Annotated in this window: 37 protein-coding genes; 17 read left to right on the forward strand and 20 right to left on the reverse strand. The window is 69.9% G+C overall.

Annotated features, from left to right (window positions below; genetic code table 11):
• Window positions 1–116: 116 nt before the first annotated feature.
• Entirely contained in the window at window positions 117–1,055 is a 939-nt protein-coding gene (locus D0C15_RS26120; protein WP_116050561.1) for a methylenetetrahydrofolate reductase, read from the forward strand.
• 29 nt (window positions 1,056–1,084) lie between these two features.
• Here the strand turns inward: D0C15_RS26120 and D0C15_RS26125 are convergent, their stop codons facing one another.
• The 3 genes from D0C15_RS26125 to D0C15_RS26135 form a co-directional block, all read right to left on the reverse strand.
• Window positions 1,085–2,122 (reverse strand): S1C family serine protease, encoded by a 1,038-nt coding sequence (locus tag D0C15_RS26125; protein WP_245976251.1) that lies wholly within the window; start codon window positions 2,120–2,122, stop codon window positions 1,085–1,087.
• A gap of 51 nt (window positions 2,123–2,173) precedes the next feature.
• Window positions 2,174–2,536 (reverse strand): DUF2203 domain-containing protein, encoded by a 363-nt coding sequence (locus D0C15_RS26130; protein ID WP_116050563.1) that lies wholly within the window; start codon window positions 2,534–2,536, stop codon window positions 2,174–2,176.
• 145 nt (window positions 2,537–2,681) lie between these two features.
• Window positions 2,682–3,902, reverse strand: coding sequence for a PucR family transcriptional regulator (locus tag D0C15_RS26135; RefSeq protein ID WP_116050565.1), 1,221 nt, complete (start codon window positions 3,900–3,902; stop codon window positions 2,682–2,684).
• Between the two features lie 205 nt (window positions 3,903–4,107).
• On the opposite strand from D0C15_RS26135, the gene D0C15_RS26140 reads away from it, so the two are divergent.
• From D0C15_RS26140 to D0C15_RS26160, 5 genes are read left to right on the forward strand one after another with little or no spacing between them, the layout of a single operon-like run.
• Window positions 4,108–4,941: an ABC transporter ATP-binding protein gene (locus tag D0C15_RS26140; RefSeq protein ID WP_425455430.1), complete on the forward strand. Its 834-nt coding sequence runs from the start codon at window positions 4,108–4,110 to the stop codon at window positions 4,939–4,941.
• A complete protein-coding gene (locus D0C15_RS26145) occupies window positions 4,934–5,701 on the forward strand; it encodes an ABC transporter ATP-binding protein (RefSeq protein ID WP_116050569.1) in 768 nt (255 codons plus the stop codon). The genes D0C15_RS26140 and D0C15_RS26145 overlap by 8 nt, the downstream gene beginning before the upstream one ends.
• A gap of 30 nt (window positions 5,702–5,731) precedes the next feature.
• Window positions 5,732–6,610, forward strand: a complete 879-nt coding sequence (locus D0C15_RS26150) for a branched-chain amino acid ABC transporter permease (RefSeq protein ID WP_116050571.1) — start codon at window positions 5,732–5,734, stop codon at window positions 6,608–6,610.
• Window positions 6,610–7,719 (forward strand): branched-chain amino acid ABC transporter permease, encoded by a 1,110-nt coding sequence (locus D0C15_RS26155; protein WP_116050573.1) that lies wholly within the window; start codon window positions 6,610–6,612, stop codon window positions 7,717–7,719. Before D0C15_RS26150 ends, D0C15_RS26155 begins: the two co-directional genes overlap by 1 nt.
• Window positions 7,716–9,056 carry an ABC transporter substrate-binding protein gene (locus D0C15_RS26160; RefSeq protein ID WP_116050575.1) on the forward strand — a complete coding sequence of 447 codons (1,341 nt, stop codon included), beginning with the start codon at window positions 7,716–7,718 and terminating at the stop codon, window positions 9,054–9,056. The genes D0C15_RS26155 and D0C15_RS26160 overlap by 4 nt, the downstream gene beginning before the upstream one ends.
• A 58-nt stretch (window positions 9,057–9,114) precedes the next feature.
• Here the strand turns inward: D0C15_RS26160 and D0C15_RS26165 are convergent, their stop codons facing one another.
• Both D0C15_RS26165 and D0C15_RS26170 read right to left on the reverse strand, forming a co-directional pair.
• A complete protein-coding gene (locus D0C15_RS26165; RefSeq protein ID WP_116050577.1) occupies window positions 9,115–10,305 on the reverse strand; it encodes a saccharopine dehydrogenase family protein in 1,191 nt (396 codons plus the stop codon).
• Window positions 10,306–10,393: 88 nt separating this feature from the next.
• Window positions 10,394–11,218, reverse strand: coding sequence for a PP2C family protein-serine/threonine phosphatase (locus D0C15_RS26170; RefSeq protein ID WP_116050579.1), 825 nt, complete (start codon window positions 11,216–11,218; stop codon window positions 10,394–10,396).
• Window positions 11,219–11,302: 84 nt separating this feature from the next.
• Between D0C15_RS26170 and D0C15_RS26175 the strand changes: the two genes are divergently transcribed.
• From D0C15_RS26175 to D0C15_RS26185, 3 genes are all read left to right on the forward strand, one after another.
• Entirely contained in the window at window positions 11,303–13,078 is a 1,776-nt protein-coding gene (locus tag D0C15_RS26175; RefSeq protein ID WP_116050581.1) for an N-6 DNA methylase, read from the forward strand.
• A 93-nt stretch (window positions 13,079–13,171) separates the two neighbouring features.
• Entirely contained in the window at window positions 13,172–14,089 is a 918-nt protein-coding gene (locus D0C15_RS26180; protein WP_116050583.1) for a serine/threonine-protein kinase, read from the forward strand.
• Window positions 14,090–14,205: 116 nt separating this feature from the next.
• Complete coding sequence (locus tag D0C15_RS26185; RefSeq protein WP_245976253.1) at window positions 14,206–15,093, forward strand: F510_1955 family glycosylhydrolase; 888 nt, start codon at window positions 14,206–14,208, stop codon at window positions 15,091–15,093.
• Between the two features lie 15 nt (window positions 15,094–15,108).
• Here D0C15_RS26185 and D0C15_RS26190 read toward each other — a convergent pair whose 3' ends face one another.
• Window positions 15,109–16,062: a methionyl-tRNA formyltransferase gene (locus D0C15_RS26190; protein WP_116050587.1), complete on the reverse strand. Its 954-nt coding sequence runs from the start codon at window positions 16,060–16,062 to the stop codon at window positions 15,109–15,111.
• A gap of 260 nt (window positions 16,063–16,322) precedes the next feature.
• On the opposite strand from D0C15_RS26190, the gene D0C15_RS26195 reads away from it, so the two are divergent.
• The 4 genes from D0C15_RS26195 to D0C15_RS26210 all read left to right on the forward strand — a co-directional run bounded on the left by D0C15_RS26195 (window position 16,323) and on the right by D0C15_RS26210 (window position 34,706).
• Window positions 16,323–17,711: a lysine N(6)-hydroxylase/L-ornithine N(5)-oxygenase family protein gene (locus D0C15_RS26195; protein WP_116050589.1), complete on the forward strand. Its 1,389-nt coding sequence runs from the start codon at window positions 16,323–16,325 to the stop codon at window positions 17,709–17,711.
• Window positions 17,712–17,806: 95 nt separating this feature from the next.
• Window positions 17,807–18,829 (forward strand): iron-siderophore ABC transporter substrate-binding protein, encoded by a 1,023-nt coding sequence (locus D0C15_RS26200; protein WP_211323328.1) that lies wholly within the window; start codon window positions 17,807–17,809, stop codon window positions 18,827–18,829.
• Between the two features lie 113 nt (window positions 18,830–18,942).
• Complete coding sequence (locus tag D0C15_RS26205; protein ID WP_116050590.1) at window positions 18,943–34,515, forward strand: non-ribosomal peptide synthetase; 15,573 nt, start codon at window positions 18,943–18,945, stop codon at window positions 34,513–34,515.
• Window positions 34,512–34,706 carry an MbtH family protein gene (locus D0C15_RS26210; protein WP_116050592.1) on the forward strand — a complete coding sequence of 65 codons (195 nt, stop codon included), beginning with the start codon at window positions 34,512–34,514 and terminating at the stop codon, window positions 34,704–34,706. Before D0C15_RS26205 ends, D0C15_RS26210 begins: the two co-directional genes overlap by 4 nt.
• 299 nt (window positions 34,707–35,005) lie before the next feature.
• On the opposite strand, the gene D0C15_RS26215 is transcribed toward D0C15_RS26210, so the two are convergent.
• Window positions 35,006–36,775 carry an ABC transporter ATP-binding protein gene (locus D0C15_RS26215; protein WP_116050593.1) on the reverse strand — a complete coding sequence of 590 codons (1,770 nt, stop codon included), beginning with the start codon at window positions 36,773–36,775 and terminating at the stop codon, window positions 35,006–35,008.
• 73 nt (window positions 36,776–36,848) lie between these two features.
• Window positions 36,849–38,465: an ABC transporter ATP-binding protein gene (locus D0C15_RS26220; RefSeq protein WP_116050623.1), complete on the reverse strand. Its 1,617-nt coding sequence runs from the start codon at window positions 38,463–38,465 to the stop codon at window positions 36,849–36,851.
• A gap of 244 nt (window positions 38,466–38,709) precedes the next feature.
• Here D0C15_RS26220 and D0C15_RS26225 point away from each other — a divergent pair, with 244 nt between their 5' ends.
• The 4 genes from D0C15_RS26225 (at window position 38,710) to D0C15_RS26240 (ending at window position 43,458) form a co-directional block, all read left to right on the forward strand.
• Window positions 38,710–40,290 carry an amidohydrolase gene (locus D0C15_RS26225; RefSeq protein WP_116050595.1) on the forward strand — a complete coding sequence of 527 codons (1,581 nt, stop codon included), beginning with the start codon at window positions 38,710–38,712 and terminating at the stop codon, window positions 40,288–40,290.
• An 84-nt stretch (window positions 40,291–40,374) separates the two neighbouring features.
• Entirely contained in the window at window positions 40,375–41,445 is a 1,071-nt protein-coding gene (locus tag D0C15_RS26230; protein ID WP_116050597.1) for a FecCD family ABC transporter permease, read from the forward strand.
• Window positions 41,442–42,512: a FecCD family ABC transporter permease gene (locus tag D0C15_RS26235; protein WP_116050598.1), complete on the forward strand. Its 1,071-nt coding sequence runs from the start codon at window positions 41,442–41,444 to the stop codon at window positions 42,510–42,512. Before D0C15_RS26230 ends, D0C15_RS26235 begins: the two co-directional genes overlap by 4 nt.
• Window positions 42,513–42,618: 106 nt before the next feature.
• Window positions 42,619–43,458: an ABC transporter ATP-binding protein gene (locus D0C15_RS26240; RefSeq protein WP_116050600.1), complete on the forward strand. Its 840-nt coding sequence runs from the start codon at window positions 42,619–42,621 to the stop codon at window positions 43,456–43,458.
• Between the two features lie 191 nt (window positions 43,459–43,649).
• Here D0C15_RS26240 and D0C15_RS26245 read toward each other — a convergent pair whose 3' ends face one another.
• The 12 genes from D0C15_RS26245 to D0C15_RS26300 all read right to left on the reverse strand — a co-directional run bounded on the left by D0C15_RS26245 (window position 43,650) and on the right by D0C15_RS26300 (window position 55,576).
• Complete coding sequence (locus D0C15_RS26245) at window positions 43,650–43,949, reverse strand: YrhK family protein (protein WP_116050602.1); 300 nt, start codon at window positions 43,947–43,949, stop codon at window positions 43,650–43,652.
• Between the two features lie 56 nt (window positions 43,950–44,005).
• Window positions 44,006–44,410 (reverse strand): SsgA family sporulation/cell division regulator, encoded by a 405-nt coding sequence (locus D0C15_RS26250; protein WP_116050604.1) that lies wholly within the window; start codon window positions 44,408–44,410, stop codon window positions 44,006–44,008.
• A gap of 182 nt (window positions 44,411–44,592) precedes the next feature.
• On the reverse strand, window positions 44,593–45,900 hold the full coding sequence (locus D0C15_RS26255; protein ID WP_116050606.1) for a class I SAM-dependent methyltransferase: 1,308 nt from the start codon (window positions 45,898–45,900) through the stop codon (window positions 44,593–44,595).
• Window positions 45,901–45,964: 64 nt separating this feature from the next.
• Window positions 45,965–47,371 carry an FAD-binding oxidoreductase gene (locus D0C15_RS26260; RefSeq protein WP_116050608.1) on the reverse strand — a complete coding sequence of 469 codons (1,407 nt, stop codon included), beginning with the start codon at window positions 47,369–47,371 and terminating at the stop codon, window positions 45,965–45,967.
• Between the two features lie 214 nt (window positions 47,372–47,585).
• A complete protein-coding gene (locus D0C15_RS26265; protein WP_116050609.1) occupies window positions 47,586–48,536 on the reverse strand; it encodes a universal stress protein in 951 nt (316 codons plus the stop codon).
• 72 nt (window positions 48,537–48,608) lie between these two features.
• The gene (locus tag D0C15_RS26270) at window positions 48,609–49,043 is read right to left on the reverse strand and encodes a hypothetical protein (protein ID WP_211323329.1); all 435 of its coding nucleotides are present in this window, start codon (window positions 49,041–49,043) and stop codon (window positions 48,609–48,611) included.
• A gap of 157 nt (window positions 49,044–49,200) precedes the next feature.
• A complete protein-coding gene (locus D0C15_RS26275) occupies window positions 49,201–50,808 on the reverse strand; it encodes a solute symporter family protein (protein WP_116050611.1) in 1,608 nt (535 codons plus the stop codon).
• The gene (locus D0C15_RS26280; RefSeq protein WP_116050613.1) at window positions 50,808–51,161 is read right to left on the reverse strand and encodes a DUF485 domain-containing protein; all 354 of its coding nucleotides are present in this window, start codon (window positions 51,159–51,161) and stop codon (window positions 50,808–50,810) included. Before D0C15_RS26280 ends, D0C15_RS26275 begins: the two co-directional genes overlap by 1 nt.
• Before the next feature lie 102 nt (window positions 51,162–51,263).
• Window positions 51,264–53,039 (reverse strand): sodium/solute symporter, encoded by a 1,776-nt coding sequence (locus D0C15_RS26285; protein ID WP_116050614.1) that lies wholly within the window; start codon window positions 53,037–53,039, stop codon window positions 51,264–51,266.
• The gene (locus D0C15_RS26290; protein WP_116050616.1) at window positions 53,036–53,443 is read right to left on the reverse strand and encodes a hypothetical protein; all 408 of its coding nucleotides are present in this window, start codon (window positions 53,441–53,443) and stop codon (window positions 53,036–53,038) included. The genes D0C15_RS26285 and D0C15_RS26290 overlap by 4 nt, the downstream gene beginning before the upstream one ends.
• 177 nt (window positions 53,444–53,620) lie before the next feature.
• Window positions 53,621–54,391, reverse strand: a complete 771-nt coding sequence (locus D0C15_RS26295) for a LytR/AlgR family response regulator transcription factor (RefSeq protein ID WP_116050618.1) — start codon at window positions 54,389–54,391, stop codon at window positions 53,621–53,623.
• A 105-nt stretch (window positions 54,392–54,496) separates the two neighbouring features.
• Window positions 54,497–55,576, reverse strand: coding sequence for a sensor histidine kinase (locus tag D0C15_RS26300; protein ID WP_211323330.1), 1,080 nt, complete (start codon window positions 55,574–55,576; stop codon window positions 54,497–54,499).
• Window positions 55,577–55,923 lie beyond the last annotated feature (347 nt).

Here is a 55,923-nt window from a genome sequence, read left to right on the forward strand (position 1 = left end):
ATGTCGAGGGGCCGTACAAGTCCGATCACTACCGCTACTGATCCCTGCCGCTTTCCCGGGAAAGCGCGGTACTCGCGTCCGCGCGGTGCTCGCACTTTCCCGGGAAAGTGCGAGATATGGGACGGGGGCACGAGAACAGGGAGCTGACTGTGCGCAAGGTCGCCGACAGGTTGACCCAGGAGCATCGACCGACGTTCTCGGTGGAGTTCTTCCCGCCGCGGGACGCGGCCGACGAGCAGGTGCTGTGGCGCTCCATCCGGGAGCTTGAGCCGCTGGACCCGGCCTACATGTCGATCACCTACGGCGCGGGGGGCTCCAGTCGGGAGGGCACCATCCGCAATATCGCGCGGGTGGCCAGTGACACGACACTGGTACCGATGGCGCACCTGACGGCCGTCGGCCACTCGGTCAGCGAACTGCGAACCGTGATCGGACACTTCGCGGCGGTCGGGGTGCACAACATCCTGGCCCTGCGAGGGGATCCGCCCGGCGACCCGATGGGCCCGTGGTCGCCGCATCCGCAGGGACTGAACTACGCGGAGGAACTGGTCCGCCTCGTCCGCGAACTGGGGGACTTCTGCGTCGGTGTCGCCGCCTTTCCGTACGGACACCCGCGTTCGGACGACCTCGACCTGGACACCGCGCATCTGGTGCGAAAGCTGCGGGCGGGCGCCGACTTCGCCATCGCACAGCTCTTCTTCGAGGCCGACGACTTTCTCCGGTTGCGCGACCGGATCACGGCTGCGGGGTGTGACAGCCTGCTGATCCCGGGAGTGATGCCGCTGACGACGGTCCGCACCCTGCGCAAGACGATCGAGTTGTCCGGCGCCACACCACCGCGATGGCTGGTGGATCGGCTCGAACCGCTGTCCGACGATCCGCGGGCGTTTCGGGCGGCGGGCCTGGATATCGTCACGGAGCTGTGTCAGCGACTGCTCGACGAGGGAGTTCCGGAGCTGCACTTCTACACGTTCAACCGGGCCAAGGCGACCCGGGAGCTGGTGAGCAGGCTCGGGTTGCGCGAACCCGTCACGGAGCCGCTGGCGAGCGTGTAACCAGCGGCCGCCGCTGGCGAAACCAGTGGTCAGCCTTCGCGTTCGGCGACGGCCACGGTCAACCGCTGTGGCTCGCCGTCGCGGGACACCGTGAGGTCGACCTTCTGGCCGGGCTCGACATCGCGCAGTGCGGCGAGGACGTCCTCGACGGCCGAGACGTCCTTACCCGCGACCGAGGTGATGACATCCCCCGCACGCATGCCGGCACCGCTCGCCGGTCCCTCCTGGTCCACTCCCGTGACGAGCGCACCGCCTTCGGCCTCGACGCCGAGCTGCTCACGAATCGCCGGTGTGAGCGGGCGGAGCGAGACACCGAGGTACGGGTGTGTGGCGGTGCCGTCCTCGAGTAGCTCCTCCGTCGTGTCGACGACGGTGGCGGCGGGGATCGCGAAACCGAGGGAAACCGCGCCCTGCTGTGGCGGGATATAGGCCTCGTTGACTCCGACGACCCGGCCCTGTGCGTCGATGAGGGCCCCGCCGGAGTTGCCGGGGGAGATGGAGGCGTCGGTCTGGATCAGATCCACCAGAGACTGCGTCCTGGCGGCGGAGCCGGGGATCTCCCGGTGCAGACCGGAGATGATGCCCGCCGTGACGGAGTTCTCGAAGCCGAGTGGACTGCCGATCGCGAGGGCGGTCTCCCCGGGCCTCGGGAGCTGCGTCCGGTACTCGGGGACGGGCAGGTCCTTGCGCTCGGTTCGGATCACGGCCAGGTCGGTGACCGCGTCGGTGCCGACAACCTCGCCGGAGGAGGCTGTGCCATCGGCGAAGGTGAGCTGTACCTGCTCGCGGTCACCGACGACGTGGGCGTTGGTCACCACGACATCCTGTCGTAGCACGACTCCGCTGCCGACACCTTTCTCCGTATTGACCGTCACGACACTGGGCGCGAGCCGTTCGGTGATGTCCGCGAGCTGTGCCGAGTTCGTGGGTGATGGTGCCGGGGCACCGGGCTGGTTCTGGTTCTGGGGCTGGTCCTGGGGCTGGGAGTCCTCACCGCTGCAGCCGCCCGCGACGAGCAGGGCACAGGCGGCGGCGACTCCGGCCGCTCTTGCTCTCGTTGTCGTCACGGCCGCACGGGTACCCGGGGACTTGGGTCGTCAACCGCACGGACCGGACATTCAGGGCAGCGGACGCCGTCCGGCGAAACCCAGGTCGGCGCGGTGATACCAGTTCAGCCCCTGGTCACCCTCGAGCCAGCACAACAGCACCGGCACCCCGTCGAGGTCGGCGGGGAAGTCGACGAGCAGCGGCGCGAACCCCTTGAGCTCGGCGCCGGTCTCCTGCACGAGTGCCATCAGTTCGTCGAGGCGAGCCTGCGCGGCCTTCAGCTCCGCGAGCCCACCGAGTGCGCTCGGGGCGCCGCCGGGGGTCTGGGCGAACGCGAGTTCGGCCGCGTCGGCGCGCAGGTTGACGATCTCGTCCAGCACCGGCCGCAACGCCGCGAGTTCCGCGCGTGCCTCCTCCACCGTGAACAGTCCCATGCCAGCAGCGTCCCACGTCTCCGGTGACGAGCGGGGAGGACGTCCCCAATGTGGCATTGGGGACGTTGGAGTTCCCCAATGTGGCATTCGGGACGTTCAAGTTCCCCAATGCCGCATTGGGGAACTCCTGTGGTGGTGGCGCGACTCAGCGCTGGCGGTAGGCCATCAGGCCGAGGGTGAGCAGCAGCCGGTCGCGGGGTTCGGCGATCTTGCGACCGGTCACCGCCTCGATCCGCTGCAGCCGGTAGATCACGGTGTTGCGATGGCAGTAGAGCCGTTGCGCGGCATGCGTGGGTGAGCCGCCGCTGTCGATCACCGCGCCCAGAGTCTCCAACATGGTCCTGCGCTCCGCTTCGGGGAGGTCGAGCAGTTCGCCGAACGCCACCCGCTCCAGCCGGGGCACCAGGTGGGGACTGCCGACGAGCAGCGCTTCCGGCAGCCGTTCGTCGAGCGCGGCGACCCCTGGCTCGGCGAGGGTTCGTGCCGCTGTCTGCGCCATCCCGTACGCCACGCCGATCTCGCCGAAGTCGGAGATCACCGGTGAGGCGCCGACGCGACCGGCCACCGCGGGGCCGAGTGCCTCCAGCACCTCTGCCGGGCTGCGCTCGTCCAGCGAGACGAGTCCGACGATGTCGGCGGGACGGACGTGCCAGGACGAGACGATCCCGTGCGCGCCGAGCGCGTCCTGCGGGGAACGCAGCGGATCATCGCGGGGGCTGTCGACCGGAGCGACGACGCAGATCAGCGGCCCTGTCGGTGGCAGGCCCAGCGCGGCCGCGGCCTCCGTGGCGAGTGCGGCGTCCCCGCCGCGTCCTTCCAGCAGTGCGTTCAGGAAGGCGTGTTTACGGCTGAGCTCCTGACTGCTCAGCCTTGCCTCCTCCAGCCGGTAGGCGTCCACCAGAGCCGACGAACTGGAATCGATGACCCGCCAGACATAGCTCGCCGCCTCCAGCAGATCGTGGTCGTACTTGCCGCCGAAACGTTCGCGGGAGGTTGCGAGCAGTGCCTCCCAGATCACTCGTCCACCGAGGCGGTAGGCGCGCAGCACGGCCTCCAGCGGGATGCCCTGCCGCACCCGGATCCGGCCGGTCTCGCGGGAGGTGTCCTGCGGGTCGTCCCCCTCTGGAACCGCCTCGCCGAGCGACTGGATGCCCCGCTCCAGATTGTCCCGCAGGCTCGCGCGCAGCTCCTCGGGCGCGGCGACCCCGAGTTGGGCATAGGACGGTTCTCGCTGCAGGACGACCAGTGTGAGGCGGTCCGCGAGACTGTCGAGTTCGCCCAACAGCACCCGGCTCAAAATGTGCAGTGCGCCCTTCGGCGGCTTCGTCGACTCGGAAGCCGGTTGTCCAGGTGCCGGTGCTCGCATCGGCCGACAATCGCACGGCACCTGCTCATGCGTCCACTGACCCGGGCGCCGAGCCCAGAAATCGCCCTGATCTTTGGGCTCCCCGCCTATGGTCCAGATTGGGCGCCGCGCATCAGTCTTATGGACCTGCCGGGCCGGGGTGTTGCAGGACACATCGGCTCCCGGCACCAGGAACAGTGACCGACCAACGGCGGGAGGCGCGGCTGTGACGTTGCCGGATCGATCCGACACGCAGACCTCGACCACGGTGCGGGAATCTCCGCCACTTTTCGAAGCACGCGGGATCAACGTCCGGTTCGGCGGACTGATCGCACTCGACGATGTCTCACTTGCCGCGTCGCCACACGAGGTGCACGGGGTCATCGGTCCCAACGGCGCGGGAAAGACGACGTTGTTCAACGTCTGCTGCGGCTTCGTCGCGCCGAACTCGGGGACACTGCACCGCGGCGGACGGAAGTTGACCCAGATACGGCCGCACCAGCTCAGCGGTATGGGAATCGCGCGGACGCTGCAGGGCGTCGGCCTGTTCGCCGGGCTCACCGTGCTGGAGAACGTGATGGTCGGCGCGGATCGGTTCCACCGGTCGGGTTTCGCCTCGGCGCTGTTCGCGCTGCCCCGTTCGGCAGGCGACGAGCGCCGCCTGCGCGAGTCGGCGCTCGTCGCGCTGCAGGAGGTCGGGGTGGCGTCCTACGCGTCCAGGCTGCCCTCGAGCCTGCCCTATCCCGTGCAGAAAAAGGTGGCACTGGCCAGGGCGCTCGCCGCGGCCCCGGACCTGCTGCTGCTCGACGAACCGGCAAGCGGGCTCGGCCACGACGAGATCGTCGAGCTCGGCGAGTTCGTCCGTGCACTGACCGAGCGGATGGCGGTGATCCTCGTCGACCACCACATGGACCTGGTCATGTCGATCTGCGACCGGATCACAGTGCTGGACTTCGGCAAGGTCGTCGCGCACGGCGCGCCCGACGAGGTCCGCAACGAACCGGCCGTCATCGACGCCTACCTGGGCGAGCAGGCCCAGCGGGGAGACCACGATGACTGAACACGTGACAGAGACGCCGGGCCACCCCCGGACACATGGTTCCGAGCGCGGTGAACTCGAGATCCGTGACCTCAGCGCCGCCTACGGTCCGGTGGTCGCGCTGAACCATGTGGACATCAGGGCACGACGGGGTCGCATCACGGCCGTGCTCGGAGCCAATGGCGCAGGCAAGACCACTTTGCTCCGGACGGTGTCCGGACTGGTCCGGGGCACGAGTGGCGGTGTGTTCCTCGGTGGCCGTGACCTCACCGGCCTGTCCGCGGAGGCCATCGCCATGGCGGGCGTCGCCCATGTGCCCGAGGGACGCGGAGTGATCACCGAACTCACCGTGGAGGACAACCTCCGCCTCGGCGAGCTGCTCGGCACCGCGCGGGGGACAGGCGCGCACAGCCTCGACTCGGTCTACGAGATGTTCCCCGCACTCGAGCAGCGGCGGCGACGTGCGGCGAACTCACTGTCCGGTGGCGAACGGCAGATGCTGGTGATCGGCCGTGCACTGTTGTCCGCTCCCGAGGTGCTGCTGCTGGACGAGCCCTCGCTCGGGCTGGCACCGCGGATCGTCGCGCAGATCTTCGGTCTGCTGCGTGAACTGGTCGACCGCGACGGCGTGACCGTGTTGCTGGTCGAGCAGAACGCCCGCAGCGCACTGTCCATCGCCGACGACGGGTTCGTGCTCAATCTCGGCGAGGTGGTCGCGGCCGACGAGGCTTCGACGCTCGCCGCCGACGACGAACTGCGCCACGCCTATCTCGGTTTCTAGGCGCTCGCCTCAAGGAGGACACGGCAGACGATGCAACAGTTCCTGAACGTCACCCTCAGCGGGATCAGCCAGGGCGCGATCTACGCGGCCTTCGCGCTGGCTCTCGTGCTGATCTGGCGCTCGACGAGAATCATCAACTTCGCCCAGGGATCCATGGCGATGTTCACCACCTACCTGGCGCTCACCCTGGTCGAGAACGGAATGTCCTACTGGGTCGGGTTCGCGGTGGCGCTGCTGGGCGGGCTGCTGCTCGGCGCGGCCGTGGAGCGGGTGATCATGCGGCCGGTCGAGGGCGGCCCCGAACTCAATGCCGTGATCGTCACCCTCGGACTTTTCGTGGCGTTCCAGGCACTGGCGGCGATCCTCTTCGGCGCCTCGTTCAAGTCCTTCCCCGCTCCGTTCGATCTGCGCGGTTTCACCGTGGGCTCGGTCAACATCGCCTTCACGCCCTACAGCATTTTCGTCATCGCCTCGGTGGTCGCCGTGATGGCCGCGCTCGTCGCCCTGTTCCGGTTCACCGACGTCGGACTGCGGATGCGGGCCTCCGCGTTCAACCAGGAGGTCGCCCGGCTGCTCGGTGTCAAGGTCGGCCGCATGCTCACTCTCGGCTGGGCACTGGCCGCCGTGGTGGGCTCGCTGGCCGGATTGCTGATCGCGGGAGGAAACCTGGTGTTCCCGGCCTATATGGACGCGGTGATCGTCTACGGCTTCGTCGCGGCGGTGCTCGGTGGACTCGACAGTCCGGTCGGAGCCGTGGTGGGCGGGCTGATCATGGGACTGGCGCTGTCCTATGTGAGTGGTTATCTCGGCAGCGAGCTGGTGGCGCTGGCAGCACTGGCGATTCTGGTGGCGGTGCTGCTGGTGCGACCACGGGGACTGTTCAGCAGCACGGCAGCGAGGCAGGTGTGATGGGTCACTTCGTCGCCGGCGTACGCCGCCGCCTTCCGTCCTCAGTGCTCGGGCGACACCTGCTACTGGTGCTCGTCGGTCTGCTCCTCGTGATCGTTGTCCTGGAGACGACCAGCCCCTTCCGGAACTCGCAGTTCGCCACGATGTCGTACTACGCGATCGCCGCGGCCGGCCTCACCGTCCTCACCGGACTCAACGGGCAGATCTCCCTCGGCCACGGTGCGCTGATGGCGGTGGGCGCCTACACCACGGGACTGTTGCTGGCCACCGGAGCCATTCCGTTCCCGGTGGCCATGCTGATCGCCACCTTGGTCACCGCACTCGTGGGCATCGTCGTCGGCGCGGCGGCCTCGCGCCTGCATGGTCCGTACCTCGCGGGTGCCACGCTGGCACTGGCGGTCGGCGTACCGGGGCTCGCGATCTACTTCGACGGTACGTTCGGTGGTGAACAGGGACTGCGGGTCGACACCCCCCGGGCCCCGGACTGGTTCGCCGACGCCGTCTACTTCCTGTCGGCCAACGAGGCGGGCCCGGCGAAGTACCTGGCCTACATCGGCTGGATCACCCTGCTCGTCGTCCTGCTGTTGCTGGCCAACCTGATCGCCAGCCGGTACGGGCGGTTGTGGCGTGCGGTGCGCGACGACGAGATCGCCGCTGAGCTCGCCGGGATCCAGCTGGGCAGGTCCAGGGTGCTCGCGTTCGTGGTCAGTGCCGCCTGCGCGGGCCTCGCCGGTTCGGTGCTCGGCATGGTGGTCAGGCTCGCGGCGCCGAGTGGCTTCACCCTCGTGCTCTCGCTCGCTCTGCTCACCGCGGTCGTCGTGGGCGGGCTCGGCAGCCTCACCGGTGCGGTGCTCGGTAGTGCGCTGCTGGTCTTCCTGCCCCCCGCGGTGACCGGTATCGGCACCAGCGCTGGCCTCTCGGACGTGCAAGCGGCACAGCTGGCCCCGCTGGTCTACGGCGTCGTGCTGGTGGCGGTCATGGTGCTGGCACCTGGCGGCGCGATCGGACTGTTGCGGCGACTGCGATCGGGCCTGCCGAGCCGGTCGCGCCGTGGTGGATCCACAACCACAGAACCCGTCGGGGACGTTGAATCAGGAGGTAGCAGATGAGCAGAGTCGTGCGACGTCGTGGCCGGTGGGTGGCGGGCCTGATCACCACAGCGGCGGTCGTCCTCGCGTCCTGCGGCGCGGGTGGCCGCCCCGATGAGGGCTCCGCGAGCGGCGGAGAGGCCTCCGACGTCGGTATCACCGCCGAGTCGGTCAAGGTCGGCGCCCACTTCCCGCTGACCGGGGTGGCGGCGCCGGGATACAGCGAGATCCCCACCGGGGCGAAGGCGTACTTCGACTACGTCAACGCGAACGGTGGTGTGGACGGCCGGAAAATCGACTACGTCTTCAAGGACGACGCCTACAACCCCACCAACACCACGCAGGTGGCCAACGAACTCGTGCTGCAGGACGAGATCTTCGCGATGGTCGGCGGCCTCGGCACTCCCACGCACAGCGCGGTGCTCGATTTCCTGAACAGCTCCGGAGTGCCCGACCTCTTCGTCTCCTCCGGTTCCCTGCTGTGGGACCAGCCGCAGGAGAATCCCCAGACCTTCGGCTGGCAGCCGGACTACGAGATCGAGGGCAAGATCGTCGGTCAGTACATCAAGGAGAACCTCCCCGACGCCAAGGTGGGGCTCTTCCTGCAGGATGACGACTTCGGCGACGACGGCGAGAAGGGGGTGCGGCGCTACATCGACGACCAGATCGTCGCAGCCGAGCGTTACGCACCGGGAAACACCGACATCGCACCGCAGATCGCGGCTCTGCAGGCGGCCGGAGCGGATCTGGTCATCGGTTTCAACGTGCCCTCATACACCGCGCTGAGCCAGCTCACCTCGCTGCGGTTGAACTACGATCCACAGTGGATCTACAGCAACGTGGGCTCGGACCCGGCGCTGGTCGGCTCGCTGCTGAGCAAGTTCTCCGAGGGCAAGGTGACCGGCTCCGCGATGCTCGACGGGGCGATCACCACCGAGTACCTGCCCGGAGTGGACACGGCGGACGACCCGTGGACCCAGCTCTGGCAGAAGGTCTGGGACGCCCACGGTGGCGATGGTGAGCTGACGAACTACCGCATCTACGGGATGTCCGAGGCCTACACGTTCGTGCAGGCACTGCAGGCGGCGGGCCCCAACCCGACAAGGGAAGGGATCGTCGACGCGCTGGAGCAGGCGGGCAGCGAGTTCCAGGGACCGGGTCTCGCCCCGTTCCGGTACTCCGAGGAGTCGCATGCGGGAATCTCCGGAGTGAAGGTCGTGCGGATCGCCGGTGTGAGTACCGAGGAACTCACACCGGTGCTGGTGACCGACAACGGTGACGCCGAGATCACCGAGCACACCAAGGAACACGCACCACCGCCGGAGAACGGCATTCCCGACGTGCAGCCGGTGGGCTGAGCGGGCGGATCGACCCTGAAGGCTGTGGTCACCGTGCTCCGGTGACCACAGCCCGGGGTCAGCGCTCGTCGCTCGGCCCGTCGAGCACGCGGATACTGACGCCGGCCTCGGTCAGCCTGCGGAGCAACGCTTCGCCCATCGCCACGGCGGTGGTCACCTGGCCGGCGGTCTCGGGCAGTTCGTCGAAGGCAAGGCACAGCGCGGACTCGGCCAGCATGCGTGCTGTCTCGTCGTATCCCGGATCGCCCCCGGCGAACTCGGTGACCACTGTGGTGCCACCTGCCTCGCCGGTGAAGCGGACGGAGAACCAGGACTTCGCCCTGCGTTCGGGGCTCGGGCCCGCGCCGGGTTTCCTGATTTTCGCGAGCGCGTCCCGCGCCGGCGGGATCTGCGCGAGCAACGCGAGCCCGGCGAGGCCGACTCCGGCGACGGCGACCGTGGGCAGCCGCTTGACCGACGCGTACTGGTGATAGGTGAAATCGGGCCCATAGCGTGGCAACGCTCTCGCCGAGCGAGCCACGATCCGTGGGTCCAATGAGGACATCGGCACCAGCCACCGGCCCGTCGTGGTGTCGCGGTGGAGCCTGCCCAGCGGTGTCCGTACCCGGCGCTGGTCGATACGGGGTTCGACGCGCGCGCGTTCCCGTGCGGTCCGCAGCATCGCCAGCGGCCGGGAGAACGCGGTGAGCGCCGAGGAGTAGGTGCCACCGGAGAATTCCGCGTTGACCCGTACCTGGCTGCTCACCGTGATCGGGACGCCCTGCGGCAGTCGCCGCACAGTGAAAAGCGTACCGAGGTCGTAGGGGATCGAATCGAATCCGCAGGCGTGCACGATCCGCGCTCCGCTGCGCCGCGCTGCCTCGTCGTGGCGCAGGTACATTCGGTCGACGAACTCCGGCTCGCCGGTGAGGTCGACGTAGTCGGTACCGGCCGCCGCGCAGGCGGCCACCAGCGGCTCCCCATAGTCGGAATAGGGCCCGACGGTGGTGATGACGACTCGGCTGGCCGACGCCACGTCGCGCAGTGAGCCGGGCTCGCCGATGTCGGCGTGCAGCAGGGGCAGGTCCGCGCACGCGGGGTTGATCGTGGCGAGTCGGGTCCGCAGCTGTTCGAGCTTGGCCCGGTTGCGCCCCGCGAGGGCCCACGTCGCTTCGGCCGAAATCCTGCGAGCCAGGTACTCGGCCGTCAGCCCGCCGGTGAATCCGGTGGCACCGAACAGCACGAGATCGTAGGTACGGTTCTCGGGCATGGGTACGGCTCCTGTTCCTCGGGGGTCCGCGCAAGCGATCGTAGATCGTCGTGCGGTCGAGCGCGGCCGCGCCAGTGCCCACGGCCAGTCACCGCCCGGGAAGGGACACCTCGGTGACGGCGCCGGCCAGCAGCGTCGGGCCTGTTTCCGCCGGGCCGGTACCGGCCGTCTCCCGCACGTCGGCCACCACGGCGGTGATGTTGTCGGGCCCGCCGAGCTCGTTCGCCTGCTGGATCAGCCGCCGCAGGGTGGCCTCCGGAGCGGCACCTTCGGCGAGTGTGTCCCGGATCGTGTCGTCGGTGAGCACACACGTCACGCCATCGGTACACAGCAGGATCCGGTCGCCCGGCAGGCAGTCGTGCAGGGACACATCCGGTTCGGCGCCGTCGCCCGCCACCAGTGCACGCATGAGCATGGATCGCCGGGGATGGTGCGCGGCTTCTTCCGCGGACATCTGGCCATCGGCGACGAGTTGTTCGACGAGGGTGTGGTCCCTGGTGAGCCGCCGGAGTTCGCTGCCCCGCAGCAGGTAGGCGCGCGAGTCCCCGACGTGGACGAGCGCGAATCCCGTGCCGTGCCAGAGCAGCGCGGTCATGGTGCAACCCATGCCGGTGAGGTCCTCGTGAATCCGGGCCAGCTCGGTGAGCGCGCTCCCGATACCGGTGACCGTCTCGGCGAGCAGCCGGGCGCCCGCGTCGGCCGTGATGTCCTCCGGAACCGCCGGAACCGCCCGGCCGGAGAGTTCGCTGATCGCTACCGCACTCGCCACCTCTCCGTGCGGCTGACCACCTATTCCGTCGGCCACGGCGAGCAGCCGGGGACCGGCGAACGCCGAGTCCTCGTTGCGGGTCCGCCGCCGTCCGGGATCCGAGGCGGCGGCGTAGTCGAGCCGATCAACGCGAGGAGATGTCATGCTGGCAGTAAATCAGTGGTTGATTCTGTTCACAAGCAGAATTGTTGTGGAAAGTATGAGCGCTGTGAACTAGGCTCCGGCGTCATGGGCCAGGACGGGACAGTGAACGCGGGCGAGATCGCCCGGCTGGTGGACGTCGGTCGTGCGGCCGTGAGCAACTGGCGGCGCAGGCACGAGGACTTCCCGCGTCCCGTCGGTGGTACCGCGTCGAGCCCGCTGTTCTCCCTCGCCGAGGTGCAGACCTGGCTGCGGCGCAACGGCAAGCCGTTCCAGCTCTCCGCCGCGGACCGGGCCTGGCAGGAGATCCGGGCCGCGGGTGACGATCTGCGCCTCGGTGAGCTCGTCGCCGACGCCGGTGAGCGGCTGCGCGGTGATGTACCCGGTGCTACGGGTGCGCTGGGAGAACTGGTGGCCGAACGTGGTCCCGCCATGGCCTTCGAGGAACTGTGCGCGCGTTACTTCAGGGCGCACTCCCGTGGGCTCGACCTCACCAGGGACGAGGTGGCCGGGCTGATGGCGAGCCTGGTGTGCACGGAAGGCACGACCGTACTCGACCCAGCGTGCGGTGTCGGTACTCTGCTGCTGGCCGCGGGCAGGGTCACCGCGCTGGGGCAGGAACTCAGCGGGCCCGCCGCGCGGATCGCCGCGAGTCGCCTCGAACTCCGCGGGGTCCCGGCACGGGTCGTTGCCGGTGACTCCCTGCGCACGGACGCCTTCGACGGCGGACATGCCGATGCCGTTTTGTGCGATCCGCCGTTCAACGAGCGGTCCTGGGGGTTCGACGAGCTGACCGGTGACCCGCGGTGGGAGTACGGAATGCCGCCCCGGGGCGAGCCCGAGCTGGCGTGGGTCCAGCACTGTCTCATGAAGGTGCGCCCGGGCGGGACGGTGGCGATCCTGATGCCGCCTGCCGCGGCGAGCAGGCGTCCCGGCAGGCGCATCCGGGGCAATCTGCTTCGAGCGGGGGCGCTGCTCGCCGTGTTCGGCCTCGGGCCGGGCGGCCCCGATCTGTGGCTGCTGCGCAGACCCGAGCCCTCGGCGCCCCCGCCGTCGCGGATCCTGCTCGGTGAGTACGAGGGGGATCTTCGGGCGGTGGAACACGCCTGGTCCCGGTTCCGGAGTGAACCCGAGGCGCCGGGTGCGGTACGGATCATCGATCTGCTGGACGAGGATGTCGATCTGAGTCCGGCCCGTGCGATGAGCAGGCGGCGCGATGGTGAGCTGGTGCGGGAGTTCACCACGGCGACCGACCGGCTGAGGCGAGTGCGGTTGTTCGCGCCCGGACTGGAACCACTGGAGGGCTCGGCGGCACCGGCCTCGACGACGGTCGCGGATCTTGTCGCGGCCGGTCTGGTGCGGATCCGGCACGCCCCGGCCGGGGTGCCCGTCGGCAGCGGGGAGCGTCCGGTGCTGACCGCGCGGGATCTGGCCGTGGGACGCGCGCCGAGCGGGCGAACCGGCCCGGGCGAGGGGAGCGAGAGCGATGTCGTGGAGGTGCGCGCCGGTGATGTGGTGGCCTCGCCCTCCGGAGCGGTCCGGGTGGCCTCGGTGACCTCGGAGGGCTCCGTGCTCGGGCCCTCGCTCACGCGGTACCGCGTCGACCCGCAGCGGCTCGACCCCGAATTCCTCGCCGGGGTTCTGCGAACCGCCACGGCCAGGGGGCCCGGTATGTCGAGCCGGGTCGATCCGCGGCGGATCCGCCTGCCGAGCCTGCCACTGACCGAGCAGCGCAGGTACGGCGCGGCGATGAGCGAGTTGCAGGTACTCGCCGACGCGAGCCGGGAGGCGGCGGAGGCGGGTCAGAAGCTGCTCCGGCTCGGTTGCGAAGGCCTGGTCGCCGGCCACCTAGGCCCACGATGACGTGCGGCTCGGATTGCGCGCGGCCGGCGACGTGGGTGGCGGGGGTACGGTTGTGCGCGTGGTGCGGCCCCGCCGGCGAGTGAGGCGAGAACATTGTTGATCGCGCAGCGCTACGAACTCGACGAACTTCCCCTCGGCAGGGGCGGGATGGGTACCGTGCATCGGGGCCATGACCGGCATCTCGACCGCACGGTCGCGGTGAAGTTCCTCGCGCTACCCGGAGGACCGGACGGGGATCTGGAGCGGCGTTTCGTCCGGGAGGCGCGCATTCTGGCGCGCCTCGAGCATCCGGGTGCGCCCGTGCTTTACGACTTCGGCACGTTCGAGGGCAGGCCGTTTCAGGTCATGCAGTTCATCGACGGCGTCACGATCGACGATCTTGTCGGTGAGCACGGTCCGGTGCCGGTGGCCTGGTCGGCCGCCATCGCCGCGCAGGCGTGCGCCGTGCTCGCCGCGGCGCACGAACTGGGAATCTGCCACCGTGACCTCAAGCCGACCAATCTGATGCTCTGCCCGGATGGTGGCGTGAAGGTCCTCGACTTCGGCCTCGCGATCCTGCGCGAATCCGACGTCGCCCGGTTCACCAGGGCGGGACAGATCCTCGGTACACCCGCGTACATGGCGCCCGAGCAGATCCAGCGCGGCGTCTCCGGCCCCGAGGGTGATCTGTACTCGCTGGGTTGCGTGCTGTACGAACTGCTGACCGGCGAGCAGCTGTTCACCGGGCCGACGGCGTTCTCGGTGTTCGAGAAGCAGGTGCACGAGCCGGCCCCGGAGGTTCCCGGGCTGCCCGCCGAACTCGGCTGCGTGCTGCGCGAGTTGCTGGAGAAGGACCCGGCGAAACGTCCGGCCGGGGCGACGGAGCTCTATCGCAGACTCGCGCCGTTCGCCGTGGACCTGCCGATGCTGCCCGGGTTCCTGCATCCGGTGACTCGGCCGAGCCCGGCCCGGATGTACACGCATATGGCGGGCAGGCTGCTCGACGCCGATCCCGGCGACTGCGGCGGCTGACTGGAGCGGACAGGAAGATCCAGCCGGCACCGTCGGGTAAACGACGGCGCCGGTTATCTTCTAAGTAGCTTAGGAGATGATGGTCGTCCGACAGGATTCGACGGAGGAGCGGCAGGATGGTCACAGGCTCAGCGCGAGGTACGACATTTCGGCGTCGCGGTATGGCGCCCGCACTCGCGATCGTGATGGTGTTCGTCAGCGCCTGCGGAAGTGCCGAAAGCGGTTCCCAGGGTGAGCACAGCGACGAGCACGGGTCCGTTTCACTCGCGCACGTTCACGGGCTTGGCGTGAATCCGGCCGACTCGACGCTGTACGTGGCAAGCCACCACGGGCTTTTCCGGGTGACCGGCGACGCCGCTCCCGAGCAGGTGGCGGGTCGTACGCAGGACTTCATGGGATTCACCGTCGTCGGGCCCGACCACTTTCTCGGTAGCGGGCACCCAGGGCCAGACGACGCGGACCAGCCCTCGCACCTCGGGCTGATCGAGAGCAGGGATGCGGGCCTGACCTGGACGCCGGTCTCGCTGTCCGGCGAGGCGGACTTCCACGCCATGGAGGCCGAGCACGACCGCGTCTACGGGTACGACAGCGTGTCGGGTCAGATCATGGTCAGTACCGACAGGAAAACCTGGGACCGGCGGGCCCGCCTTGGGCTCGCCGACATCGCGGTGTCACCTGTGAAGGCGGACACCCTCCTCGCCACCACCCGGGAGGGCCTGGTGCGCAGCGGCGATGGCGGGCGCGCCTTCGGGCCCGTCCCGAATGCTCCGGCCTTCGTGGTCCTCGACTGGCCCAGCGCCGACCGGCTCCTGGGTGTGGGCCCGGACGGGCGCGTCCAGGTCAGCGACGACGGCGGTACGACATGGAGTCAGCGCGGCCGCGTTCCCGGTGCGCCACAGGCGATCACCAGTCACGGTGAGTCCGATGTGTACGTCGCGACCGAGGAAGGTATCCACCGATCCGTCGACGGCGGCCGGACGTTCACCGTGCTCCACGAGCTCTGACCGGCGTGCTCCGCCTCAGGTGCGGAGGTCGGTGGTGAGGTAGCCGCCCATCGTGGTGAAGTAGTCGGCCGCGGCGTACTCGGTGCCGTCCTCCGTTCGAACCCGTTCCACGGCGAGTCCGTGGTTGCGGCCGAACCTCGCGTCCGCGCCCGCGACGATGACCACGGCGTCGCCTTCCTTGATGAAGATCCGGCCCGGCGTGCCGCCGTAGTGGCCCTCGGAGACCGACGCGCGCACGATTCGCAGGCGTTGCCCACGGTGGTACGTGAACGCGTTGGGGTAGGGGTCGGACTGGGCGCGGACCAGCCGGTCGATATCGGCGGCGGACCAGGTCCAGTCGATCCGGCTGTCCTCGATCGCCCGCTTGTGGAAGAAGCTCGCCTTCGAGCGGTCCTGCGGGGTCCACTCGGTCTGTCCTGCGGCGATGAGCCCGAGGGACTCGGTGACCACGGGTTCGATCAGTTCGACCGTCTTGTGGAACAGGTCCGTCGTGGTGTCGCGCGGGCCGACCGCGACCGCGCGCTGGAGCACGATGTCACCAGCGTCGAGTTCGGCGTCCATCTTGTGCGCGGTCACGCCCACCTCGGGCTCGCCGTTGATCAGTGCCCAGATCAGCGGTGAGAATCCGGCATAGGCAGGCAGCAGCGAGTCGTGCACGTTCAGCGTGCCGTGCCGGGGGAGGGTGAAGATCTCCGGCGGAATCCAGGTGCGCCAGTTGTTCGCGACGATCAGGTCAGGATCGGCCTCCTTGAGCCGGGTCATCAGTTCCTCGTCGTCGGGCCGGTTGCGCAGGAGAACCTCGACGCCGTGCTCGGTCGCGAGATCCGCGACCGAATCGGACCAGATGCGCTCGTAGGCGTGGTCGGACCTGGGGTGCGTGACGACCAGCACCACCTCGTGCTCCGAGTCCAGCAGTGCGCGCAGGGTCCGATGCCCCCACGTCTGGTACCCGAACATGACAACCCGCATGGGCCCTCCTCATCTCACTCGGCAACGGCGAACCGACGGCAACGGCAAACCGGGTTAGTTAAGCAAGCCTTGCCTTCGTAAGCAATGCCTGACACGGGGACGAACATCACCATCGAAAGTACTAACTGAGGTCGCACTAAGTTAGGTTAGGGTTTCCTCGGTCTGAACGGCTTGGGGCCGCGCGGCACTGGAACTCGCGCGCTCCTGCCGAGACGGGCAACGAGACCGGACAAGCGGCGCTGCCGCGCGATGGGACAGGTATGGCACAGGTATTTCTCGACCACGAGACACCGGTATACGACCTCGTCGGGGTGGGGTTCGGACCCTCGAACCTCGCGTTGGCGATCGCGCTGACCGAGCACAACGCCGCAGTGGGGGCCGGAAGCAGAGACACGGTCACCGCGCACTTCCTCGAGCGTCAGCCCCGTTTCGGCTGGCACAGGGGAATGCTGATCGAGGACGCCACGATGCAGGTGTCATTCCTGAAGGACCTCGTCACCCTGCGCGATCCGACCAGCCGGTTCAGCTTCCTGTCCTATTTGCACAGCAAGGGCAGGTTGGTCGACTTCGTCAACCACAAGAACCTGTTCCCACTGCGGATCGAGTTCCACGACTACTTCGAGTGGTCCGCCGAGCAGGTGGACGACCTCGTCTCCTACGACCAGGAGGTCGTCGCGGTTCGTCCGGTCCGCTCTGCTGAGGACGACGAGGTCCAGTACGTCGACGTGGAGACCAGGACCGCGAACGGCGGGACGGAGGTGTTCCGCGCCCGCAACCTGGTGGTCGCCACCGGGCTTCGGTCGAACCTGCCCGATGGCGTCAACACGTCGGAGCGGGTGTGGCACAACCGGGAACTCATGCACCGGGTGGAAGGCATCGACCAGGAGACGGCCTCCCGGTTCGTGGTGGTCGGGGCCGGGCAGAGTGCCGCCGAGGTGACCGCCTTCCTGCACGGAAGGTTCCCGCGGGCCGAGGTGTGCTCGGTGTTCTCCCGGTTCGGATACAGCCCGTCGGACGACAGCGCGTTCGCCAACCGGATCTTCGATCCGGACGCGGTGGACGAGTTCTACGGTGCGCCCGAGGAGACGAAGCAGCGGATCATGGACTACCACGGCAACACGAACTACTCCGTCGTGGACCTCGAACTGATCGACGACCTGTACCGCCGCATGTACCGGGAGCGAGTGCTCGGCCAGGAGCGTCTGCGGCTGTTCAACGTGTCCCGGCCGGTCGAGCTGGCCGAGTCGGAAGCGGGAGTGCGGATCACCGTCGAGTCCCTCACCACCGGTGAGCGGACGGAACTCGAATCCGATGTCGTCGTGTACTCCACCGGATACCGCCCGGACGACTCCCTGCCACTGCTGGGCGAGCTGTCCGAAAGCTGCCTGCGCGACGAGCACGGGAGGCTGGACGTGGAACGCGACTATCGCGTACGGACCGATCCCGCCGTGCGGACGGGCATCTACCTGCAAGGCGGCGGGACGGAGCACACGCACGGCATCACGTCCTCCCTGCTGTCCAACAACGCGGTCCGCTCAGGAGAGATCCTCCAGTCCATTCTGGCCGGAAAGCGAAACGCGATGCCGGGGGTACCGGAGAGTCGCGGCCCCCAGGCGCACTACGCGGTCAGCGGCAGCGCCGCGACCTAGAAAGCTCCCCGCTCCCTCCGCGCGGCGAGGGCAGGCGGGGCGTGCGATCCGAGATTGTTGTCCATGTCGCGTGAGTTCCCCCGAAAGGTTGATCCATGTCCCCGAATCCCCACTTCCGGTCGTTGCGGCGACTGTCGGCGATGTTGCTGGCGTTCGTGCTCGCGGCCGTACTCGCCGCCTGCGGCGCGTCCGGCGAAGAGCCCGCCGACGAGAACGCGTCCTCCGGCGGCGCCACGTTCCCCATCACCGTGGAGCACAAGTACGGCAGCACGGAGATTCCTGCCGAGCCGAAGCGGGTCGTTACTCTTGGACTGTCCGATCAGGACGCCGTGCTCGCACTGGGGGTCAAGCCGGTCGGCGCCGTCGACTGGTTCAAGGAGGAGCCGTACGGGAAGTGGCCGTGGGCCAAGGAACTCTGGGGCGATCAGCCGCCGGAGATCGTCGGTGAGCGCGATGAATACAACATGGAGAAGATCGCCGCGCTGAACCCGGACCTGATCATCGCGCAGTACTCGGGTATGACCAAGGAGCAGTACGACACGCTCTCCCAGCAGTTCCCCGTCGTCGCCCAGCCCAAGGGGTTCGAGGACTACCAGGCGCCGTGGCAGGACATGACGCGCGCGATCGGGAAGGCGCTCGGCAAGCCCGAGCAGGCCGAGGAACTGATCAGCGGTATCGACCAGCGGTTCGCGCAGGTGCGCGAGAAGCACCCGGAGTGGGCCGAGCTGAGCGCGGTGGTCGGCGAGCCGTACGAGCCGGGCAAGTACTCCGCGTTCTCCCCGAACGACCCGAAGATGGTCTTCCTCAAGGAGATGGGCTTCACCGTCCCCGCGCCGTTCAAGGAGGCCGTCGGGGATCAGAACGTGGCGGACTTCAGCTTCGAGCGCCTCGACCTGATGAACGCCGACCGGCTGTTGTGGCTGGTGGCGGGTCCGGAATCGGAGCAGATGCTGCAGAGCGACCCGCTCTACGCGCAGCTCGAGGTCGTCAAGAAGAACCACGACCTGTTCCTGCCGTACGAGAACCCCGACATCGGTGCGGCGCTGTCCTTCAACACCGTGCTGAGCATCCCGTACGCCATTGACGAGGTCGTGCCGATGCTCGAGTCGGTGAAGTAACCGTTCGCCGCTGATCTCCGCGCCGGCCGGTCACCTCGGTGGCCGGCCGGCGACCGCGGAGCCGACGCCGGTCGCGACCTCCTGCGCCCTGTTTCGATGGAAGGCCTCACGACATGTCCAGCGTGATCAGTACGCCCGGTGGCCACACGCCCGCGGTGGCGCTAACCCGTGCGCAGACCGGGATCTGGCTCGCCCAGCAACTGGAGCCCGGCAGCGCGGTGTACAACATCGCGGTCGATGTGGATCTGCGGGGCGCGGTCGATACGGACCGGCTCGCGGCCGTGGTCCGCACGGCCGTCCAGGAGGCGGAGTGCCTGCACGTCCGGTTCGTGCCCGACGGCAGGACAGCGCGGCAGGTACCGGTCGCCAGGCCGTTCGAGGTCCCCGTGGTCGATCTGAGCGCGAAGGCCGATCCCGAGGCCGCCGCGTTCGCCTGGATGTCCGGCGATCGCGAACATGCAGTGGACCTGGCGAGCGACCGGCTGTTCGCCCAGGCGATCCTGCGCCTCGGACCGGACCGGGTGCTCTGGTACCAGCGATACCACCACCTGCTCATCGACGGTTACGGCATCGAGGCACTCACGCGCCGGGCCGGTGAGCTCTATTCGGCGGCCGTGGACAGCACACCCGCCCCGGTGCGCTGGCCGCTGACCCGGCTGACGGTGGCAGACGAGGAATACCGCGCCTCCGGCAGGGCCGAGGAAGACCGTGAGCACTGGCGCCGCCGGATGAGCGGGGCTCCGGAGCCGGCCAGGCTGGTGAGTCCGGCGGAGGAGTCCGCGCACAGGGGCCTGCGCCGGACGATCCGGTTGAGTGCGCAGGACGCCGCGACACTGCATAAGGCCGCCACCGAAGCCGGTACGAAACTCTCCCGGCTGCTCATCGCGGCCACCGGTACGTACCTGCACCGGATCACCGGTGCGACCGATCTGACCCTGGCGCTGCCGGTCGGCGCCCGCCCGCGGACCGAACCGGACGCGGTACCGGGGATGGTGTCCAACGTCCTCCCGTTGCGGCTCGATGTCCGGCCTTGGCACACGCCGGCCGAACTCGTCGTACAGGTGCGGGAGCAGGTGCGCGCGGCCGCGGCGCACGGCCGGTACCGCGGCGAGGACATCGCCGCGGACCTCGGCCTCGACGGCGGGCTCCGCGACCTCGCGGGGCCGACGGTCAACATCCTGCCCCAACACGGTGATCTCGGATTCGGCGAGATCGACGTCGAGGTCAACTACCTGTGGACCGGGCCGCTCAACGACCTCTCGGTGACCGTCTACGACGGCGGGGCGGGCACGGAGTTGCGCCTCGACCTCGACGTCGACGCGAGTGTCTGTGACGAGGCGGAGCTCGATCGGCACCGCGACGCCCTCCTCAGGGTGCTGCGTGCGGTCGCCGAGCGCCCGGACCGCCCGATCGCCACGATCGACCTGCTCGACGAGGCCGAGCGCGCCAGAGTGCTGGAGGAGTTCGGTGCGGATCCGGTCGAGGCGCCCGAACTGTCCTGGCCCGCGGCGGTGCGGCGGCAGGCCGCCGCGACGCCGGAGTCCCTCGCGGTGGTGTGCGGTGCGGAACGGCTGACCTACGCCGAACTGGACGCTGCCGCCAACCGGCTCGCCCACCTGCTGCGCAGCCGCGGCGTACGCGGGGAGGACGTGGTCGCCGTCGCGCTGCCCCGTACTCCGGAACTCGTCGTCGCACTGCTGGCCGTGCTCAAGGCCGGAGCCGCCTACCTGCCGCTGGACACCGATCACCCGGCCGAACGGCTGGAGTTCATGATCACCGACGCCTCGGTCCGCACGGTGCTGAGCACCAGTGTGCTCGCCGAGGACCTGCCCAGCGTGCCCGGACTGGACCCGGTACTGCTCGACGACACCGGTGTTCGCGCCGAACTCGCCGAGCAGCACACCGGTGCGCCCGACGTGCGAGTTCGCCTGGACCAGGCCGCGTACGTCATCTACACCTCGGGTTCCACAGGCCGGCCCAAGGGTGTGGTGGTGCCGCACGACGGCATCGGCAGTCTGATCGTCACCGCCACCGACCGGATCGGGATCACCGCGGGCAGCCGGGTCGTGCAGTTCGCCTCCGTCGGCTTCGACGTCGCGGTTTGGGACCTGGTGATGTCGCTGTGCGTCGGTGGCACGGTCGTGCTGGTCCCCGCCGAACGCAGAGTCGCGGGCCCGGCCCTGACCGAGTACATCGCCGAACACAAGGCGACCCACATGATCCTTCCGCCCTCGCTGGTGGCCGCGCTGCCACCGGGCGCGGACCTGCCCGTGGGCGCTGTGCTGGTCGTTGGCACCGAGACGGTGCCGGCGGAACTCGTCGCACGCTGGTCGAACCGGCTGCGGGTGGTGGCCGCGTACGGGCTCACCGAGGCAACGGTGAACTCGACGCTCTGGCAGGCCGAGCCGGGCTGGCAGGGCAAGATCCCGATCGGGCGACCGGACCCGAACACCCGGTGTTACGTGCTCGATTCCGCGCTGCGCCCGGTCGCGGTCGGGATGGAGGGTGACCTCTACGTCTCAGGCCGTGGGCTGGCGCGGGGTTATCTCGGCCGGCCCGGACTGAGCGCGCAGCGTTTCGTCGCCGATCCCTTCGGCGGGCCGGGCGAGCGGATGTACCGCACCGGCGACCGGGCCCGCTGGCGGCCCGACGGCAATCTGGACTTCCTCGGCAGGACCGACGGACAGCTGAAGATCCGCGGCCACCGGATCGAGCCCGGCGAGATCGAGAGCGGTCTCATGGGCTGCGCCGGCGTGACACAGGCCGCGGTCGTGCCCGTGAAGGATCAGCGCGGCACCACCCGGCTGGTGGCGTACGTGGTGGGCGATGTGGACCGTGATCTGTTGCGGAACCAGGTCGCGGCCGCGCTGCCGGAGTACATGGTGCCCTCGGCGATCGTCGCCTTGCCGGGTGAACTGCCGCGCACGCCGAACGGCAAGCTGGACGCGGCCGCGCTACCCGCTCCGGACTGGCGCGGTCTCGCGGGCTCAGCCCCGGCCACGACCCCTGGCGAGCGCGTACTGGCCCGGCTTTTCGCCGAGGTACTCGGCCTGCCCTCGGTCGGCGTGCACGACAGCTTTTTCGAACTCGGTGGCGACAGCATCGTCGCCATCCAGCTGGTCACGCTGGCGCGGCGCGCGGGACTGGCCGTAACGGCGAGGCAGATCTTCCGTCACCGCACGGTCGCCGCACTGGCAGCCGTCGCGGGTGCGGCCCTGCCCGAGGGCGACCGGCTGCCCGCACCGTTCTCGCTGGTCCCACTCGACGACGCAGAACTCACGGAGCTCACGGAACTCACGGAACTGGGCAACGCCTCCGGTGGGCTCGCCGACGTACTGCCGTTGACCCCGTTGCAGGAAGGCTTCTACTTCCACGCCGCCTTCGCCAGCGAAGACGGCGGCGACAGCTACACCGTGCAGCAGTCGCTGGACCTGGCAGGCGAGCTCGACCCGGTGGCCCTGCGCCATTCACTGCGAGCGCTGTTACGGCGGCATCCGCTGCTGCGGGCGGGTTTCCGGCAGCTTCGCGGCGGCCGCTTGGTGCAGTTCGTCGCCAGCGGGCTGGATCTGCCCTGGCGGGAGGCAGACCTCTCGGACATGGGCGAGGGGGAGCGGTCCGCGCTGGCCGAGGAGATCGCCGGGCAGGAGTATGCGGCCGGGTTCGACCTGGCAGCTCCGCCACTGATTCGTGCCGCGTTGCTGCGCATGCCGGAACGCCGGTACCGGCTGGTGCTCACCCTGCACCACATCGTGGCCGACGGCTGGTCCGTCTCGCTCATGCTGCGCGAACTCCTCGACGGTTACAGCGTGACCGGGGAGACCGTCGTCGCCGAGAATCTCGCGCACCGCGCGTACCTCGCCTGGCTCGGCGAGCGCGACCGCGAAGCCGCGCGACAGGCGTGGCGAGCGGCCCTCGCCGGAGTCCCGCCCACCCGGCTTCCTGCCGCCTCCGCGAGCGGGGATGTCGCACCGGCCGGGACGGAGCGGATCGAGGCCGGCCTCGACGCGGAGGAGACCGCGGCACTGACCGCTCGCCTGCGCGAGTCCGGTCTGACCCTCGCCACCGCCGTGCAGGGTTGCTTCGGGCTGCTGCTCGGCGGTTTGACCGGGACGCGCGACGTGGTGTTCGGCAGCACCGTCTCCGGGCGCCAGGCCGACATCGACGGGGTCGAGACCATCGTCGGCCCGCTGATCAACACGGTGCCTGCCAGGCTGAGCTGGAACGCCGAAGCCACACTCGCCGGCGTGCTCGCCGGTTTTCAGGAGCAGCAGTCCGCCCTGATCGAACACCAGCACCTCGGCCTCGCCGAGATCCGCCGCGCGGCGGGCGGCAGGGAAGGCACGGACGCGACAGGTCTGTTCGACGCGCTGGTGGTGGTGGAGAACCTGCCGAGCCCCGGTGAGTTGCGCGACGCCGCCGACACGGTGCGGATCACCGGAACACACATCCGCGACGCCGTGCACTACCCCCTCGCGCTGACCGCCGTGCCTGGCGACCGCCTCGAGTTGCTGCTCGACCACGATCCCGCGCGCCTGGGCACCGCTGTCGCACGGCGTATGGCACTGCGGCTGCGCGCGCTGCTGCGGACACTCGCCGAGCGGCCCACGAGCCGGGTCGCCGAACTGGACACGCGGCCCACGGTGGTGGCTGAGGGCGAGCACCCGGCGGGGGAACGCAGGGCGACCCCGGTGACGACGCTGGCCGCCGCCTTCGAGGAACAGGTCGTGCGCACCCCCGATGCCGTCGCCGTGGTAGCCGACGGCGAGCAGCTGACCTATGCGGAGCTCGATCGGCTGGCGGCCCGGCTCGCCACGCGGATCCGGCGTGGTGGTGCCGGGGCGGGAGATGTCGTCGGGATCGCCGTACCCCGGTCACCAGAGCTGCTGGTGAGCATTCTGGCCGTACTCAGGGCCGGAGCGGCATATCTGCCGATCGATGTCGACCATCCAGCGGACCGGAAGCGGTTCCTGCTGGCCGACTCCGGCGCGCGGCTGGTCCTGGCCACCGCAGGCGGCGCGGACGGGTTGCCTGCGGTCGAAGGGGTGGTGTGTCTTGTCCTCGGCGCCGAATCCGCCGATGCTGGTAACGGTGATCCCGGCCCGGCCGACGGGGCGCCGGCCGGGCCGGATCACCCCGCCTACCTCATGTACACCTCCGGCTCCACCGGAACGCCAAAGGGCGTACTGGTCGCGCACCGCGCGGTGCTCGGCCAGCTCGCCTGGCTCACCGAGCATGCCGGGCTCCGCGCGGACGACCGGGTGCTGCACCAGTACTCCGCGAGCTTCGACCCCTCGGTGCAGGAACTGTTCGCCCCGCTGCTGTGCGGGGCCACGGTCGTGCTCGCCAGGCAGGGCGGTCAGCGCGATCCGGAGTACCTCACGGCACTGATCCGGGACGAACGGGTGACGACGGTCGATTTGGTGCCGTCCATGTACCGCGCGTTGTTGCGACCGGAGAACGCCGTCGACGGAGCGTGGTGGCGCAGCCTGCGCAGGGCGTTCAGTGGTGGCGAGGCGCTCACGCACGGGCTCGCCGAAAGCTGGCATGCCCGGACTAATGTCCCGCTGTTCAACGTGTACGGCCCGACCGAGGCCGTCGTCCAGGTCACCAGTGCCCGGTTCCGGCCGGTCAGCGGGGAGGAACCAGACAACCCGGTACCGATCGGACACCCCGTGTGGAACACGAGGCTGTCGGTACTGGACGGTGCGCTCCGGCCCGTCGCGCCCGGCGTCGCGGGTGAGCTGTACATCGCCGGTGAACAGCTGGCCCGTGGCTACCACCGCAGATTCGCCCTGACCGCCGAACGGTTCGTCGCGGACCCTTATGGAGAGCCGGGCGCGCGGATGTACCGCACCGGCGATCTCGTCCGCCGCGAGGCGGACGGCGCGCTCACCTACCTCGGCCGGACCGACCAGCAGGTCAAGGTCCGGGGTAACCGGATCGAACTCGGCGAGGTCGAGGCACGCCTGCGAGCGGTGCCGGGGGTGGCCGGGGCCGTCGCGGTCGCGCGCGAGGACGGCAGGTCGGCGGTCCGGCTCGTCGCCTACGTCGCCCCGGACCCTGGCACGGAACTCGATGCCCCCGGAGTGCGGGCCGCGCTGGCGCGGACCCTGCCCGAGGCCATGGTGCCCGACGACGTCGTGGTGCTGGCGGAACTGCCGCTGACCCCCGGCGGCAAGATCGACCACAGGGCACTGCCCGAACCGGCGTCCGCGCGCGTCCCCGTGCGCGGCGCGGAGGGCGACCGGGAACGGCGGTTCTGCGAGATCTTCGCCGACGTGCTCGGCCTCGACGGTGTGGGCGTGGACGAGGACTTCTTCGCGCTCGGTGGCGACAGCATCCTCTCCATCTCCGTCTCCGGAAAGGCCCGCAGGGCGGGTCTGCCGGTCTCCCCGCGCGACGTGTTCGAGCACCGCACCCCCGCGGCGCTCGCGGTCGCCACCGGCACCGCCGCGCCCGTGCCGGTCCCGGCGGAAACCCCGGGCGGCACGAGTGTCAGCGCGCACGGCGAGGTGCCGCTGCTGCCGATCGTGCACCAGCTGCGCGAGGACGGCGGGCCGATCGGCCGGTTCAACCTCTCGATGCTGCTCCAGGTGCCTGCCGGCGCGGACAGCGCGTCGATCGCCGCGACGCTGCGCGCCGTCGTCAGCCATCACGACGCCCTACGGCTACGCCTGACCCGCATCGGCGCAACCCACGCCGCCGGGCCGGAGCCGGGACGTCCCCAATGTGGCATTGGGGACGTTGAAGTTCCCCAAAGCCACATTGGGGACATCCGAGTCTGGGCGCAGACCAGTGAGCCCGAGGCGGAAAACCCGGCCCCGCTGCTTCGCGTGCCCGCCGAGGGGCTTGACGACACCGCACTGCGTGAGGTGATCGCCGCGGAGTCGGACCGGGCCGTGGACCGGCTGGACCCGGAAGCCGGAATCGTCGTGCAGGCGGTGTGGTTCGATCGGGGGCAGGACGAGCCCGGCAGGCTGCTGCTGGTCGTCCACCACCTCGCGGTCGACGGGGTGTCCTGGCGCATCCTGTTCGCCGACCTCGCCGCGGCCTGGCGGGACATCTCCGCGGGGCGAAGCCCGGCGCTGGACCCGGTCCCCACCTCACTGCGCGGTTTCGCGCTGGCTGTGGCGCAGGAGGCCGGATCCGCCCGGCGGCTCGCGGAACTGCCGTACTGGCTGGAGGTACTGGCGCCGGGAGCCGAGCTCGTCCCGGACGCGAACCGTGACGCCACCGTCGGGCAGGCGCGCGAACACCGGGTGCGCCTACCGGCCTCGGTGACGGCGGAACTGCTGACATCGGTGCCCACCTCCGTCGGCGCCGATGTCACCGAGGTGCTGATCGCCGCGCTCCGGCTCGCCGTGACGCGCGCCGGTCGCGGCGGCGCGGACCTGCTGGTCGACCTCGAACGCCACGGTCGTGAGCAGTTCCGTGCCGACCTGGACCTGGCCAGGACCGTGGGCTGGTTCACCAGTCTGCAGCCGGTGCGCCTGGCCGCGGGTACGGAGCCGCTGGCGGTGCTCAAACGGGTCAAGGAGGCGGTCCGCTCGGCACCCGACGGCGGCCTCGGCTACGGCATGCTGCGCTACCTCAACCCGCAGACCGCTCCGGTTCTGGCCGGCGCCGCGCAGGCCCAGGTGCTGTTCAACTACTTCGGCAGGCTGGAGTCCGGTACCGCCACCGACTGGACCCCCGCCGCGGAGTCCGACGCACTCTCCGTCGAGCCCGACGCCGGGCTGGCCATGCCTTACCCGCTGCAGATCAACGCGATCTGCGCCGACACCCCAGAAGGACCGGTGCTCGAGGCCACCTGGACCTGGCCGGAGGAACGCCGGCCAGGGATGGCGATCGAGGACCTCGCGCAGGGCTGGGTCCAGGCACTGCACGACCTCGCCGAGGCCGCCGGTGCCGGTGCCCACGCGGGGCTGACCCCGTCGGACCTCGCGGTCGTCCGGCTCAGCCAGGACGAGATCGACAGGGTGGAACTGACCAGTCCGGTGCCGGTCGCCGACATCTGGCCGCTGTCGCCGCTGCAGGAAGGACTGTTCTTCCACGCCAGCTACGACAACAGCGCACTGGATGTCTACACCGCTCAGGACACCTTCGACTTCGACCGCACGCTCGATCACTCCCGGCTGCGCCGTGCGGTGGCCGCACTGCTGGGCAGGCATCCGAGTCTGCGAGCGGGATTCACCAGTGACGGTGTCCCGCGGCCGGTGCAGTTCATCGGCGCCGAACCACGCGTCCCGCTCACCGAACTCGATCTCACCGGCCTCGGCGATGCGGAGCAGCGGGAGCGGATGACGCGGCTGCTGGACGCGGACCGCAGGCAGCGTTTCGACCTGGCGGACCCGCCGCTGTTCCGCCTGGTGCTCGTCCACCTCGGACCAGGACACGACCGGCTGGTGCTCAGCCACCATCTGCTGCTGTGGGACGGCTGGTCGCAGAGCATCGTGCTGGAGCAGCTGCTCGCGCTCTATGAGTCCGACGGTGACGAAAACGCGCTGCCCGCGGCCGGGTCCTATCGCGACTACCTGGCCTGGCTCGCCGAGCAGGATCCGGACCGCGCCTCGGACGCGTGGCGCCGTGCGCTGTCCGGCCTGGCGGAACCCACCCTCGTGGCCCCGCCGGAGGCCGGGTCAGCGCCCTCGATCCCGCGCAAGCTGCACCTCGAACTGCCGGGGGAGTTCAGCGACCACCTGCGTTCGACCGCCCGCACTCGTGGCCTCACCTTGAACACGGTGCTCAGCACGGCCTGGGCGCTGGTGCTGTCGGCGGCCGTCGGCCGCGACGACGTGGTGTTCGGGGCGACCGTGGCCGGTCGTCCACCGGAGATCGAGCGGATCGAGCACGCCGTCGGCATGTTCCTCAACACGGTGCCGGTCCGGGTCGCGCTCGACCCGCGTGAGTCCGTTGTGGACCTCCTGCGGCGAGTGCAGGCCGAGCGTACGGGCCTGATGAACCACGAGTACGTCGGACTCGGCGAACTCCAGCGGCTCAGTGGGCATACCACCCTGTTCGACTCGTTGTACGTGCTGCAGAACTTCACCGACGAGAACGCCTTCACGGCCGTGACCGAACGCCACGGCATCACCGATGTCGGCAGTGTCGACGCGACGCATTACCCGCTGACGCTGGTGATCACTCCGGCGAACGCACTCCGGGTGACGCTGGACTACCGCCCCGAGCTCGTCACGCCCGAGACGGCCGCCACCGTCCTGCGGCGGTTCGAGCTGATCCTGCGGCGGCTCTGCGCCGATCTCACGGCGCCGGTGGCCGACCTCGATCTGCTGCTGCCGGACGAGCGTGCCGAGCTGACCGCCGAGTGGGATCGCACGAACCGGCCCGTGCCGGACGAGACCGTGGCGGACATGCTCGCCGCGCAGGTCGCGCGTACCCCGGACGAGCTGGCACTCGTATTCGGCACACAGTCGCTGACCTACGGGGAACTCGACGCCAGGATCAACCGGCTCGCCCGTTTCCTGCTGGCCAGGGGCGCGGGACCGGAACGCGTGGTCGCGCTGGCGTTGCCCAGATCGATCGAGATGGTGGTGGCGCTGTTCGCCGTGCTGCGGACCGGAGCCGCCTACCTGCCGCTGGATCTGGACCACCCGGCCGAGCGGCTGCGGCTGATGCTCGACGACACCGGCCCGCTCTGCCTGCTCTCGGCATCGGCCGTGGGACTCACCGAGGACGCGATCTGCGTCGACGACGCGGCCGTGCTCGCCGCACTCGCCGCACTGGACCCCGGTCCGGTCACCGACGCGGAACGTCCCGAGTTCACCCACGGCACTCCCGGTCGCCTTGAGCACCCCGCCTACGTCATCTACACGTCGGGGTCCACCGGGAAACCGAAGGGCGTCGTGACCCCGTACCGCGGGCTGACGAACATGCAGCTCAACCACCAGGAAGCGATCTTCGGCCCGGCCATCGCGGCGGCGGGCGGGCGCAGACTGCGGATCGCCCACACCGTCTCGTTCGCGTTCGACATGTCCTGGGAGGAACTGCTCTGGCTCGTCGAGGGTCATGAGGTGCACGTCTGCGACGAGGAGCTGCGCCGCGACGCCGAGGCGCTGGTGGCCTACTGCGACGCCCACCGGGTGGACGTGGTCAACGTGACCCCGACCTACGCCCAGCTGCTGATCGAGGAGGGCCTGCTCGGGGGACATGTGCCACCGCTGGTGCTGCTCGGCGGGGAAGCGGTGTCCGACGACGTGTGGACCAGGCTCGCCGAGACCGAAGGGACGTACGGCTACAACCTGTACGGACCGACCGAGTACACCATCAACACCCTCGGCGCGTCCACGATGGACAGTGCCACGCCCGCGGTCGGCAGGCCGATCTGGAACACCAGGGCCTACGTGCTCGACTCCCGGCTGCGTCCGGTGCCACCGGGCTGCCCCGGTGAGCTCTACATCGCCGGGATCGGCCTCGCCCGTGGTTACCACGACCGGGCAGGCCTCACCGCGCACCGCTTCGTCGCCGACCCGTTCGCCACCGAGCCCGGCGAGCGCATGTACCGCACCGGTGACCTGGTCCGCAGGCGTGCGGACGGCATTCTGGACTTCCTCGGCCGGACCGACGACCAGGTCAAGATCCGCGGTTACCGGGTCGAGCTCGGGGAGATCACCGCGGCATTGACAGCGCGCCCCGAGGTGGCCAGCGCCGCCGTCGTGGCGGACGGTTCGGCAGGTGCCAGGCGGCTGGTCGGCTACGTCGTGCTCGCGGAGGGCACCGAGTCCGGTGACTCCGTCCTTTCGCGACTGCGCGCCGGGGTGAAGGCGTCCCTGCCGGACTACATGGTCCCCGCCGCACTGGTCGAGGTGGAGAGCCTGCCGCTCACGGTCAACGGGAAGCTCGACGTCCGCGCGCTGCCCTCGGCCGCGCCGCGGACCGGCACCGGCCGCGCGCCACGTTCCACCGAGGAGGAGGTGCTCTGCGAGCTGTTCGCCGAACTGCTCGGTGTGCCCCGCGCCGGGATCGACGACAACTTCTTCGACCTGGGCGGGCATTCCCTGCTGGCTACTCGCCTGGTCAGCCGGGCTCGTACCGCCTGGGCCGCGGAGCTGACCATCCGCGACCTGTTCGAGGCGCCGACGGTTGCCGAGCTCGTCGAGCGGATCGGCGGTAGCCGTGGTGCCGCGCGCCCGCCGCTGGTCGCGTGGCCGCGCCCCGACGAACTGCCGCTCTCGCACGCCCAGCAACGGCTCTGGGTACTGCAGGAGATGGAGGAGACGTCGGCGGCCTACAACTTCCCGCTGGTGATGCGGGTGCACGGTGCGCTGGACGTGGACGCGTGGCGGGCCGCGCTCACCGACGTGGCCGCCCGGCACGAGGCACTGCGAACCGTGTTCGAGGTCCGCGACGGCGCGCCGCTGCAGCGGGTCGTACCGGCCGGTGCCGCGAGCCCGGTGTGCGAATCGCTCGACGTCACCGGACAGGGCCCTGCCGAGGTGGACGCGACGATCCGTGAGCTCATCACCCGTCCGTTCGACCTGGCCACCGAACTGCCGCTTCGGATGACCCTGTTGCGTGTTGCCGAACAGGAGCACGTGGTGGTGTTGCTGCTGCACCACATCACCACCGACGAGTGGTCCGACCGCCCGTTCCTGCGTGACCTGGCCGAGGCCTACTCGGCGCGGCTCGGGGGCACGGCTCCGTCCTGGGAGCCGCTGCCGGTGCAGTACGCGGACTACGCGCTCTGGCAGCGTGACCTCCTCGGCGACCCGGGTGCTCCCGACAGTCTCGCGGCGAACCAGCTCGACTACTGGCAGCGCACCCTGGATGGAGCCCCCGAAGAACTCGAACTGCCCGCCGACCGGACGCGGCCCGCGCGGCCGAGCTTCGTCGGCGCGGAACACGAGGTGGAGCTGGACGAGCAGACGTGCGCGGCGCTGCGCGATCTGGCCCAGGGCAGCGGGGCCAGCATGTTCATGGTGCTGCACGCCGCTGTCGCCGCACTGCTGCACCGGATGGGCGCGGGCACCGACATCCCGCTCGGCGCGCCGATCGCCGGCCGGACGGACGAGGCGCTGGACGAGCTGGTCGGGTTCTTCGTCAACACCCTCGTACTGCGCACCGACGTGTCCGGGGACCCGGCGTTCACCGAGCTCGTACGCAGGGTGCGCGAGATCGATCTCGCCGCGTTCTCCCACGCGGACGTGCCGTTCGAGGCCGTGGTCGAGCGGTTGAACCCGGTGCGGTCGCTGGCGCGCAACCCGCTGTTCCAGGTCATGGTGGGCTATCACCACCGCTCCGGTGAGCCGCTCGAGCTGCCGGGACTGCGCGTCGAGGACGTGCCGCACGATCCGGGGACGGCGAAGTTCGACCTGGTGTTCAGCTTCACCGAGTACGCGTCCAGCGGCCGGATCAGCTGCCGCCTCGAATACGCGAAGGACCTGTTCGACGCGGCCACGGTCGTCGCACTCGGGGCGCGGCTCGTGCGCCTCGCCGCAGCGGTGGCGGCGGACCCGGGCCGCCCGGTGGGCCGGATCGATCTGCTCACCGTCGCCGAGCGCAGGCTGGTGCTCGAGGACTTCAACGCCACGACCCGGCCGGTGGAGGAGGCAACCCTCCCCGAACTGTTCGCCAGGCGGGCGGCCGAACGGCCGGACGCTGTCGCCGTGAGCGAGCGCGGGCGGTCGGCCACCTACGCCGAACTCGACGAGCAGGCGCGCCGAGTCGCGCGCGTGCTGGCCGCGCGCGGTACGGGCGCGGAGAGCGTCGTCGGCATCGCCGTGCCACGGTCGATCGAGATGGTGGCCGCCATTCTCGGCGTGCTCAAGCTCGGTGCCGCCTACCTGCCGCTGGACCTCTCGCATCCCGCCGACCGGCTGGCGTACATGGTCGAGGACTCGGGTGCGCGGCTGGTCGTCGGCACCGAGGCGGTGGCCGGCAAGATCCCGGCCACCGAGGACTCGGCGTTCCTGGCGCTGGACGACCCCGCGGTGTCCGCCGAACTCGCCGCTGAACTGTCCGAATCGGACAGTGCGGGGCAGGCGGATTCCGCCGTGCGTTCGCTCGAGCAGGCCGCCTATGTCATCTACACGTCGGGTTCCACGGGACGGCCGAAGGGCGTCGTCGTCCCGCACGAGGGGATCGCGAGTCTCGTCGCGACCGCCGTCGACCGCATGGGCCTGAGCAGGGACAGCACCGTGCTGCAGTTCGCGTCGATCGGTTTCGACGTCGCGGTGTTCGAGCTGGCGATGGCGCTGTGCCACGGCGGAACGCTGGCGCTGATCCCGGAGGAGGCGCGCGTCGCGGGACCCGCGCTCACCGACTTCCTCCGTGAGCAGGGGGTGACACAGATGATCCTGCCGCCCTCGCTGGTCTCCGCGCTCCCGCCGGAATGCGAACTCCCACCCGGATCGACGATTCTCGTCGGCACCGAGACCGTGCCACCGGACCTCTTCGACCGGTGGGCGGGGCGGGTCAACCTGATCGCCGCCTACGGGCTGACCGAGGCGACGGTGAACTCCACCCTGTGGAACTCGGGGGAGTGGCACACGGCGGGACGGCAGGGGCCGGTCCCGATCGGGCAGCCCGACCCCAACACGGTCTGTTATGTCCTCGACGCGGGGCTGCGGCCGGTGCCGCCCGGGGTCACGGGCGAGCTCTACGTCGGTGGGCGCGGACTCGCCAGGGGCTACCTCGGCAGGCCGGGGTTGACCGCGCAGCGGTTCGTTTCGGACCCGTTCGGTCCGCCCGGCGCGCGGATGTACCGCACGGGCGACCGCGCGCGGTGGCGCTCTGACGGCAACCTCGACTTCCTCGGCAGGGTGGACGGTCAGGTGAAGATCCGCGGGTTCCGGGTGGAGCTCGGCGAGGTCGAGGCGGCGCTGACGGCGCATCCGTCGGTGCTGCAGGCGGCGGTCGTCGCCGACCGCACCGGGGACATCGTCCGGCTGGTGGCCTACGTGGTTCCGGGATCCGGGCCGGTATCGGGCGCGGAGCTGCGGGACCACGTCGCGCGGACGGTGCCCGAGCACATGGTCCCCGCCCTGGTGATCGAACTGGACGGCCCGCTGCCGCTGACCCCCAACGGGAAGCTGGACCGGCGCGCGCTGCCCGCCCCGGACTGGCGCGAACTGACCGGTGATGCCCTGCCGGTCACCGCCGAGGAGCGGACGCTGGCCCGGCTGTTCGGCGAGATCCTGGAGCTGCCCGAGGTGGGAGTCCACGACAACTTCTTCGAGCTCGGCGGGCATTCGATGTCGTCGATGCGGCTACTCGGCAGGATCCGGTCCGAACTCGGCGCGGAGCTGACCATCCGGGACGTCTTCGACGCCCCGACCGTCGCGGGGATCGCGACCCGGCTGGCCTCCGCCGGGGGCCACCGGCCAGTGCTCGAGGCAGGTTCGCGGCCCATCGATCTGCCCCTCGCTCCCGTGCAGCGGTGGCTGTGGACGCGACTGAAGCAGGACGCGGCGCACGGTACGGACGCGTTCGACCACGCACTGGTCCTGCGCTCCTCCGGCGGGCTCGACACGGAGGCACTGACAGCGGCCCTACGGGATGTGGCGCTACGCCACGAGCCGCTGCGGACGGTGTTCACCGGACGGGCCGGGGAGGTCCGGCAGGAACTGGCCGATCCGCCGTCGCTGGAGACCGAGCGATGCGCGGCCCTGGAGCCCCGGCTCGCCGAACTCGCCACGGAGCGGACCGGACTGCCGGAGCAGCCACCCCTGCGGGCCAGGTTGCTCACCGGCGACGACGGCGCGCAGGCGCTGCTGCTGCGCGCGCACTATCTCGGCGTGGACGAGTGGTCCGTGGTGCCGTTGTGCCGGGATCTGAACACGGCCTACGAGTCGCGGTTGCGCGGGACCGCGCCGGACTGGCACCCGTTGCCGGTGTCCTACGCGGACTACACGCTGTGGTCACGGCAGGTCCTCGGCGATCCCGCGGATCCCGCTGGCATCGGGGCCGCCCAACTGGAGTACTGGCGGCAGACACTGCGGGGGATCCCCGCCGAGCTGGTACTGCCGGTGGACGGGCCGCGGGCGGAGCGCCGAGGACTCGGGCAGGTGCACGAGTTCGTCCTCGACGAGCGGGTGCACGAGGCCGTGGACGCCCTGGCACGGCGCAGCGGCGCGAGCATGTTCATGGTCCTGCAATCCGCGCTCGCTGCAGTGCTCACCGCGCGAGGCGCGGGTGACGACCTGCCTATCGGCACACTCGTGGCCGGGCGCGGGGAGGAGGCGCTGGCGGATCTGGTCGGCTGCTTCGTCAACACCGTCGTCCTGCGGACCGACACGTCGGGCGACCCGGCCTTCGCGGCGCTGCTGGCCCGGGTCAGGGAGACCACGCTGAGCGCTCTCGACCGCCAGGACGTCCCCTTCGCCGAGGTCGCGGCCGTGACCGGTCTGGCGGAGCGGGGGCCGCAGGTGCTGGTCGTGCATCACGAGCAGGCCAGGCTGACCGAACTCGGCGGCGGCGCGGGCGCCTTCGACTCGGTGCACACCGGGGCGTCGCGCGCGGAGCTGACGCTGAGCTTCTACGAACCGAGGGGCGCGGGCCCCGTGCACTGCGAGCTGATCTACGCGAGCGAGCTGTTCGGGCAGGAGACGATCCAGCGCCTCGCCGACGAGCTGCTGGCCGTACTCGCCGTGGCCGTCCGCCACCCCGAGACACCCCTGAGCGAGCTGGCACTGAGCGAGCTGACGACACCGAGGAGGAACGACCCATGACGAACCCGTTCGAGGACCCCGAGGGCCGCTACCTGGTCCTGGTCAACGACGAGGACCAGCACTCGCTCTGGCCGTCCTTCGTGGACGTCCCAGCAGGCTGGCGCCAGGTCTTCGGCGAGGACACCCGCGAGGCCTGCCTGGCCTACGTCGAGCAGCACTGGACCGACCTACGCCCCCGCAGCATCCGCTAACCCGACTCCGCAGTTCCAAGCCGCGAGTTTGCAGTTCCGGTGCCCGACTTTGCAGTTCCGGTGGCTGACTTTGCAGTTCCGGTGGCTGACTTTGCAGTTTCCCAAAGTGTCGGCCGCGGCGAGTACGACACGCACGAGCGCCGCACCAACTCCAGGGCGCGGGATCTGCCAACTCGGGCCTGGGATCTGCCAAGTCCAGCCCCGGATCTGCCAACTCGGGCCCGGGAACTGCCAACTCGGGCCCGGGATCTGCCAACTCGGGCTCCGGAACTGCCAACTCGGGCGGGGGAACTGCCGGGTCAGGCTCGGGTGTCGGACCAGGCTTGCCAGAGGGTGGCGTAGCGGCCGCCTGCCTCGACGAGGCCGGCGTGGGTGCCCGACTCCACCACGCGGCCCGCGTCCAGGACCACGATCCGGTCGGCCGCCGCGGCCTGGGTTAGCCGGTGCGCGACGATCAGGCCGGTGCGGCCGCGCAGCGCGCGATCGGCGGAAGCCTCCAGCTCCCGCGCTCCGGCACTGCCCGCCTCGGCGGTCGCCTCGTCGAGAATGGCGATCGGCGGGTCGGCGAGCACCAGGCGCACCAGAGCGAGCTGCTGCGCCTGGGTGACGGTGAGCCGGTGCCCGCCGTCCCCGATGACCGTGTCCAGCCCGCCGGGCAGCGCGGCCGCCCAGGACAGGGCGCCGATCCGTTCGAGAGCGTCGCGCAGTTCCGCGTCCGTCGCCCCGGGCCTGGCCAGCCGCAGGTCCTCGGCCAACGGCCCCGCGAACACGTGCACCTCCTGGCTGATGAGCGCGACCGCCCGGCGAACACCTGCCGCCCCGAGTTCGGTACTGCTCACTCCGCCGAGGAAAACCGAGCCGCTCGACGGCAGGTGGATCCCGGCGATCAGTTTGGCCAGTGTCGTCTTCCCCGCGCCGCTGGCTCCCACCAGCGCGACCCGCTCACCGGAGCCGATGTCGAGGTCGATGCCGGCGAGCACCTCGTGCCCTTCGACGTAGGCGTGGCTCAGTGCCGCCGTCTTGACCGAGGCATCCACCGGAGCCGCCGAGCCCTCGGACTCCGGATCGGCGGGCAGGTCGGCCACTCCGACGAGCCGGGCGAGGCTGGCTCCCGCCGCCTGCGCGTCGTCGACCAGGGCGAGGGCGGCGTTGATCGGGTTGAACAGGCTCAGGAAGTACAGCGCGGCGGCGGTCGCGGTACCGATGGTGACCAGATCCGCCCCGACCAGCACGAAACCCGCGACCAGCACCGCGGTCAGACCGACGAACTCCGCGAGGTTGAGTCGGGCGAAGAACCTTGTCATCAACCGGATCCCGCGTAGTGCGAGATCCACGGCGTGCCGCGAGCGGGTAGCGACCCGGTCGACGTGCTCGTCGCCGAGCCGGAACGCGCGTACCGTCCTGGCCCCGCCGACGGTGTCGAGCAGCTGGTGTTGCTGCGCCCCGACGGCCACGCGCTGGGCGGCGTAGAGCGGGATCGCGCGGCGGACGTACCACCGCACGGTGTGCAGCTGGATCGGCACCGCGAGGAGCGCGGCGAGCAGGAACCGCCAGTCCAGCACTCCCAGCGCACCCATCGTCAGCACGATCGTCAGCACCGACCTGCCCAGTTCGGGCAGCGCGTCGCGGACGGACTTGGCGATGACCGACACGTCGTTCGTGACCCGCGCGGTGAGGTCACCGGACCCCGCCCGCTCGATCAGTTCCAGCGGCAGCGCCAGCGCCCGCTCGACGAACCGTTCGCGCAGTGTGGCCAGCATGCCCTCACCGAGCCGGGCGACCATGGCCAGTCCTGCCGCGGTCAACAGGCCCGCGGCCACGGCGACGAGCCCCAGCAGGACCACCGGGGTGGTCAGCGCGGCCGCGCCCCGCTGCTGCACGACCACGTCAACGATGTACCCGAGCAGCGGAGCCGTGAGCAGGCTCGCGCCGGTGGCGGCCACGAGTACGGCCAGTGCCACCGATGCGAGCAGGCGATGCGGACGCAGGAGCTCGCCGACGACGGCGCGTACCCGCCTGCCGTCGGCGGTGGGCAGGAGTTCCCGTTCGGACACGGTGGCCGCGCTCATGTCCCTTGCCTCTCTCGCCTGCGGACTGCACATCGCTCGGTGCGGTTCCCGACTCGCTCACGGTGCCGGTCGCTCACGACAGCACCGCCGTCCGGTAGCCGGGATGGGTGTGCACCAGGTCGGCGTGTGCGCCGTCGGCCACGACGCGCCCGTCGGCCAGCAGCACCACCCGGTCCGCCGCGGCGAGCAGCGCCGGGCTGGTGCACACCAGCACCGTCGTCCTGCCACGGCGTAACCGGGCGATCTCGCTCGCGATTCGCGACTCGGTGACGGCGTCGACAGCGGTGGTCGGGTCGTGCACGACGAGCACCGGTGGGTCCGCGGCGAGCGCCCGTGCGAGTGCGACGCGCTGGCGTTGTCCGCCGGACAGCGAACTCCCGCGTTCGGCCAGTACGGTCGCGGCACCCTCGGGCAGGCTCCGGGCGACCTCGTCGGCCGTTGCGGCCGCCATGGCGCGGTCCACGTCCGCGGCGCCGTCGGTGCGGCCGGCCAGCACGTTGTCCCGCACGCTCTGCTCGAACAGGTCCGCGTCGTGCGCCGCCACCATCAGCACCTCCCGCACCCGATCGGGGGCCATCTCGGTCAGGTCGACCTGGTCGAGTTCCACCGAGCCCGCCCCGGGTTCGGCCTCCCTCGCCAGGCAGTCGAGCAGGTCGGCCGCGGCCGCAGGGTCCGTGGTGACCACGCCCAGATGGGTGCCAGGGGCGATGTCGAGATCCACTCCTCGCAACGCGCCGTGTGTGAGCCCGAGCAGCCGGACCCCGCCGCTCGCGGGCGACGCGGGACTCGCGGTGCCGGTGCCGACGGCGTGCGGCGCCGCGAGGACCGACGCGATGCGCGCGGCCGATGCCCTGCCCTGTGCGAGCTCGCCGTTGACCCAAGCGAACATCTGGAACGGCGTGAGCAGGAACTGTGCGAGCCCGACAGCGGCGACCAACTCACCCACACTGATCGTGCCCGCGACGGCCAGTTGCCCGCCGACGAGTGCGACGACCGCGATGAAGACGCCGGTGAGGGCCAGGATGGCCCCGTCATGCCAGGACTGGGCTTTGGCGGCGCGCAGCGTGGCCGCCAGCGAAATCCGGCTGGTACGCCGATAACGTGCCACCGCGGCGGGTTCCGCGCCGATCCCCTTGAGCACGCGCAGGCCCGCGACGAGATCGGCGGCGATACCGGATGCGTGTGCGGCCTGCTCCTGCTCCACACCGCTGCGCCGCTCCAGCGGACGGCCGATCAGGTGGGTGAGCAGCAGCAGCGGAGGCGTGCCCAGCAGGACCAGCAGACCGAGCGGAACGGAGATGCGCAGCAGCGCCACGGCACTGACCAGCAGGCCGGCCACGGCGGCTATACCGAAGGGCAGCACACCGTTGACCGCGCCGACCCGTTTGGCGTCGCCGGTCGCGATGTTGACCAGGGCGCCGGGCAGCCTGCCCGCCTCGGCGCCGCCCCTGGCATGCAGCACTCGAGCGCTCAGTTCGACGCGCAGCCGGTGTGCGCCCTGTTCGGCCGCCCGCTCACCGGCCCGTGCGGCGAACCGGAAGCTCGCCGACAGCCCGGCGAAGACGACGGCCAGCACGACGAGCCAGCGCAGCAGGGCGGGCATCGAGCCGGTGGTGACGGCCTGGTCGATCACCACACCGACGACCACGGGTACCAGCGCCTCGCCGGCCTGATGTGCCGCGGCGAGCATGGATGCTCCGGCGACATACCGCCGTTGCCCGCGGATCGCGCCGCGAAGGACACTGCCGCCGGTCGCCGCCTCGTGCCCGGCGAACCCGATACCGTCCGCCGGTTTCGCAGCGCGCACCCAGAAACACCCTCTCTCGCTGAACCGGCAAACCGGAAGGTAAGGCTACTCTAACTTCGCGGCGAATCAGTGTGACCTCGCACCGATTCGCGCCGGCACAGGACGCCCTCGACCACAAGGAGAGTGAATGCTCGACACCCGGCTGGTGAACGCCCACTTCGTCACGATGGACCCGCAGCGGCCGACCGCGAGCCGGCTCGGTATCTGGCAGGGGCGGGTGGTCGGGCTCGACGAGGAGGTCGACTCGCTGCCCGCACGCGAGGAGATCGACCTGGACGGCGCGACGGTGCTTCCCGGCTTCATCGACGCCCACGTGCACCTCGCCTGGGCGGGTCTGAGCGCGCGCAGCCCGCGGATCGACCCTGCGGCGGGCATCGCCGACGCGCTCACCAGGATCGGCGCGGCGGCCAGGGAGACAGCGGCAGGCGAGTGGGTGGACATCAGCGGCTACGACCAGCGTCCACTCGGCAGGCACCTGACGGCGGCGGAGCTGGACACGGTCAGCGCGGGCCGAAAGGTCTTCGTGGTGCACGACTCCGGTCATGCCTGCGTGGTCAACAGCGCCGTACTGGACCTGCTTCCGGACGGCGTCGATCACGAGAACGGCGTGCTCGCGGAGAGCGGGATGGCCGCGGTGCGAGAACTGCGCCAGCCCTATTCGGTCGCCGAGCTGGTCGACGCCATCGAGCACGCCGGCCGGACCTGCGTCGCGGAGGGCATCACGGCGTGCGCGGAGGCGGGCATTGGTGGTGGCCTGATCAGCCACAGTCCCGTGGAGGTGGCCGCCTACCAGCGGGCGGCCGACAGCGGCCGTCTACCGCTGCGGGTACAGCTGATGGTCGTCGGTGACGCGTTGCGCCGCGCATCCGCGCATCCGGCCGACGGGATCGCGCGTGCGCTCGATCTCGGCCTGCGGACCGGGTTCGGTGGCGACCGGCTCGGTATCGGGGCATTGAAGATCTTCACCGACGGCGGCATGATGCCCCGCACCGCGGCCCTGACGGAGCCCTACGTCGGCCTCGACCACAATGGTGAGCTCTACGCGGACCCGCAGGCCCTCACCGAGTTGATCGTCGACGGACACCAGGCCGGTTGGCAATTGGCGGTGCACGCCATCGGCGACCGCGCGGTGGACGTCGCGCTCGACGCGCTGGAGCGGGCGCGGCGCGAGTATCCCCGGACCGGCACCCGGCATCGGATCGAGCACGCGGGACTGGTGCGGCCGGACCAGCTGCGACGCTTCGCCGAGCTCGAGGTGACCGCCGTGGTGCAGCCCAACTTCCTGTGGTTCCTCGGTGACGACTACGCGGCGATCATGGGGGAGCAGCGCGCGCCCTGGCTCTACCGCGGCCGCGGTTTTCTCGAGCACGGAGTCGCCCTGGCCGGCAGTTCGGACCGGCCGGTCACCCCCGGCGCGCCGCTGCGGGCCATCCAGTTCATGGTCGAGCGCAGCACCAGTTCCGGCAGGACCGTGGGCGGGGACGAGGCGATCAGCGTCGAGCAGGCGCTGCACGCCTACACCCTCGGCGCCGCCCGCGCCTGCAGGTGGGAGGACGTGCTCGGCTCCATCTCGCCGGGCAAACACGCCGATCTGGTCGTGCTCCGGGACGATCCGCGCTCGGTCGAGCCCGCGCGAATCGCGGAGATCGAACTACTCGCGACCATGATCGCGGGTGTGTTCGCGGACACGGCCGGGCCGGCCGACTGACCAGCATGCCGCGTTGATCCCGCCCGGAGAGTTCAGTTAGCCTCACCTCACCTGGTTAGGTGATACGCGTTCGGGAGGTATTCGGTGTCGGTCGCCGCGGACTCGCCTCCCTTCGCGCAGGAGGCATCCGGGAACCCGCAACCCAGCGAGCGGCGCACGGCGCACGCCGTGCGGGCGCTCGGCCTGCTCGTCGCCATCGGCGTGCTCGCCGTCGTGGTGCTGCTCAGCGTGTGGGTCGGGACGAAGGACATCCCGTTCACCTCGACCTGGAACGTGCTCTGGCAGCACGACGGGTCCAGCGATGCGGTGATCATCCACTCCTACCGGATCCCGAGAACCCTGCTGGGGTTCTTCGTCGGTGCCGCACTGGGTCTGTCGGGTGCGCTGATGCAGGCACTGACCCGCAATCCGCTGGCCGATCCCGGCCTGCTCGGCATCAGCCTCGGCGCGTCGAGCGGAGTGGTCGTGGCGATCGGGTTCCTCGGGATCGCGACGGTGCTCGGCTACGTCTGGTTCGCCTTCGCCGGCGCCGCGGTGGCCTCGGTCGTGGTCTACCTGATCGGGTCCTCCGGGCGCAGCACGGCCACGCCGGAACGGCTGGTGCTCGCCGGTATGGCGCTCACCGCGGTTCTGTACGCCTTCAACACCGCGGTGCTGCTGCTCGATCCGTTGGCATTCAACGAGTTCCGCTTCTGGAACGTCGGCTCGCTCGCGGGACGCGGATACGGGGTGCTGTGGGCGGTGCTGCCCTTCATCCTGCTGGGCATCGTGCTGGCACTCTCGCTGATCCGGCCGCTGAACGTCCTGGCCATGGGGGACCAGCTCGGCAAGGCCCTCGGTGCCAACCTCGGCCGGACCCGGCTGGTCGGCGCCTTCGCGGTCACACTGCTCTGCGGCGCGGCGACGGCGGCGATCGGCCCTGTCTGGTTCGTCGGATTGGCCGTCCCACACGTGGCCCGGCTGGTGGTCGGCCCCGACCAGCGCTGGGTGCTGCCGTACTCCCTCGTGCTCGCGCCGATCCTGCTGCTCGGCGCGGATGTGCTGGGCAGGGTGGTCGCCGCGCCGAGTGAACTGCAGGTCGGGATCGTGACGGCGTTCCTCGGTGCGCCGGTGTTCATCGCCCTGTGCAGGCGCAGGAAGCCGGTCGCCCTGTGAACACACTGGGAGTCAGCGCCGGCGGGCCGGTCAGCGGGCGGGTCGTACGCGGCAGGCGCGACGGCTGGTCGGTTCGCGTGAACGGACGCTCTTTCGTCGTCGGCCTCGTTCTCGCGGTGGTCCTCGCCTGCGTAGTCGTGGTCACCCTCACCAGCGGCGAGTACCCGCTGTCGGTGGCGGAGGTGCTGAGCGCGCTCGCCGGACAGGGTGACTCCGGTGCCGACTTCATCGTCAACACCCTGCGCCTGCCCCGCGTGCTGACCGCCGTGCTCGTCGGTGCCGCGCTCGCCGTCAGCGGTGCCGTCATGCAAACGCTGACGCGAAACCCACTCGCCAGCCCGGACATCATCGGCTTCACCCACGGCTCGGCCAGCGGTGCGCTGGTGGTCATCATCGTGCTGAACGGTTCCATGGCCCAGGTCGCGGGTGGCGCGCTGCTCGGCGGGCTGGTCACCGCGATAGCCATGTACCTGCTGGCCTTCACCCGTGGTGTGCAGGGGTTCCGGTTCGTTCTCGTGGGGATCGGTATCGCCGCCATGGCGCTGGCGCTGAATTCGTACCTGATCACCCAGGCCAGCCTGCAGGACGCCCTCGCGGCGCAGGGCTGGCTGATCGGCAGCATCAACGGACGGGGCTGGGACCACGCCGTGCCGGTGGGGCTGGCGGTGGCGGTGCTGGTACCGCTCGCGCTGCATCACGGCAGGCGGCTGGGCATGCTCGAACTCGGTGACGACGCCGCGAAGGCGCTGGGCGTCGGGGTGCAGCGCAGCAGACTCGTGCTCATCGCGGTGAGCGTGGCGCTGGCGGCAGTCGCCACGGCCGCGGCGGGTCCGATCTCGTTCGTCGCGCTGGCGGCACCACAACTGACCCGCAAGATCACCAGGGTGCCGGGCGCGAGCCTGATTCCCTCGGCGCTACTCGGCGCACTGCTGCTGGCCGGTGGCGACCTCGCCGTCCAGCGGCTGTTCCCGACGAGTCAGCTGCCGGTCGGCACGGCCACGGGCACGATCGGCGGGCTCTACATGATCTGGTTGTTGGCACGCGAATGGCGTCGGGGGCGGCCATGAGCGACCGGCACTGTGAGCGAGTCGGGTACGGCACCGAGCGAATGTGCGGCCCGCGGGCGAGTGAGGCAATGGGCATGAGCACGACGGAGGAGCGAGGACCGACACGATGACCAGGTTGCACGCGGAGAACCTGACGCTGGCCTACGACCAGCGGACCGTCGCCACCGACCTCGGCGTGGCCATTCCCGACGGATCCTTCACGGTCATCGTCGGCCCGAACGCCTGTGGGAAGTCGACGCTGTTGAAAGCGCTGGCCCGGATGCTCAAGCCGGCGACCGGCGCTGTCTATCTCGACGGGGCGGCCATCTCCGGGTACCGATCGAGAGAGGTCGCCAGGCGGCTCGGTCTGCTGCCCCAGACCTCGATCGCGCCGAACGGAATCACCGTCGGCGACCTGGTCGCCAGAGGGCGGTATCCGCACCAGCGGCTGCTGCGGCAGTGGTCCAGGGAGGACGAGGCCGTGGTGACGGAGTCGATGCGGCGAACGGGCGTGCTGGAGCTGTCCGGCAGGCTGGTGGACGAGCTCTCCGGCGGCCAGCGGCAGCGGGTGTGGCTCGCCATGGTCCTGGCGCAGCAGACCTCCATCCTGCTGCTCGACGAGCCCACCACGTTCCTGGACATCGCCCATCAGGTCGAGGTCCTGGATCTGTGTGCCGATCTGCACGAGGACGAGGGTCATACGCTGGTCGCGGTGCTGCACGACCTCAACCAGGCCTGCCGGTACGCCACGCACCTGATCGTCATGCGGCCGGGGGGAGAGGTGGTCGCCGAGGGGGACCCGGCCACCGTCATCACCGCGGAGCTGGTGGCCGACGTCTTCGGCCTGCCCTGCCGGATCATCGACGATCCGGAGACCGGGACACCGCTGGTGGTCCCGCTGCGCCGCGGCAGGCAGGGAAACAACGGAAAGCCCGTCACAGCGGCGGCCGCGGTCCCCGCCCCCTGACCACGCCCCGGATGGTCACAGCACACCCCGGGCAGGCAAGTCCCGTTCTCAGGATGGGGTGTCTGCAAGTACGCCCAAGCAAGATCGAATAGTGCCGCAACTACCACCAACTGAGTTGCCGGTGAAACAGCTTGGTAGCGGTTGAAGGCGTTGTTGATCTTGCATGGGCGTACTTGCAGACACCCCAATCCTTAGAAGTCGGCGGCTGTCTCGGCTGGGGTGCCCGCGGAGATCCTGCGCAGGTGCAACCGCCTGCGTAGCCGGATGGCCGGGCGCGCGGCGAACTGCAGGCTGCCGAGGAGGAAGAGCACGGTCCCGGCCGTGGCCAGCGAGTCGAACAGGAAGAACACGCTGCCCACCACGAACCAGAGTGCGATGAGGAAGTCGTTGATGATGCTGGCCACCTCGTACCGGCGACGCACGACCAGCTCTTCGTGCCCGAAGTGCAGGATCAATGGGTGGTCGTCAGCAGAACCCCGAGACGTTGTCATCCATCGATACTGACACCGTGCGCGCCGATCCTCAGTGTGTACGGACGCGGCCCTCGTCAGACGTTGGTGATCTCGTCGATCAGTGTCTCGACGTCGAAATGCTCCTCCTCGGAGCCCAGCGGGACGATGTCGATCGTGGCGGCGAGGAAGCGCTCCACGTCGTCCCGCTGCATCTCGACGACCGCGTAGCCGTCCGGCGACTCGATCTCCAGGATGAGGACGTCGTCATCCAGCGCGAGGTCGGGCCGGACCCGGACGTCACCGATCCCGGCTGGCTCGGTGAGTCCCTGTACGAGCAGCTCCCTCGCGAAGGACCACTCGACCCACCGCCCCTTCTCGGCCTGGAAGGCCATGTTGACCGCGTACGGCTCATAGGCCAGGTAGGAGCAGCGGGAGAGCACCGGCGCCGGTGAGCTGCTCAGTGCGACGAACTGGTGCTGGTGTACGGAGTCGGTGATCACGTCTCGCCCCTCCTGTCGTTGTTCGCACGGCGCGAACGGGCTTGTTGATGAGGGGATGGCCGTGACGACAGGTCGTGACGCCTGGATACGGGTTTCTCACATGATCGGGTGAACATGGACAGCTGGCAGTAACGACGGTCACAGCTCGTCGTGGTTTGCCGCTCGCGCAGGTCGAACCCTGATCAGACGCCCCAGTCGGGCCGAAGTGGCATTCCGGACGAACCGTCCGCGCTCGCTCGCACACCGAGGGTCTGGTGCAGTTCGAGCTGATGCCGCTCGAACGCGAGCCGGGAGGCGGCCATGTAGAGCGCCCACACCCTGACGCGCCCGACACCGGCCTCTGCCGCCGCATCCTCCCAGTTGGCGTCCAGGTTGTCGCACCAGCCGGCCAGCGTCCGCGCATAGTGCTCACGCAGGTTCTCGTCGTGCCTGATCTCGAAACCGTTGCCCTGCATGACGGAGGTGATCTCGCCGATGCCCTCCAGCTCGCCGTCCGGGAAAACGTAGCGATCGAAGAACGGGCCGACCCGGTGCGGGGCCGTGCTGGTCGGCCTGGTGATGCAGTGGTTGAGCAACCGGCCGCCATCGCGCAGGCGGGAGGACAGGAACCGGAAGTACGCGGACAGGCCGCGCGCTCCGATGTGCTCGGTGAGCCCGATCGAGGAAACGGCGTCGAAGCCGGTCTCCGTCACATCGCGGTAGTCGAGGTGGCGCACCTCGACCCGGTCGGCGAGGCCGCGCGCGACCACGGCCTTCTGCGCCCAGTTCGCCTGCTGTCTGGACAGCGTCACCCCGAGCGCCTGCACGCCGTAGTGCTCGGCGGCGTGCATCGCCATGCCGCCCCAGCCGCAGCCGACGTCCAGCAGTCGCATGCCGGGCTCCAGCCCGAGCTTGCGGCACACCAGGTCGAACTTGTGCCACTGGGCGTGCTCCAGCGTGGCCCCCTCCTCCGGGAAGCAGGCGCAGGTGTAGGCCATGGACGGCCCGAGCACCATCTCGTAGAAGCGGTTGGACACGTCGTAGTGCCGGGAGATGGCGACGCTGTCGCGCCCCTTGGAATGCCGCAGGCCGAACCAGCCGCGACGGATCCGCCCGACCAGCTCCTCCTCGGGTGGTGTGAACCTGTGGAGATGACCGGGAGCCAGCTCGCGGAGTAACCGCACAGCATCGCGCCAGCCGAACGTGTCGAGCAGGGGAATGAGCGTACGCAGCACGGTGTAGAGGTTGCCGGTGATGGTGAGATGGCCGCTGACATACGCCCGAGCCAGCCCGAGCTCACCCGGAGCGGACAACAGGTAGCTCACCGCGGCCGGAGAATTCAGTGCCATGCCGTGCTGCGCGTCCGGCGAGCCCGCGCTGCTCCCGTCGTACATGTCGATCCGCAGCGGAACATCGCCGGGCAGCAACTGGTCGAATGCGCGGGCGAGTCCCCGCGTAGCACTGCCCTCGCCGTTCGCCTGCCCGCGCCGGCCGTGATCTGTCCTGTACATCCGCACCCACCTCGTTCCCCTGTGGACTACCTGCCTGCCGCGTCCTTGTCGCGCCCGCACGATCTCACCGCTCGAGGACACACTTGTCGAAGAGATCGAGTAGACGCTTTTCCGGGTCGTACCGTCGTTTCAGCTCCCGGTAGGTCGCGCCGTCGTAGAGTCGCCAGAACTCGTCGCGGTCGTAGAAACTGGCGGAGTAGAGCGACTTGCGGCCACCGAGCCGGGTGACCGTCTGCTCGATGAGCCGGTTGTACGTCCCGTCCTCTTCTTCCTCGCCCAGTTCCACCGAGGACCAGAATCCGAAGTTGACGTAGAGCGTGTCCGGATCCAGCTCGTACAAGGGCCACCGCGTTCTGTCCCGCTGCTGGATCGGGCAGATCCACACAGGACTGATCCCGATCTCGCGTTCGAAGAAGTCGAGGAATTCCGCCGCTCTGTCGACCGGAACCTCGATGTCCTGCACCACGGTCTCCCTCGAAGCGTTGCCCCGCGCCGCGTCGATTCGCGCCATCACCCGATGTTTGCGCTCGAAGTTCACAACCTTCCAGTAGACGTCGGAGCGCAAAAGCCGCCTGCCGAGCAGCAGCCGCACCGGCAGCCGTTGCACGCCGAGCGCGCCGGAGCACCAGAACCAGTCGGTGTCCCACCGCCACAGGTAGTCCCGCACGGTCAGGTAGTCGCTACGCCTGCGCCGGATGGAGCGGTAGTAGATGCCCAGCCAGGTGTAGTCGGAGGTGTAAGGCGCCACATCGGTGCAGGTGCCCAGCGTGAGGTACTGCTCGCCCGGGCCGAACACGGTGCCGTCCACGAAGTCCACCGGCTCCCCCCGGTAGTGCCCGCTGCGGCAGACCTCTTCGAGTTCGGTGAAGTAGGTGCGCGAGTCGTCGTGGCGTACGTGCCGGAGCCGGACGTAGGGCTTGACCGGGGTCAGTGCTATCCGTAGCCGGAGCGCGTAGCCGAGAGTGCCGTAGGAGTTGGGAAAGCCGGTGAAGAGATCTCGGTGCTCGTTGTCCGGCGTCGCGACGAGGATCTGTCCTTCGCCGGTGAGGATCTCCAGTTCGAGGACCGACTCGTGGGGCATGCCGTGGCGGAACGAAGAGGACTCGATGCCGAGTCCGGTCACCGCTCCGCCCAGGGTGATGGTCTTCAGCTGTGGCACGACCAGCGGCATCAGGCCGTGTTCGAGCGTGGCACGTACCAGTTTCTCGTAGGTGACCATTCCCTCGACGTCGGCGGTCCTGCCGTCGGGATCGATGTGCAGCACCTCGGTGAAGCCGGATACGTCGAGGCCGTGCTGGTCGGGCTCGGCTCGGCCGCGGAACAGGTTGGAGGTGCGCTTGGCGAGGCGGATCGGCCTGTCCCTCGGGACGGAGTCGAGTTGTGCGCGCAGCCGCTCGACCCGTGCGTGATGCGCGGGGTGCTCGATCCCGGTCGGTGATCCGGCTCCGTGACCTCGGGCTGCGTTCGCCATACGACCATCCTGGACCGCATATCCCGCCCGGTCCACCGGGATATTTCCCCGTTACTCCAGCTGGGGCAGCCCGGTGCGAGGTCGTGGATGGGCGGGAGGAGCCGCACACGACCCGGCTCGGCGTGCACGGGCTTGTCGGCCCGTCCGTGGATTCCGTACGCGGCCGGGCCGAAGTCACGCCCGTGGCACCTCGGGTCGATCCGAATCTGCCAACTCACGCCCTGGAACTGCAAAGTCGGCCCCGGAAACTGCCAACTCGCGCCCTGGAACTGCAAAGTCGGGTGGTTAGTCGGGGGTGCGGAGGAGGGCTACCGGGCAGGGGGAGTGGTAGAGCACGGCGTGGCTGACCGAGCCGAGGAAGGCAGCCGACCACGACCAAGGTGGCGTCCTGAGCGTGGGTGAGCAGTGCGTGTGCGGGGCGGTCGGCCACCCGCTCCCAGCGCACCGGTACGTCGGGGAATTCTCGCTGCCGGGCCGTGATCTGCCGGTGGACGGGTTCGTCCGCCTCCACCGGGTCGGCCTGGCTCTCGCCGGTGTGCGCCGGCTCCATGAGATCGAGCGGGCTGTCCGACCAGGCGTGCACCGCGCGCACCGGAAGGCCGTGGCGCGCGGCGAAGTCGAACGCGAAGTCGACGGCTCGATCACTTGCCGGTGAGCCGTCGGCACCGACCACCACGGGGCCTTGTTCCCCGTCGCCCCCGGTGTCGCCGCGGACCACCAGGACCGGGACACGCGCCGTCCTGACGGTCTCGCCCGCCGTGGACCCGAGCAGCGCGCGGGGCAGTGCGCTCAGTCCGGCCGATCCGAGCACCAACAGCTGGGACTTCTGCTCCTCGGCGATCGCCGGGAGGGTCCGCTCTGCCCTGCCGTCCGGCATGGAGGTACGAACCTCGAGGCCCGGCCGGGCGGAGCGGTACTGCTCGGCCAGCGCGAGCAGTCGTTCGTTCGCGAGTTCCCGGACCCTTCCCTCAGCGGTCCAGTCCGTCCCCGTCCAACCCGCGGCCAGCACCGGTGGTGTCCAGTCGAAGGCGTGCACGATCAACAACGGGCAGCCGCGCTTCGCCGCCTCTTCCGCCGCCCAGTCGGTGGCGCTCGCCGCGCCCGTCGAGCCGTCGAAACCGACGACGACGGGTTGTCCGGTCGATGCCATCTCGTCGGTGGACACGATGAGCTCCTTCCGCGCGGATGCGGATTCTGGCGCCCGGATGCCCGGCCTCGCGGATTCCTACACCCTCGTTCAGGCGGGCCGCACCTCGGAAACCTGCAGTGGAACTCCCTGCTGGCAGAAGGTCATCGTGTCCGGTTCGAGGCGCCCGCGTATGACCACCTCGGCTCCGGCCCGCAACTCCTGCTGCCCGCCCAGCAGCAGATACGGCCCGCCATCGCCGTCGAGTAGCAGGCAACCGGCCTCCACTCCGGGTTGCACGACCCCGCGCACCGTCACCTCGCCACGTGCCGGCGGAGGCAGCGAGGTCGCCGTGGGCTGCGGGGAAGGGCCGGGCGTGGACGCGGGTGGTGTCGAAGGGGTGGGAGGCGATGTGCTGTTCGTGACGTTGCCTTCCTGCTCGTCCCCGGGTTCGCCGGTGCCGCCGCAGGCGACGAGGAAAAGAGCCATGGGTAGCAGCACGGCGAGGCCGCAGGTCCGCCGGAGGAGATTCTCGGTCCACCGCATGTCCGCCTCCTGGTTCACGGGCGCAGGGCATACCCGATGCGCTCAACTCTGACACAGTCGCGCCCGAGGAACCGGCGAAACGGCCGACGCGGCCGCCCCGGAGTACGGGACGGCCGCGCCTGCCGTTTTCGGATTCTGCGGTCCGGCGGTCGACTTCCTAGTGGGAAGTGGCCTTTTCCGAGCCGGCACCGGTGAGGGAACGGACCTCCATCTCGTTGTACTTGTTCTCGAGGTGTTCCTTGGAAAGCCGGGTACCGAGCCAGCCGAGGAAGAAGGACACCGGGATCGAGACGAGCCCTGGGTTGGATAGCGGGAACCACGCGAAGTCGACGGACTTGATCATCGACTTGGGCCCGCCGGACACCGCGGGGGAGAACGCGATCAGCAGGATGGTGACCGTGAGCCCACCGTAGATCGACCAGAGCGCGCCGTTGGTGTTGAACCGCTTCCAGAACAGCGAGTACAGGATGGTCGGCAGGTTCGCCGAGGCTGCCACCGCGAACGCCAGCGCGACGAGGAACGCCACGTTCTGGTCCTTCGCCCCGATTCCGCCGATGATGGCGACGGCGCCGATGACCAGTGCGGTGATGCGGGCGACGCGGACCTCGGCGTGTTTGCTGTCGACCTTGCCCTTCTTGATCACGTTGGCGTACACGTCGTGGGCGAACGACGCACTCGCGGTGATCGTCAATCCCGCGACCACCGCCAGGATGGTCGCGAAGGCGACCGCGGCGATGAACCCGAGCAGCAACGGCCCGCCGAGTTCCAGCGCGAGCAGCGGAGCGGCGGCGTTCTCCCCGCCTGGGGCGTTCGCGATGGCTTCCGGTCCGACGATCGCGGCGGCACCGTAGCCGAGAACGAGGCTGAACAGGTAGAACAGCCCGATCAGGGCGATCGCCCACACCACAGAACGACGCGCGTCCTTGGCGGTGGGCACGGTGTAGAACCGCATCAGCACGTGCGGCAATCCGGCTGTACCCAGCACCAGCGCCAGCGCGAGCGACAGGAAGTCGATCTTGGTCGTGTCGGTTGCCCCGTACTTCGCACCCGGGTTCAGCAACTCCTGGCCGCTCTCACCCGCACGCTCGACGGCTCCGCCGAGCAGGCCCGAGAGGTTGAAGCCGTAGCGGCCCAGCACCCAGGCGGTCATCACCGCGGCACCGGAGATCAGCAGCGCGGCCTTGATGATCTGCACCCAGGTGGTGCCCTTCATCCCGCCGACGAGCACGTAGATGATCATGATGACGCCGACCACGGCGATCACCACACTCTGCCCCGCGTCGCTGGAGATGCCGAGCAGCAGCGACACCAGGATCCCGGCGCCGGCCATCTGGGCGAGCAGGTAGAAGAAGCTCACCGCCAGCGTCGAGGTCGCGGCCGCCGCACGCACCGGGCGCTGGCGCATCCGGAACGCCAGCACATCGCCCATGGTGAACTTGCCGGTGTTGCGCATCAACTCCGCGACCAGCAACAGCGCCACCAGCCAGGCGACCAGGAACCCGATCGAGTACAGGAACCCGTCGTAGCCGTAGACGGCGATGGCACCGGTGATCCCGAGGAACGAGGCGGCCGAGAGGTAGTCCCCGGAGATCGCGATCCCGTTCTGCGGGCCGGAGAACGACCTGCCGGCCGCGTAGTAGTCCGAAGCGGTCTTGGTGTTGCGCGACGCGCGGAACACCACCACCAGCGTGATCACCACGAACGCGGCGAAAATGCTGATGTTCAGTATCGGGCTGCCGCCCTCAACGCCCTGTGCGAACACCATCAGCGCTCACCACCCTCGGTGCCCTCGATGTCTTCGCGGATCCTGTCCGCGATGGGATCCAGCTTGCGGTTCGCGTACCGCACGTACAGACCGGTGATCACGAAGGTCGACACGAACTGCAGCAACCCGAAGATCAAGCCGATGTTGATGTTGCCGAACACCGGCGTCGACATGAATCCGTGGGCGTAGTCCGCCATCAGCACGTACAGCAGGTACCAACCGAGGAACACCGCCGCCATCGGGAAGACGAATCCACGCAGCCGCTTACGCAGTTCCACGAACTCGGCGCTGGAGTGGACCTCGTTCCATACCTCCGGCCCTGGTGGACTGGACGTTTGCTCACTCGTCGTCACTTCGACCTCCTCGTCGCCTGCGGCAGTGCTGCGGGCAGGCTCGCCTGCCTGGACACCGTGTTCCGCGACACAGTAGGGAAGGCAGGCGAAATGCCGGAATCCTCAGCGGACCAACCGGCGCGTGATGCGACGAACGGCCGACGAACGGCGGGCGGACCACGACGAGTGGCCCAGGTCACGAACCGCTGCCTGCCGATCGGCGAACGGGGAGACACGGTGCTCGGGCAGGTGCAGCCGCAGCATCGCCGCCGTCGACCACGGCGGTGGCCTGCTGAACAGCGAAACCACGATCATCGTGGTGAACGCCAGCGGCACCGACCACGGTGCGGGCTGGATGAGCAGGATCGCGAGCCAGCCGTCGACCGGTGGGTCGAACAGGACGGTGGCGAAGGCGCCTCCTGAGGCGGCCAGCCCGGCGGCCACGCCGGCGATCGCGCCGGGCGCGGTGAGTCTGGACCACCAGATGCCGAGCACCAGCAGTGGGCAGAACGTCGAGGCGGCCACGGTGAACGCCCAGGTCACCAGCGTTCCCGCATCGAATCGGGCGGCCGGCAGAGCCAGCAGCACGACGATCACAGCCGCCCCGACAACGGTCATTCGCAGCTGTCTCAGCCCGCCGGGCACGAGGTCGTGGGAGATGGCCCCGGAGACGACCAGCAGCAGCCCGAGGGAGGTGGCCAGGAACGCGGCGAACGCACCCGCGGTGAGCAGGGCGGTGAACAGCGACCCCCACGGACCGGTGTCCACCTGGGCGGGTAGCGCCACCACCGCGGTGTCCGTGGCGCCGGACAGGTACAGCTGCGGCACCAGCACCCGGCCGAGTACGCCGTAGATGCCGGGGAACAGGTAGAACACGCTGAGCAGGACGACCGTGAACGCCGCCGTCCGGCGAGCGGCGCGGCCGTCCGGGCTGGTGTGGAAGCGCATCAGCACGTGCGGCAGGCCCATGGTCCCGAGCATGGTGGCCAGCAGTACCGCCCACGTGCTGAGCAGGGGGTATCCGGTCTCGCGCAGGTCGAGCAGCGGTCGCTGCCACCCTGGACCGCCCGGCGCGGTCTCACCGGGTAGCGCGGGGACCCGGGAGCCTTCCGGGAACACCACGGTGCGCCCGCCCGCCACCTGCCAGTCCCCGGGTGGCAGCGGCGTCACCGATCCGTCCGGCTCCAGCACGGAGGCACCTTCGGGCACGTCCAGAGTCACCGGAACGCGAAACACGACCGAGGTCTCGCGGTCGAACTCGGTGAACTCGGCCGGATGCAGGGCTTGCCCGCGCACGTCCGGTCCGACCTGCAGCAGCAGCCAGATCGCCGGGATGATGAACAGCACCAGCTTGAAGCAGAACTGGAACGCCTGGACGTAGGTGGCCGCGCGCATTCCGCCCAATGCCAGGGTGGTGCTCACCGCGGTGCCCGCGATGACGACACCCACCCAGTACGGTGTCCCGCTCACCACGCTGAGCACGAGGCCCGCTGTCCGGAACTGGGGGACCAGGTAGAGCCCGCTGATCATCAGCACCACGACCGCGGCGAGCCTGCGCAGTCCAGGGGAGGCGAGTCGGGCCTCGGCGAAGTCCGGCACGGTGAGCGCACCCGAGCGGCGCATCGGCGCGGCGACCAGCGCGAGCATGGCGATGAAGCCGGCGGCGAACCCGACGGCGTACCAGAGCGAGCCGATCCCGTCCTTCACCACGAGCCCGGCCACCCCGAGGAAGGACGCCGCCGAAAGGTACTCCCCGGAGACCGCCGCCGAGTTCAGCAGCGGGGACACCCGGCGCGAGGCGACGAGGAAGTCCGAGGTCGTGCGCATCGCGGCGACCCCGCGCAGCCCGATCAGCAGTGTCACGATGATGACCGGCGCCACGGCGAGCGCGACGATCATTCGCGCCTCCCCGGGCCGCTCCGGGAACTTCCCGAGTGCCCCGGTCGCTCGGTGTGCTCGGAGTTCTCCGGATGCTCCGCCCTGCGCAACTGCCACAGGGCGAGCAGCACCATCGCCGGGAACGGGAGTACGCCCAGTGCCAGCCAGGACAGCGGGATATCCGCGATGCGCACCTGGTCCAGTTCGGGGAAGGCCGCCAGCGTGAGTGAGAGCCCGACCACCAGCGTGCCCAGCAGGCCGATGGCGACCGCGGCTCGCCTCCGCTGGATCCGGTACAGGGCGACGGCGTGCTCGGCCTCGGCCGGGTGCAGGGTGCTGACTCGCCAGCGGCCCCTTGGCCTGCGGCGGGAGTGTGCGAGCCGGGTCTGGGGGCTGGTGACCGCGACCCTGCGGTTGCCGGTCATCGTGGGAGTGTCACAGCGCAGTTGAAAACGCGCGACACGATCGCGTCGCCGGGGCTCGGACCTGATCTCGTTAGTTCCTGCCTGCTGCAACGACGCCCCGCCGCCGCGATCGTGGAGCTTCGCCGGGCGCGTTCTGTCACTCCCGTGACCTCGCATGTCCCGGTTCTCATCCGCTTGTCACAGCCTTTGCTCGGGACGGCTCAGATCACCACGTCGCGCGGCGTGCAGCAGTCGCTCCCGCAGTTCCCTGGCGTGCCGGCGACTGACCGGAACGTCACCGAGGTCGGTGTGGGCCAGTAGCCCGCCGACGGAGTCGCTGCGCAGCTCCCTTACCGCCTCCAGCGCGACCAGGAAGCCACGGTGCGTACGGGCGAAACCGGCGTGCTCCCAGTACTCCTCCAGCCGGGAGATCGGCATGCGAACCAGGTGGACGCCGCTGGGGGTGTGCAGGCGCACGTAGTCGCCGTGGGCCTCGGCGAAGCGGACCTCGTCGCGATGGACGTATCGGGTGCGGCCACCGGATTCCACCGGCAGCGCGGCCATCGCGTCCGGCTGCACCGGCACCGAGTCCTCGGCGGGTGCGATGCGGGTGACCCTGGCCAGCGCGTCGGCGAGTCGTTCCGGGCGTACCGGCTTGAGCAGGTAGTCCACCGCGCCGACGCCGAAGGCCGCGATCGCGTGCTCGTCGTAGGCGGTGACGAAGACGACCACGGGTGGTTCGGCGAGTTTCGCGAGCAGCGAGGCGAGTTCCAGCCCGTCGAGGCCGGGCATCGCGATATCCAGGAACACCGCGTCGAAACGTTCGTTCTGGATCATCCTGAGCGCGGAGAGCGCCTCACCCGCGCCGGCTACCTCACCCACCTCGGCCGCTTCCCGTAGCAACCGGCACAGATCGTCCAGCGCTGCCGGGACGTCGTCGACGGCGAGCACACGCAGTCCGCTGCTCATGTCGTTTGCCTCATTCGCCGGCTGGCCGCACATCGCTCGGTGCCATATCCGGCTCGCACACTGTGCCAGTCGATCATGACCTTCCTCCCGTCCGCCGCAGGGTCTTCACGGCATCACTCCGGGCTGGAACCGGGGCACCCGCACGATCACCCGGGTGCCGTCGTTCTCGGCCGTCTCGACCACCAGCCCGAACCAGGGGCCGTACACGTTACGCAGCCGCCGGTCGACGTTGGCCAGGCCCATGCTGCCGGGCGGGCTGTCACCGGCCAGGATCGAGGCGGCGAGGCCGGGATCCATGCCGACCCCGTCGTCGTCGACGCTGATCACGCAGTCGGCGCCCTCGGCCTCACCCGTCACCAGCACCAGCCCGCCACCCGTGCGCGGTTCGATCCCGTGCCGGATCGCGTTCTCCACCACCGGTTGCAGGACCAGATAGGGGATGGCCACCGCGAGTACCTCCGGGGCCACCCGTACCTGGACACGGAGGCGGTCGCCGAGGACGGCGCGCTGCAGGGCGAGGTAGGTCTCGATGGCGTGGAACTCGTCCGCCACGGTGGTGTACTCGCCGTGGCTGGCCAGGCTGTAGCGGATGTAGTCGGCGAAGTCGAGCATCAGTTCCCGGGAGCGGTCCGGTTCGGACCGGACCAGCGCGGCGATCACCGTGAGTGCGTTGTAGACGAAGTGCGGGGAGATCTCCGCGCGGAGTGCACGCAGTTCGGCCTGCGCCGCGTGTTCCGCGGAAGCCTCGAGGTGACCGCGTTCCAGCGCCGCCACGATCACGCCCGCGACCTCGCGGACGGCCGCGGCCTTCGTGCCACCACAAGCGACCAGCACGCCGGCCATCTCGTCGTGCACGTACAGCGGCAGCGCCACGACGCGGCCCCGGCCGGCGCGACTCTCGGTCTGCAGCACCTTTTCGACCACGACGCCCAGGTCGGCGTCGGCGGGCGCGGTCCCGGCCAGGACCAGCCTGCCGGACAGGTCGGCAAGGCCCGCGGCCTCGGCGCCGAGCAGGCGCCGGACGCCCCTCGCCGCGGCACGTACCCGTGGGCCGGAGAGGCCGTCGGCGAGGTCGTCGGTCACGTGTCGTGCGGTCTCCAGCACCGAGGCGGTGTCCGAGCGCGACTTCGACAGCCGTGGCCACATCGTGTCCCGGCTGTTGTCCCGGTCGGCGGGAACCGTCATCCGTCACTCCCATCCACGTCGACGGGTAGCACCAGATACTAGAGTGACCGATGCGGTCGTCCCCGATGTCGTCTCCGCCGACCGACGATCCTGCCCGCCCGCATGACCGTTTGTCCCGTTTCACGCGCCGTCTGTCGCGCGGGCGCTCGTTCCACCGTCGGTCGCGTCCTATGGTCCTCGGTCATGAGCAACGACGCCTTGTCCAACCTGTCCAGTGAATCCCGTTCTTTTGCGCCCTCTGCTGAGTTCGTTGCGGGGGCGAATGTGTCTGGGGAGTGGTATGAGCGGGCTGGGGTGGATCGTGAGGGGTTTTGGGCGGAGCAGGCTGGGCGGTTGTCGTGGGAGCG

The organism is Amycolatopsis palatopharyngis (assembly GCF_003385185.1).
In the GTDB taxonomy this organism is placed as follows: Bacteria; Actinomycetota; Actinomycetes; order Mycobacteriales; family Pseudonocardiaceae; genus Amycolatopsis; species Amycolatopsis palatopharyngis.

Excerpts from the sequence above, each read along its gene's own strand:
- D0C15_RS26120 (WP_116050561.1), top strand. The coding sequence starts at position 117 with ATGGGACGGGGGCACGAGAACAGGGAGCTGACTGTGCGCAAGGTCGCC.
- D0C15_RS26130 (WP_116050563.1), bottom strand. The coding sequence starts at position 2,536 with ATGGGACTGTTCACGGTGGAGGAGGCACGCGCGGAACTCGCGGCGTTG.
- D0C15_RS26135 (WP_116050565.1), bottom strand. The coding sequence starts at position 3,902 with ATGCGAGCACCGGCACCTGGACAACCGGCTTCCGAGTCGACGAAGCCG.
- D0C15_RS26145 (WP_116050569.1), top strand. The coding sequence starts at position 4,934 with ATGACTGAACACGTGACAGAGACGCCGGGCCACCCCCGGACACATGGT.
- D0C15_RS26150 (WP_116050571.1), top strand. The coding sequence starts at position 5,732 with ATGCAACAGTTCCTGAACGTCACCCTCAGCGGGATCAGCCAGGGCGCG.
- D0C15_RS26155 (WP_116050573.1), top strand. The coding sequence starts at position 6,610 with ATGGGTCACTTCGTCGCCGGCGTACGCCGCCGCCTTCCGTCCTCAGTG.
- D0C15_RS26160 (WP_116050575.1), top strand. The coding sequence starts at position 7,716 with ATGAGCAGAGTCGTGCGACGTCGTGGCCGGTGGGTGGCGGGCCTGATC.
- D0C15_RS26165 (WP_116050577.1), bottom strand. The coding sequence starts at position 10,305 with ATGCCCGAGAACCGTACCTACGATCTCGTGCTGTTCGGTGCCACCGGA.
- D0C15_RS26170 (WP_116050579.1), bottom strand. The coding sequence starts at position 11,218 with ATGACATCTCCTCGCGTTGATCGGCTCGACTACGCCGCCGCCTCGGAT.
- D0C15_RS26175 (WP_116050581.1), top strand. The coding sequence starts at position 11,303 with ATGGGCCAGGACGGGACAGTGAACGCGGGCGAGATCGCCCGGCTGGTG.
- D0C15_RS26185 (WP_245976253.1), top strand. The coding sequence starts at position 14,206 with ATGGTCACAGGCTCAGCGCGAGGTACGACATTTCGGCGTCGCGGTATG.
- D0C15_RS26190 (WP_116050587.1), bottom strand. The coding sequence starts at position 16,062 with ATGCGGGTTGTCATGTTCGGGTACCAGACGTGGGGGCATCGGACCCTG.
- D0C15_RS26195 (WP_116050589.1), top strand. The coding sequence starts at position 16,323 with ATGGCACAGGTATTTCTCGACCACGAGACACCGGTATACGACCTCGTC.
- D0C15_RS26200 (WP_211323328.1), top strand. The coding sequence starts at position 17,807 with ATGTCCCCGAATCCCCACTTCCGGTCGTTGCGGCGACTGTCGGCGATG.
- D0C15_RS26205 (WP_116050590.1), top strand. The coding sequence starts at position 18,943 with ATGTCCAGCGTGATCAGTACGCCCGGTGGCCACACGCCCGCGGTGGCG.
- D0C15_RS26210 (WP_116050592.1), top strand. The coding sequence starts at position 34,512 with ATGACGAACCCGTTCGAGGACCCCGAGGGCCGCTACCTGGTCCTGGTC.
- D0C15_RS26215 (WP_116050593.1), bottom strand. The coding sequence starts at position 36,775 with ATGAGCGCGGCCACCGTGTCCGAACGGGAACTCCTGCCCACCGCCGAC.
- D0C15_RS26220 (WP_116050623.1), bottom strand. The coding sequence starts at position 38,465 with ATGCTCGCCGCGGCACATCAGGCCGGCGAGGCGCTGGTACCCGTGGTC.
- D0C15_RS26225 (WP_116050595.1), top strand. The coding sequence starts at position 38,710 with ATGCTCGACACCCGGCTGGTGAACGCCCACTTCGTCACGATGGACCCG.
- D0C15_RS26240 (WP_116050600.1), top strand. The coding sequence starts at position 42,619 with ATGACCAGGTTGCACGCGGAGAACCTGACGCTGGCCTACGACCAGCGG.
- D0C15_RS26245 (WP_116050602.1), bottom strand. The coding sequence starts at position 43,949 with ATGACAACGTCTCGGGGTTCTGCTGACGACCACCCATTGATCCTGCAC.
- D0C15_RS26255 (WP_116050606.1), bottom strand. The coding sequence starts at position 45,900 with ATGTACAGGACAGATCACGGCCGGCGCGGGCAGGCGAACGGCGAGGGC.
- D0C15_RS26260 (WP_116050608.1), bottom strand. The coding sequence starts at position 47,371 with ATGGCGAACGCAGCCCGAGGTCACGGAGCCGGATCACCGACCGGGATC.
- D0C15_RS26270 (WP_211323329.1), bottom strand. The coding sequence starts at position 49,043 with ATGCGGTGGACCGAGAATCTCCTCCGGCGGACCTGCGGCCTCGCCGTG.
- D0C15_RS26275 (WP_116050611.1), bottom strand. The coding sequence starts at position 50,808 with ATGGTGTTCGCACAGGGCGTTGAGGGCGGCAGCCCGATACTGAACATC.
- D0C15_RS26285 (WP_116050614.1), bottom strand. The coding sequence starts at position 53,039 with ATGATCGTCGCGCTCGCCGTGGCGCCGGTCATCATCGTGACACTGCTG.
- D0C15_RS26290 (WP_116050616.1), bottom strand. The coding sequence starts at position 53,443 with ATGACCGGCAACCGCAGGGTCGCGGTCACCAGCCCCCAGACCCGGCTC.
- D0C15_RS26295 (WP_116050618.1), bottom strand. The coding sequence starts at position 54,391 with ATGAGCAGCGGACTGCGTGTGCTCGCCGTCGACGACGTCCCGGCAGCG.
- D0C15_RS26300 (WP_211323330.1), bottom strand. The coding sequence starts at position 55,576 with ATGACGGTTCCCGCCGACCGGGACAACAGCCGGGACACGATGTGGCCA.